Origin of the sequence: Citrobacter sp. EC_71, from assembly GCF_019584005.1 — a bacterium.
Classification (GTDB): domain Bacteria; phylum Pseudomonadota; class Gammaproteobacteria; order Enterobacterales; family Enterobacteriaceae; genus Citrobacter; species Citrobacter werkmanii.
Window position 1 is genome coordinate 1 of record NZ_VDAY01000023.1, and the last position, 57,671, is coordinate 57,671.

Genomic DNA, 57,671 nt, shown 5'->3' on the forward strand with positions numbered 1-57,671 from the left:
TGTGAAACAATTTATCCTGCCAGAAAAGAGAAAACGGCCCAAAAAAAGGACCGTTCGAATCTCAAAAACCCAGTATCCCGTTCACTCAAAACATCTTAAGTGAACGGTGTTAGCCCGAAAGCTGGTTTTTTAAACGCTTATTGAGCTCAACCTAGCGTCTTGAACGCTTTAATACGCTGTAAATGCGGGGAGATATTTTTAAACTTATGCGTCTGTTCTTCGTCCCAGACTATCTCGTAAAAATGATGCAGCTCTTCTGACGAACGCTGGCTGTTCAGCGCTTCATCATGGCGTGACAGGATCACCAGGCAGCGATCGCGATTCTTTTCACGGAAGTTGGTCACGCATTTTGTCGCAATATCAGCATACTCTTCAGGTCTGTCGATTTTTCCTTCCATATTCTCATAGGGGAACAGGTTAGGATTAAACACCACCTGACGAATATCACACAGAAAACCAATTCGTTCAGCCCAATACCCCCCAAGCCCGACGCCACAAATCAGTGGACGGTCGTCCACATTAAGCTGCAGCATTTTGTCCACTTCTTTCAGCAGATGCTGCATATCATGTTTAGGATGCCGCGTACTGTAGCTAATCAGCCTGACATCCGGGTCGATAAATTGCAGCTGCAACACCTTCTCGTGGTTGCCCGGACTATTAGAGTCAAAACCGTGTAAATAGATAATCATCGCATCCTCGCCAAACGTGCGTTAATGACCTGCTTTCTCTTCCTGCCAGCGCTCATGAAGCTGGTTGAGCTGGGCGCTTACCGTCTTCCAGCGTGTCGTGTCCATCAGTTCCTGACGTGAAAATGAACCTTTATGATACAAACGTGTAACACGTTCTGCATTGATCGGCGACAGATTATCTAACACACTGACCGCTCCCTTACGATTATTGCAGACCAGGATCATATCGCAACCAGCATCCAGCGATGCCTGCCCACGCTCGGCGTAGCTTCCCATAATCGCCGCGCCTTCCATCGACAGATCGTCAGAGAAAATAACGCCGTCGAAGCCAAGCTCCTGGCGCAGCACCGTTTTCAACCAGTGAGGCGAACCACTCGCCGGGCGCGGATCCACATCGCTGTAGATAACGTGCGCAGGCATAATGGCATCGAGTTTGTTTTCCGTAATCAGCGTCCGGAACACGGACATATCTTTCGCCCGAATCTCGACTTCTGAGCGTGGATCGGTTGGCGTTTCTTTGTGTGAGTCCGCCGTCACCGCTCCATGTCCGGGAAAATGTTTACCGGTGGTTTTCATGCCAGCGGCATGCATACCGTCAATGAAACGGGTCGCCATAGCCAACGCTTTCAGCGGATCGGCATGGTAAGAGCGCTCGCCAATCGCGGCGCTGATATGTCCCACGTCCAGAACCGGCGCAAAGCTGATATCGATATCCATGGCGATCATTTCGCTGGCCATCAGCCATCCGGCGTCCTGAGCCAGTTTTCCGCCCTCTTCCAGACCGTGCAGCGCGGCAAAAGATTGGGCCGCAGGCAGGCGAGTAAAACCTTCGCGAAAACGCTGTACGCGTCCGCCTTCCTGATCAACCGCCACGACCAAATGATTACGTGACGCGCTACGAATCTGACGCACTAACTCACGCAACTGCTCCGGATCATGATAATTTCGGGTAAAGAGGATTAACCCACCTACCAGCGGATGCGCCAGAATCTCTCGCTCTTCAGCGTCCAGCTCATACCCTTCGACATCCAACATTACTGGGCCCACACTACTCTCCTCATCCTTTCATTGTTAGCTGCCGCCAGGTTTCATCGGCCAGCCTGATAAATTGTTGATCGCCGGTTTGTCGCCAGCGATACTCAAACCACCCTGCTTTTAGCATGATTACCCAGGGTCGCCATCGCCTGACCTGTCGCCACAAAACGGTTGGCTCAATGCACGCTCGTCGGGCATAGGCGCTGACTAGCTGTTGGTGCTGGAGCTCATCACTGACCCACACCGCCGCCAGCTCGAGGGCGATATCGCCGTCTCCGGCATATTCCCAGTCAATCAGCCGCAACCCTGACGGTGCGCGTACGATGTTGTCACCGTGGACATCCATATGTAGCGGCCCCAGCCGCAAAGGGCGGGGCTCGCCGCTTTTTCTTAGCCGCTTTAACGCTCGTAACCAATGTGGTGTACGACGCGCCGGATCACCACACTGCCAGTACTGTTCAAGTAACGGCAGCAGGCTGATTCGCCAGCCCAGCCGGGATTGCTGATGCAGATAATACAATAAGTCAGCAAGTTCGTCGGCGTCCGGTAATCTGGATTCTACCTTACCGTGAAAAAAGTCGACTGCCATCCACCCCCGCGTATAAAAACGAGGTCGGGGCGCAAGATTTTCCGGTAGGTGTTTTAACGCATGATATTGGCGCAGAAAATGCGATTCCGGCGCGTCGGGGTCGTGATGACAGCGCAGCACTAAGCGGTGGGTCTGATGTTCGATTATGCAGCTCCCGCCGCTCAAGCCATGGTGGCTGGCTACGACGGGATGATACTGCGGAAAGTAGCGCGACATAACTTCATCGCGCGTCAATCTGTTATTGTTGCTGAACGGCACCTTTACCTGACCAGATTATCTCGCCAGTTTGTACCAGCATTAATTGCATTTGCAGCGCCGGCGAATTGACGTTGCCAGATGCGCTGGAATAGAGCACATACTGCGCACCAACGTTACGGGCAATACCAATCGCTTTGCTGCGCGTTCCCAGGCTATCGTTCGGCGACAGACCTAACTGCTGCTTGGCGACAGCCAGTTGCTGGGCGGAAACCAGGGTAAATTTGCCGTTATTCGCCAGCGCGTTACGTAAGGTTTCAGTCGCTTCGCCAGCGTTCAATGAACCGTTAGTACGGTTATTCACACTATCAACCAGCAGAACACCACCCGCTTTGACGCCATCGGCCTGCAGCATTTTACCCACCATCGGCTGCATTGCGCTGTTCCAGTCGTAGTGACGTTGACGCGGTGTTGGCTGCGCCGTTTGATCCTCGTGTTCGATCGGACCCGGCTGCTGCGGTATACCTGGCACCGTTGGTACCACCGGTACCGGCTGTTGCGGCTGCGCGGGCTGTTCCGGTACCGGCTTCACTTCCTCTACCGGCGCAGGTTCACGTTGAGCCACACAACCAGAGAGAAACATCGCCAGCGCGGCAAGCAATGCGTAGCGATTCATTTTGATCATCAAGATTCACCCCTTACAAATATAGATAAAGTCTAACCTTGTGCGCACCCAGATAATTGGCGCTGCCGTACAGTGTTACCGACGAATGAGCCGGGATAGTCACGCTGCGTGGCGCTTCCAGAGGGTGCATCTCCAACCCTCTGGCGTCATACCAATAAAACCGATAATGCACGGTGACGGATTCTTGTCTTTCGTTATAGAGTCGCGAGGATGCTGAAGCCTGAATATCAGACGTTGTTAACACGGGCTGTTCTGCGGTTATGCCCGCCGCCAGAATAGCTGATTCCATCACCAGAGACTGTTCATCACTGACCGGAATTTCAGGGTGTGAGCGACAGCCTGCCAGCAACAGCAAGCCCAGTGAAAGTGCAATGCATCCTCTGGTCATGCTTAAAGACCTTTATGTGCGAGCATCGGACCAAGCGCACGTCCCCCCAACAGGTGCATATGAATGTGATACACCTCCTGGCCACCGTGACGGTTGGTATTCATGATTAAACGGTATCCATCCGCAGCAATGCCTTCCTGCTCCGCGATTTTCGCCGCAACGGTAATCATTCGGCCCAGCGCCTGCTCATGTTCTGCCATCACATCGTTGACGGTGGGGATCAGGATATTAGGGATGATCAGAATATGCGTAGGTGCCTGAGGGGAAATATCACGAAACGCAGTGACCAGGTCATCCTGGTACACGATATCCGACGGAATTTCACGACGGATAATTTTGCTGAATATAGTTTCTTCTGCCACGACGTTTTCCTTTTTCATTAACAGCCCAAGCGTTATGCCATGCTACGCCGGGTAACACTGCGAGTATAGAGTATGAGCGAGTTACTCACGCTCTTTCAACTTTAACCCTCGATTTTTTAAGCAAAAACCCTGGTCAGCGCCGCTCTTATAACCATTTCCCTACGCTATTGCTTAAGCATAGTACTGAAACAACATTTCATATGTGCCGTATCATCTGTATGCGTATGGAATGTTAGTGGTTATAGAGGATCTCGATGATACTCCCATAGAGGAGGATTACGTGGAGCAATCAACTGGCGTGCTAATCACCGGTACTCAGTGTGGAAAAACAACACTGTATAGCTCAACTCAAAAAGCAGCTTGCCAGGTAACTGCGCGTGGCAGCAAAAACAAAAGCAAAAAGCCCGCTTAAGTTTCCTTAAGCGGGCTTTTTAAATCTGGCTCCTCTGACTGGACTCGAACCAGTGACATACGGATTAACAGTCCGCCGTTCTACCGACTGAACTACAGAGGAATCGTGTGAACGAGGCGCATATTAGCGACACCACTCAGTGATGTCAAAGCCTGAATCGATAAATTCAATCGTTTGCCGAAATATTCCCCATTTCGCCGATTATTCAGGCGCAACAGGTTGTTTTATGCACTTTTCCTGTTCGGGACGCGGGTATTTCCATAGCCAGCGACCTGTCACCATACGCCAGTAAAATAATGCGGCGCGTACGGCCCAGTCGAAGAACATTCCTAACCAGACGCCGATTACGCCCCATCCTAAAACGATCCCCAGGGTGTAACCTACCACAACGCGACAGCCCCACATGCCCAGCATAGATACCCACATTGCAAAACGGGCATCGCGTGCGCCTTTAAACCCAGCAGGTAATACCCAGGAGGCTGCCCATATCGGCATAAATGCCGCATTGAGCCAAATCAGAATGACTATGACCTCTTTTACGTCCTGATCGTGGGTGTAAAACGAGGCCATAACGCCGGCAAAAGGGGCGGTCAGCCAGGCGATGGCAGTTAAACCGATGGTCGACAGCCAGAATACATGCCGTAACTGGATTTCGGCCTGGGCAATCTGACCATTTCCTAAACGTCTGCCGGTAATAATTGTCGACGCAGAGCCTAAAGCGTTCCCCGGCAGGTTAATGAGTGCGGCAATAGAAAAGGCAATGAAGTTCCCGGCAATCACACTGGTCCCCATGCCTGAAACAAACATCTGCGTTAACAGCTTGCCGCCGTTAAACAACACTGATTCGATACTGGCCGGAATGCCGATCCCCATCACCTCCCAGATAATGGCGAGGTTGAGTGGCTTAAAATAGCTTTTGAAGGGAATACGCAGCGCTGGGTTAAACCCAATCATCAGAACCCAGATGATGGCAATTGCGCCAATGTAGCGCGAAATTGTCAGCCCCAGTCCAGCACCGACGAACCCCAGCCCTTGCCAAGAAAATACGCCGTAGATCAGGATGCTACTGATAATAATATTCAGAATGTTCATACCACCATTAATCAACAGCGGTATTTTTGTATTACCCGCACCGCGTAGGGCACCACTACCGATTAACGCAATGGCTGCTGCCGGGTAGCTGAGCACCGTCAGCTCCAGGTAGGTGAGTGCCAGAGCTTTTACATCGGGCGTTGCTTCACCAGCGACAACGTCAATAATCTGCTCACCAAAATAGTGAATGACCGCTGCCAGCACGGTAGCAAAAATCGTCATAATCACCAGCGATTGCCTGGCAGCAGCTCTGGCCCGGCGACGATCTCGTTTTCCCAGGCTAAAGGCAACTACCACCGTGGTACCCAGATCGATAGCGGCGAAAAATGCCATGATGACCATGTTGAAACTGTCGGCGAGTCCAACACCTGCCATCGCCTCTTTTCCCAACCAGCTTACCAGGAAAGTACTCAGGACACCCATCAATAGCACGCAGGTGTTTTCCAGAAAAATAGGCACGGCAAGCGGAGTGATTTCGCGCCAGAAGAGAACCTTATAACTCTTGCGTTTGGCGTACCAGGGCGTGCGGGATGCGACCTGGCGTAAGGCTGCGGAGACGTTCAAAGTGGACCTTAAAGAAGAAAGTTGAAACCTCATTTCAAATGATGAGGGAGAATCCAAAAAGCTGCAAAGTTTTTTCCATTTAAAATGTCTGCAAATGCAACAAACTGTTGAGAGAAGCATCAATTGAGCGTTATTCAGGAAAATGGGGTTTGACAAAAAAAATTTCGCCGCTAAGATTAGCCTCCACAACGATTCCTCTGTAGTTCAGTCGGTAGAACGGCGGACTGTTAATCCGTATGTCACTGGTTCGAGTCCAGTCAGAGGAGCCAAATTCCTGTTTTCAGGCATGCTTATTAGTCCCTATCCAATTAGGTTTCAATAAGTTAGCGTGAAAATCTTTCCCGATGCGTATCTGGTTTTCTCTACGCATCCGGCGAAATTGGTGGTCTGATTTGGGGTCATTTCAGTTCGATAATGGAGTGACCACCATATGTCCCTGTCCGACGCGAAAATTCGCAGTATCAAGCCTTCTGATAAACCCTTTAAACTGACCGACTCTCAGGGTCTGTATCTGCTTGTCAATCCGGGCGGTTCACGCCTCTGGTATCTCAAATATCGCTTCAACCGAAAAGAATCCCGTATCGCATTAGGTGCCTATCCGCAGGTCTCGCTTTCCGATGCCCGCCAGCAGCGCGACGGTATCCGTAAGTTGCTGGCGCAGAATATCAATCCCGCACAGCAACGCATGACTGAAAAAGCCGCCGCGTCACCGGAAAAATGCTTTGAGGCCGTTGCGGTAGCATGGCACAAAACCAACAAAAAGTGGTCGACTGACTATGCAGAGCGCATCCTTGCCAGTATGAAAAATCATATCTTTCCGGCAATTGGTCATCTGCCCGTCACGATGCTTAAAACGCAGCATTTTACGGCACTACTGAGAGTTATCGAGGATAAAGGCTTTCTGGAAGTCGCGTCCCGTACCCGGCAGCAGCTCTGCAACATCATGCGTTACGCCGTTCAGCAGGGACTGACCGAAAGCAACCCGGCGCAGCATCTGGAAGGCGTCACCGCACCGCCGGTTAAAAATCACTATCCCGCCCTGCCGCTGGAGCGATTGCCCGAATTGTTTGAGCGCATTGGCGATTATCAGCAGGGACGGCAGTTAACAAGGCTGGCTGTGATGCTGACTCTTCACCTGTTTATTCGCTCCAGTGAACTACGCTTCGCCCGCTGGAGCGAGATCGATTTCAGACACAAAATCTGGACTATCCCCGCCACCCGCGAGGCGATCGAAAAAGTCCGTTTTTCAGGTCGTGGCGCAAAAATGCGTACCCCGCATATTGTTCCGCTTTCCCAACAGGCAATTACCATTCTGAAGCAGATACAGGAAATCTCCGGTCATCTGGATCTGGTGTTTCCCGGCGACCATAACCCATATAAGCCGATGAGTGAAAACACCATCAACCGGGCGTTACGTCTGATGGGCTATGATACCAAAACCGACGTCTGCGGACATGGCTTCCGGGCAATGGCCTGTAGCGCACTGGTGGAATCTGAGCTCTGGTCGCGGGATGCAGTGGAAAGGCAGATGAGTCATCAGGAACGCAACAGCGTGCGGGCGGCGTATATTCACCGCGCCGAGCACCTCGACGCCCGTAAAGCCATGATGCAATGGTGGTCGGACTACCTGGACGTCAGTCGCGATGGACATGTTGCGCCGTATATTTACGCCCGCCAGCATAAAACCACCTGATTTTTCTGGTGATAACGATGGGTTATCTTCCGCAGTTTTACTCTTGACGTACCCGGCAGATAACCCTTCACGCACATATATGGAGCCAGAGTATGAGCAGGACTGATTATTTAATTCAACAGGCTGAAATGGAAAATCATTTTACAGAAAAAACCGGAGAATCAGAATCTCAGAAGCACCCCGGCCATTCACTTTCCGGACTACTGGCACAATGTGATCCTGATGCTGAAATAAGCAAAGAAGATCGGGAGTGGATTAATGCACCTCCGGTCGGAAAAGAGATTTTGTAAATGATTAAGGGACGCCACTGTGGCATCCCTTAAATATGAAAAAGAGCACGCTCTTCCACACCTTTTCCATTACTGCGTCATGATAGTTAAATAGGGCTTATCTTCCGGAACATTGCTACCAAACATATCATCCGGCTTATCCAGAAGATAGCCTTTTACCTGACGAGTTTTACGTGGCCCTTTTACCTCACAGTTAAAAATATTAATCCCGTCATCGCCCCGTATAGGAGGCGGGATTGCTCCCGCCGTTCCATACGGGTCCGCATACGGCGGTCCCGTCAGCTTTAGGCTTACGCCTTCCTATTGAGTCAGCTTCTCGAATCGTGTCGTCCGACTTCTGTTTATAACACCTACCGCTAGCTCTTCGTTCAAAATGGAGTCTCTGTCCCCCTGACCGCTCCGTGCCAAAAGCGGACGTCAAAATGTGTGTTCAGCTAGCGTAAGTTGAGCGTTTCATAATGATATCTCTCTGCGGGTCTGACCCAACCTGAAAGATATGCTCACCCACCTCGGTAAACCCAAGCTTACGGTAAAAAGAGATGGCCCTTGGGTTATGTTCCCAGACACCTAACCAGACAGGATCCGATCCCTTTGCCTCAAATTCAGCAAAGCACTTTTGCATCAGTGCCTGTGCAAATCCTTTACCATGGTAGGGCTCATCGACATACAGACACAGAATTTCTCCGGCATGGATGCTATTGACACAGGGAGGAAACTCTTCCCACCTTAGTTGAGCGTACCCAATCAGTTTGCTCTCGTATTCGCAGACTAATGTAATCCAGTCTTGTCTGAGGATTTCTTTCAACTGGATATTAGTTGAATAGCTTGCATGGCAGTGAAGATCCATATCCTCCTGAGTATTACCATCCTGGAAAGTCTTTCTGAAGGTTCGCTCGGCTAAAATAGCAAGCTCTTCTGCATCAGAGGAACTGGCCCTACGGATTAACATTTATCATTACTCTCTGAAAAGTATTCTTATTTTTGTCCGGCATTACGATAAATGTCGGGCCGATTGATCTGCCAGACAAAATCTTTCCGGTTCAATGGGTTATAACCCAGTTTTTGGTATAGCCAGGGCGCGCTGTCAGTGACCAACATTATCCGGCGCAGGCGTGACATCAACGGATGGGCGTGACAGCATTCGATCAGCCAGCGGCCGAGACCATTTTTCTGATAATCGTTTAATACGTAGACGTCACACAAATAACCAAAAGTGGCATAGTCTGTGACAAGGCGGGCGAAGCCGATTTGTCTTGTTCCATCCAGAAGCGCAAAACAAAGGCTGTTCTGGATTGATATTCTGACCGTTTCGGCATCAATGCCTGGAGCCCAGGACGATTGCGAGAGGTAATCGTGAATGGCTTCCAGTTGAAAAAAAGCGGGATCGGTTGTGACAGTAAACTGGCTTTTGGCAAAACTCAGATGTTGATTATCCACTGAACCACTCCATGTAAACTTACCTGTGATAAAACAAGCCCTATTGCTTGCGGGCGACAATCAGGATGTTTTCTCATGTACTGTCATGATGAACACCAATGGTCCCTCCTCCTGGTTTTCATAGAAATGAGGAACGTCCGTTCTGGCTGTTGCTGAACAGCCGGTTTTTACCTGATACAGGTAGTCCTTCACACCCAGCGTGAGCGTGCCTGTCTGAACATAAAACAGCTCAAGCGTCCCTTCCGTGTGGCCGGGCGAAGCAAACTTTTCCCCCGGTTGCATTTCCCACATCCAGAGCTCGGTCATATCAGGGCCGCCCGAACCAGCGAGCAACCTTGCTCTCCCTCCTTTTTCACCAGCCCACAATTCTGGGATCTCATCTTCAGCAATGAGATGCACGGTCGGTTTGGAACTGACATCCACAAAATCGGCTACCGAAACCCCTATCGCGGCAGCCAGGCGGCATAACAGGGCTATGCTGGGATTTGCCCGGCATCCCTCAATCTCAACCAGCGCGCCCTTGCTGACGCCCGCCCGGCGGGAGAGTTCATCGAGCGATATTTTCTTTTGCTTACGATACAGCTTAATCCGCTGAGATACGGCTTCATTTACGGTGCTGACGATAGAATCTGCATCGGTCATTAAATTGACTTTCTTGGTCATCGGTCATTATCATGGGATAAATTGGTCATTACAGGATTATCACGTGTTAACAGTCTCTCCGTCAATTGCCCCTGAAATTTATCGCATTGCGCCTGGTTTTCGGGCACTCAGTGTCTACGTAAAAGCTGCACCAGTGCTTAACTCCGATATCGGAGAAACAGCTCTGCGAGAAGCCTGTGAAGCGGTTCTGGCCGGTGAGCCTGAGTGGGCGGAAGCGCATCTGACCGCATGGGCAGAGGTTTTTCAAAAGTTTGGTGCTAAACCTAAACGTACCCCTTGCTCAGCGGATGCGTTACGCAAGCGCGTATTACGTGACGGAACGATGCCAGCACTTGATCCCATCGTTGATCTTTATAATGCCGTTAGTCTCCGCTACGCCGTTCCGGTGGGTGGAGAGAATATCGCTGCCTATCAGGGTTCACCATGTCTGGCTGTGGCAAAAGGAACAGAGCCTTTTGATACAGTCAAAGAGGGGGAAAAGGCCGTTGAATATCCTTCACAAGGCGAGATCATCTGGTGTGATGATATCGGCGTGACCTGCCGTCGCTGGAACTGGCGACAGGGGCTCAGAACCCGCTTAGGTGTGGAAGCTCAGCAAATGTGGTTTATTCTGGAAAGCCTGCCGCAGATGCCGCTGGAGAGACTTCACGAAGCCGGGAAGATGCTGACCGACGGCCTGGAAAAAATGATGCCCGGTCTGTGGTTTGAGGTTGCTCTCATCGAAGAACAACAGCAGTAATATCATTCAGGAGAAACTTTTATGTTTACAGGTTTGTCGGCGTTTCCATTAACCCCACTCACCGCCAGCGGCGTGGATGAAAAGGGTTTCAGCCATATTCTTTCCCGCCTGACAGAAGCTCGGGTTGATTCTATGGGCATCCTGGGGTCAACCGGAAGCTACGCCTATCTGACCCGGGAGCAGCGAAAGCGCGTAGCAACGCTGGCAAAACAGCATGCCGGGGATATCCCAATGATGGTATGTGTGGGAGCGGTCAGTACCGATGCTATCCTGCATCTGGCAGATGACGCGCAGGCAGCCGGCGCGAATGCTCTGTTACTCCCGGCGGTCAGCTACCAGCCACTCCGTGACGAAGAAGTATTCTCACTCTTTGAGACCGTTACCCGGCACGTGTCTGTACCGGTGTGTATCTATGATAATCCGGGCACTACGCATTTTACCTTTACGGATGAACTCCACGGTCGTCTCTCATCACTTGAGGGGATTCGCTCGGTCAAGATCCCTGGCGTACCGGATAGCCCCGCTGCAGCGACTGAGCGGGTGAATGCGTTACGTCAACATCTGCGCCCTGGTGTAACAATCGGTATCAGTGGCGACGCTTATGCGGGGCTGGGATTAAACGCTGGTTGTGAAGTCTGGTACTCCGTGTGTGGCGGTCTGTTCCCTGAGATGGCGAAACAAATTACTGAAGCCGCGGCGGTAAAGGATCATCAACGCGTTACTGCCCTGACAGCCCACCTTGAACCTTTGTGGGCGCTGTTCCGTAAACATGGTGGAAGTCTTCGTGTTATTGCCACAGCTGCTGGTGTGCTTGGGCTAACCGACATGGATTGCCTGCCTCGTCCTTTGCAGCCGTTGTCAGCAGGCGATATCGCGGATATTGCCCATGTGATAAGTATGCTGGAGCTGAAGTAATCTCCCCGCAGGACCGGCAGTCTGTCGGTCTTTCTGAAACCTAGCTGGATATCAATCATCATCGCATGTTTGAAGCTATATCTTTAGGTCCGCTCATCGCTCACAGCGGACCTTCAGCTCAGTTACCTGGTCCGCTTCGTGCCAATAGCGGAACACGCTAATGCTGGTGTACAGGTGCTGACTCATTTCCTCCTCCACTTTCATCCCGTTATACTGTAAAAAAAAGGAGATAGGCGTGAAACTGAAAATGCAGGATTTGAGGCTGTTTAATCTCGTGTTTGAGAGCGATCCTGGCTGGATACTGGATTTCTCTAACCGCACCTTGTCTGCTTTTTTTGATGAAGAACTGAACATTGATATTGATGATAAACGTTATCAGGAAGAGGGGACATCAAAAGCCAAACGAGTTAGATGCTTGCTGAAACAGACTGATCGTGAGACCGCTCTGCGGGTTCTTGGCGCTCTCTGGCAGTATAAAACAGAATCCATGCCTGAACAGGCTGAACAAAGCCGTAATGACTATCTTGCACTGATTTCCCGCTTAGAAAACGCTGACACCAATGAAGCCAAAGGCGTAAAGCCTGTCCAGGCATGGCATGGTGTTGACTGGCCTTCACTTATCGCTGAAATGAACGAGATGAAATCTCTGCCGCCACAACTACGTGGTTTTCGGTTTGAAGCTTGGCTTGCTGAACTGTTCAGTATCTTTAAGCTTGCTCCCCGTTCGTCTTTCCGAAATACAGGCGAACAGATTGACGGAAGTTTCCGACTGAATGATGAATTTTACCTGATGGAGGCAAAATGGCATCAGAAAAGAACGTCGGCTGCCGATCTCCATGTATTTGAAGGAAAGCTCAGTACCAAGGCAACCTGGACACGCGGCGTTTTTATCAGTTGGATGGGATTTACGCCTGAAGGTCTGACGGCTTTTGGTAAAGGGAAGCGGGTTATCTGTGTCAGTGGTTATGATCTTTATCACTCACTAAGTCATGGGATCCCTTTGCCCGACCTTCTGGACGCTAAAACCCGGCACGCCGCTGAAACGGGAGAGCCCTATGCTGAGTTCGACCGACTATATGCACTGAAGAACAAACAGTTCGGCACGCTGAAATAACGGGTTGGGAAGCGGTGACCCGCTCCCCGTTTCACACAGAATGCTGTTAGTAATGTCCGCATATCGCTCAATGAAGACCTGGCAGCGCTATAGGCGGTTCGCTCCGTATTTTGTTTCGCGAGTTATATTTTTCGCGGTTACGTATTGAAAAAAGATGATCAGTACCTATTTCAGTATTTCCCGTGCTAATGCCTTTTCCTTTTCAGGAGTACCCTTACGTGAATGCGAAAAAAAAGGCGGATGATTCGAGTGGGCGTTTTAACACTAGCCCTGAAGTGAAAACTCTGGTCTGGATCCGTGCAGCGGGTCATTGTGAACTCTGCGGAACCGATCTGACACATGATTTTCGTATCGGTACGCCGATGAAATGGGGAGAAGTGGCCCATATTCTTCCTGCCAGCCCGAAAGGTCCCAGGGGAAACGCCACACACAGCGAAGAAGAGGCACTGGCACTGACGAATGACAGCGAGAATCTTATGCTGCTGTGTCCGGGATGCCATGACCGGGTTGATCGTGACGGCGATAATTATCCCGAAGACGATCTTAGCGGACTTCACTCTGCCTGCCTGACCAGAATTCGCCTAGCGGCTTCCACGCCCGGGGAGGAACGCGCCATACCGGTTATCGTTCAAAGCCAGCATCATCAGACTCTGGTTGCAATTCCGGCGCAGGCCCTTCTTACCGCCATGTCTGCAGAAGGGCTGACGGCACAGGGCCATCCGGTTACGGTTGTGTTCCCTGAGCCCAGTTCACGGGGAAGGGATGCGGGTTACTGGCAGGCGATTAAGGATTTAATCACTGAAAAACTCGAGGCCGGGCTTGCCCGCCGCGGGGGGCAATTTGGCGATAAGCCGGCTCTGGCCATGGTTGGGCTTGCAGATATTCCGGCGTTGTTTTTCCTCGGCCAAACCATTGGCGATCGCTATAAACGCTTTCAGTATTCATTTAACAGGGAACATATATTGCGCTGGCCGGATACAGATGCCCTGCCGCCGGCGTTTATCTCTTCTGAACTTCCACAAGGTGAGGGGCCAGTTGCTCTGGTGCTGTCTCTTTCCGCAGCGGTACCGCGAGGCGATGTTACCGCCGCACTGCCGGGTGCCCGGATTGTAGAATTCACTGCCCCTGAACCCAGCTACGCCATGGTGACAAACCGCAGGGTCATCCATGCGTTCAGGGATGAGTTGCAGAAGCTGCTCAGTCAGTTAGAAGCCACCACGACCCAGGCCATTCATGTTTTTGCCGCAGTGCCTGCTGCGCTGGCCATTGAATTTGGGGCTTTGCTGACGACCCAGCATCAGCATCCCTACATCATCTTTGACCGTGACAAAAATAATGCAAACCAGTTTCGCCCCATGCTTAGCATCGGATGTACAGAGGAGCAACGTCCATGAGTAACGAACAGACTAAACACAGCAGCTGGGAGTATTTTCTTCTCCGTGCAGCCCGAAAAATTTCGTTATCAGCAGCTCAGTACAGCGTCATTGAGGCTCGCTACTCTCAGCTGGAAAAAATTCTTTCTGCTGCCGATGATCCCCTGCTGGCGGATGCCCATATTTTTCCCCAGGGTTCTATGCGTCTTCAGACAACGATTAACCCGGTGCCAGGGGCGCCAGCAGATCTAGGGACAATTGATGCAGATGCGATTGTCTGGTTACCCCATGCCAGAGGGATCGATGCCCGGACTGTATTAGAGGTCATTGAACGTCGTTTTCAGGAAGGCAGTAGGGTTCAGGAGGATATTCAACAACTTCGTCGCGGTGTCAGGATTGTTTACGCCGATGAAAATCCGGGTTTCCACATTGATGTCACACCTGCACGTCCCTGCCATCATAATGAGCAAAGCGACGGACTGGGCATGCTCGAAGTACCCGACAGGGAGCACGGCTGGAAGGCAAGCAGTCCCATTCCTTACGCAGACTGGCTGCATGATGCGTCAAAGCAGGACATCATGCTTGAACATGTTGTTGAGTTTAATAAAAGTCGTGCAGCAATGGACTCTGCGACCCAGGCCCCGCTGCCTGAATATCAAGAATATCAAAAAGATGATCCTTTACGTGCGAGCATTAAACTGATGAAAAGGCACAGGGATGAATGGGCGATCAGGACGAAAAATGAAGGATACCGGCCTATTTCGGCAGTTATCACCACGCTTGCGACTCACGCTTATCTGGATGTTGTCGCGCAGTCAGAATATACCGCCTTCACCCCGCTTCAGGCTATCCTGGCAATCGTGAACAGGATGCCTGACCATATTCATCGTTACAGTAATGAGTATTACGTCTGCAATCCTGCAGATAACGGCGAGAATTTTGCGGAAAAATGGAATCGTCCGGATGAAGGTTATAAATACGTTGATGCCTTTAATAAATGGCATGCGAGTGCCCGTTCGGCGCTGACGCTGGGGCTTGACAGCCACGCGTCGACAGAAACCTTTGCGAAGGCGGTCCAGGAGCAGTTCGGTATTGGTCCGACATTTGTTCGCGAAGTTAACGAGAGCATTCCGGCAAACTGGACGATGCCCGGGCGGCAAGACGGTGTTACACGAAACTCTGTCGCAATGGGGTCTCTGTTCGGGAGTTCAGTCAGCAGTAACCAGTCTCAGGCAAATGTTGCACCTGTCGGGCGACTCGGCTGATATGAAGGATGAGATGATACAACGCGGCATTTCCGCCCTTAAAGACTATCTGGGCGCGGACAATGCTTCGGCTCTTCTCAGGCCCGCTGAACTGCGGGTCGGTGAGGCGGCCGCCTTTTATTTTCCTTTACCCGTTGATTACACCGGCCTTGAGCGAAGACTACGGATTGGTTTTCCCAACGATTTCCCGTCTGAATCCCCTAGCCTTCAGGTTGAACCTTCACCGTGGTTAGTCTGGCCCCATGCCATGGCGTCCGGGTTGTGTCTCCATGGATTCAGGGAAAAGCCCGTTACGGGCTCACCTGAGAAAATTGTTCAGGACAGCTTATCCCGTTTTGCGAGCATTATGTCTTTTTCTCTGGAAAACGCAGATCCTGCACGGCGGGAGACGGAGTTTCAGAATGAAATTTCCACTTACTGGCTCTGGCAGCTTAAACGGTCGGCACGTAACCTGATTCTTTTGGGGGAGCCTGAATCGGGTTCAGTTTTGTATGTTGTAAGCGATCCGAGGTATACCGGTCATACTGGCCTCAACCCGGTATGGGTTTCGTCTGACAAGAACGCTATCCGCCAGCATTTCAGACGCGCCACTGGCCGTTCGGTTGTGATAAGAAGCCCCCATGAAGCAGGTTTCTTTGTCAAACTGACGTCTTTCCCTGGCATTAAGGTGCCTGAACCTCACGCGTTTCTCGAATGGCTTGCTCCCCATATTTCTGAAGAATCCCTGGCCGCGATGTCTAAATGGTCAGAAAAGAGTAGTGCTTTGCTTTCCCGATGGGTTGTCATGGCATTACCGGGTGGGGACGGGGCGGCAAGATTTACTGTTAACCTGTGCACCAGAAAGAAGGAAACAGACCGTACACATTTTTACGGCCTGAGATCCTCACGCCGTCAGTCCGGGTTAAAGAAAGAAGGACCTCCGGCCAGTATTCTGTCATCGCGTGTGAACATTATTGATCGTGGGGCATTTTTTTCACGGGATCGAAGCAACACAGCAAAAACACTTGAGAACTCGCATATTGTCTTTGTCGGTGTAGGGTCGCTGGGATCTGCTGTGAGTATTCAACTCGCCAGGGCCGGTCTGGGCAGGCTGACCCTTATCGATCCTGACAGACTGGAGTCACCCAATCTGGGGCGGCATATGCTGGGTGCTGAGGATTTAGGCAAATTTAAGTCTCAGGCCATGCGCCATCGTCTGCTTCAGGATCTGCCTGTGCTTGATGTCACCGCGCTGGATACATACATCGAATGGGTTATGGGTCAAAAACCCGATATTTTCGAGGATGTTGATCTGGTTATTATCACGACAGCGGACTGGGAATCAGAGTCTGCCCTCTGGGAAAAGAAAGCCTCCGGAGCGAAATGGGGGCTGATACAGGCCTGGAGTGAGCCGCATACACTTGTCGGGCATGCACTGATCGCACCTGAAGGCCGCTTTGATGCAAGATATCTTTTTAGCGATAGAGGTGACTTCAGGCACCGGTTTACCGACTGGCCGGATGGGGGCGTTGTGCCTCTTCCTGCCTGTGGTGAAAGTTTTATACCGGGAGGCTCGGCGGGAATGAATGGTGTTGCAACAATGGTCACTCAGGCCGCAATACGTTACCTGACTACTGTAGGGGATGTCACTCAATGGTATTCCAGTGTGTATCGCCCTGATGAGGCCGGAGTGTTGGGGGGACGCTATACGGGACCTGTACTTCCTGAAGGAGTTGTCCAGAGTGTTTTTGAACGTAACTGGCCGAAACCCGGGCAAAACGCATGAATGAAATAGCATGGCACTGGGCCTGGCCGGATATGAATGCGGAGCTGCAGGTTGGGCGGCAGGTCTCTGAGATGTTCGGTCACTACCGGCAGTCACAGGGAGAAAATGAGCGAGGCGGGCAGCTGTTTGTCGATCCCGCCGATCCCGGCGGCATTGTACTGTGTCATGCTTCAGCGCCACATCCTGCGGACCGCGCTGGCAGAACGTGGCTCGAACTGAACAACGATCGCTGCCGCACTGAAATCGAGAACGCAAACAGGAAGGGATTACGCTTGGTTGGATACTGGCATACGCATCCGCAGGCAGTTCCTCACATCTCAGGGACTGACATTGCCAGTTTTGCGCGATTCGCGAGGCAAAATGCACATGATCTTCCCCATCCCGTGGCGGTGATTGTCGGCACGTCACCATCGACCACAGGCATTAAAGCCTGGATATTTCGGGAGGGCAGGTATCAGGAGGCAGTGTATACAGCATCCTTGTCGCGGCCTTAACGGATCCAATTCATCAAGACCCTTTATTTTGCATCAACGCAAAAAGCTCTGCCTGAAATAATGCATCATCCAGAGCATTATGGCTGGGTCTTCCTTTGGCAGATAAACGCTGTGTCATCATTGATGATTTGGTCTCAGACCACGTACAGCCTGTTGCTCCCATAAAGTAAGCTTTAATATCTAATGCGCTGAAGCCAAATGGGTTGTTCCCCGTATATTTATGGAAGTAGTAATTGATGAATGACCAGTCAAAGGGGGCATTCAGTCCCGTAAAGATCGGCTTCTGGCTCGGTTGAAGGTGGGATGTGAGCCAGGTGGATAACTGAAGCATGGCGTCCGCGGGGGCTATGCCGGTGGTAGCCAGTGCCTGAAGGTTAAATCCCGTCACTGCCAGCGCCTCAGGATCAAAGCCAGTGCAGTCAGGCTTCAACTCGGCATAAAAACGCACGTCGGGCGCATGCACCAGACAGGCCCCAATGGAAAGCAGACTAAATAATCCCGGGACCGGGCCGGATGTTTCAATATCGACTGAAACGAAAATCTCGCTAGCATTCATAATAACTCCTGCGATTGAGGGCACTGCTATTCGGCTTGTAAAAGAAAACGATACGCTATTACGGGTGGTAAGTATCTACCACATCACCCTTTAAGTAATGCCTTTATCAGGCTAAAACCATATGCGAACTTCCGCTGTTCGCTCACAGCGGACCTCCGGCTCCGTTAACTCGTCCACCTCGTGCCAAGAACGGACGTTGCAAACATTGACTGTACGGAATTTACTCTGTTGCTAGAGTGAAAAGGGTTATTTAGTTCGAAACAACCTAAAAATCAGAAGATTGATGGCAATACCACGCTAGATAATTTCAACCTTACCGGCGCGCTCCTTCAAAGCCTTCGGGATGACGCTACTGACATAACTGTCGCACCAGTATCTAATACAGATAAATACGGGTTATCTTCTGGAATAGCATCACCAAATATAAGCTCAGGTTCTCCCAAAAAGTATCCTTTTACCCTCCGGACTTTACGTGGCCCCTTCACTTCACATGTAAAAATATTCGTACCATCATTATCACGATAGTGAAGTGACAATCGCTGAAATGCCTTCTGAACAGCTTTCCACTGTTCTCCAGTCTCCCCAGTTGTGAACTGGACATATAGCTTAAAAATTCCCGGTGAAACGAGAAATGCGCGCCCTGCCACCATATGTACCGGAGCACCTGACTCATTAACCATTACTTTTCGGATCCGGATACCTTCCCGCAACCAGTCAACAAACCCCTGTCCTGACATAGCACGGGAAACGGTATTAGGTTCCGAACCATGTAATTTATCTGACCTGGATTCTGATCGCAGATTAGAAGACGTCCCCTCTACCGGTTCTTCTATAGTTTGGGTAATATCGCGAATCATCTCCAATGCGGATGCCCCGTCTGACGTTGTTGGTGCAAAAAGAGAAAGCGTCAAATCGGCCATAGAATCCCCCTCTCCAGCGCCCTTCTCCATCGAAATAGCAGGTGATAAGTCAGTTTTGGCATTTTCTTCCTTGCTGGCAGTTTGTAAATCCCCCGCTCCCGGAATAACTTGGCCTGCAAACATCGCAGGATAATCTTCCTGTGCGGACCAAAGCCGTGACGGTGATAACCGTAGCAACGTTAATGGACATCCCGGCGTCCAGCCACTGTCGGCTTTAATATCGCACGACCAGACGGCTTTCCCTTCCGGCGTGGGGACAATCAGGCCGTGAGCCTGCATCTCATCGAACAACCGCACATTGCTGTCCGGTACGCTGGTCACCCCCTGTTGCAGCAGCCAGGCACGAACTCTGTCAGCAGTGGTTTTGCTGATGAGCCAGAGTGCCTCTTCCGTCAGCCAACCATCCGAACCGGAATGAGGATTGCTCAGTTTATACTGTGTCTGTACCAGTTCTTTAAGCGCCGTCAGCATCTGTTTTGCCAGCGAGGGCTGTGGTCGCTCCAGCGCGGTGCTGGCGTTCGCTCCCATAAATTGCGCTACCGATGCACGATCCGCCTCCTGCACCAGTTCTCCCATGATACCCGCGCGGTCATAATGCCCGTTGATACAGTATAAAAATGACGCATACAGTTCCGGATATTGTGCCATCCAGTTCAGTGCAGCAACGGGTAAAATATGTGTTGCCAGCAATCCCCCAACCACAGGGTGCAACTGATGGTCACGATTTTTGAGATACTTCAGCCGGTACGATCTGCGAAGCGGTCCCTCCCACGGATACCAGAGCTGGTCATCATCCGTGGTCACTGCAATATCTGTAGCTGTCTTCCCCACATCATGCAGTAATGCCGCATAAATAATCCCTGCTGTCCACGCCTCGGCTTCCCGCGCCTGATCTTCCGGAGCAGCACCTGCCGGAAGCAGATGGCGCTGTCGTAGTTTGGCCGCAAACGCCATAACCTCCAGGCTGTGATCCAGCAAACCACCAGGATGGGAATGGTGATGATATTCCGAGGCGGGCAGCAACTGCACCCGTTCTGCAAAGCGTACAACAGGAGCCTGATACAATTTTGCAAATAACTCCCCGGAGAGGGATGTACGCTGCCAGATGATTTTCATCAGTTGCTGGCGCAGCGGGGTTGCCAGCAGGGTTTCTGCGGCCTGCGGGGTGAACCAGCCAGGACGAGGTGCTGGTGACATGGATGGCTCCTCCCGCAACTGAGGAGCAAGAGGAGCCCCGGTGAGCCATTTCAGTTTTGCATGAATGCCTGTTTTCATGAATCCAGCCTTTCATTTATTCATTCTGCACCAGAACCGATAGCACTCCAGCAGGAATGCCGTGATGGTTTTACCCTGTTCTGTCGCCGCAATCTTGATTTCGCGATGTAACAATGGCTCGATACGGATCTGGATAGGTTTTGTCTCGCCAGTCTGATGATCGGTGGTCGCAACTTCCAGTGGGCGGGGAGTTACGGGAGATAATTTCAGAGGTTTCTTTGCCATAGGAGATCCGGAGTCTGAAATCATGAAATGCGTTTTTCCCAATTTCGTAATTTCAGTTTGTTAGTTCAGGGGTGACTACTGACGCGAGCGCTAATTTCGCTGATGACATTTCTGGCCCGAAAATTAAGCGTTTTCCAAGGTGTTTCAGTAATGGAATACCCGGCATCCAGCGCAATACTGTAGCCTGATTTGAACATGATGAACGACGTGGCGCAGGCAAACTGCCAGCCGGAAATTGTCTGAATGGCGCTGCGCCCCTCTGCCTGGCTCGGAGCCTTACCCACAACGTAGAACAGGCGGTTGTGGGGAATGCCTTTATGCGCCAGTTCACGCCCCAGCAACAGTGAGGGTTCCAGGTCATCGAGTGAGGTTCCGGTGGCAATCACCACCAGATTTGACTGGCGGGCAATATCAAGAGAGGAAATATCGACAAACGGACGGGTATCAACAATAAGGCACTGGTAATTACTGGCAGCTTTGAGTGCCACATCATGACGGCGATAGACGCCCGTTTCGACAGCAGGAAAAATCCCGGTATTGTCGCGGCGCTCTGCCCATTTCGCGCTGGTCTGCTGCGAGCTGTCCAGGTCCGCAAGGTGTGTTTTTTTGCCGGAACGGGCAAATTCGACCGCTGTCGCGCGGGCAAGCGTAGAGCGACCTACGCCGCCTTTCTGGCTGATAAAACTGATAATCATGGAGCCTCCTGAATTCATGAAAAACGCACAAAATGAATGCAGGAAGAATGCTGCCTGAAAATACGGCCAGCATCGGTAATCAATTAAAACCGGATTTACATATTTTTATGAAGAAATGAAATATGCAATGCAGATTTTCATGAAAAAAGAATGTGTTGCCCGGAGAGGTAGCCTTTTTACGGCCTTTTCAGGATAAGCCTGTTGCCTCTTAATCTCCTTTACCATTGCCTTTGCTCCTTTAGCCTTTTCCTGCGCGAAATAAATTCATGAAAGTTAATTTTCATGAAAAACGAATAAAACAACAACCTCCGGCAAGAAAAATATTTGACTAATTAATGTATTACAAAAAACATGCTCAGCGAATAAATAATAGCCACAGGATACCGGGGTTGAGTTACCTGAATAAGAAATCATTGCCTGCTTTTTGTGCTAATGATAGTCTGTGCTCATATTTTATTCAGTACAGGAAGTGCAGAATGAAACAACAAAATGCTGGTTATCGTCTCGGACATAAAACCCGTCAGTTTCTGCGCTGGCTCAACGTGCATGAAACCCGACTTCAACAGCGTGGCGTTCCGTACTGGATAACAAAATTACCCCTGTATCTTTGCATTGCCACTGCTGTGGGATTGCTGATTGCTGGCGCATTGTTTGCCGCTTTATTTCTGGCCCTGATGATATTTATTGCCTGGTGTCTGATAACAGCAACAAAGGGGGGGATAGATCTCTCTTATAATGATGACAAACCTGTCGATGGGTATAATGCAACAGGACCCGAAGGTCCTGGTTTTTATCAAGGAGGTTATCGTATAGATGACTGATATTTTACTTGCTGATTTTCTGAGACAGAGATTCGCCCAGCTTTCCTCCTGATGTTTTTGCGTCATTTGTTCCGGTTACCGCAGCTCGTTCTATTACACCGCCCAGTTGAATTCCGGCCCATCCCAGCGCACCCATCCAGAATGCAGGGAGTACGATAAACATCGTTCCCATCACAAACTGCATAATCAAATCGTCCTGAGTATTCTGTATCCCAGCCAGATTCCACGAACTGTGGGTATCGCCATCATAAAGCAGTGCCAACATCCAGCCGTCCAGCCAACGAGCTAGCTCCCACCAGAACGTCAGGAACATCAGCCCGAACTGCGCAAATGTCAGCGTCAGTAACCTTTGCAGCATCACATATTCATAACCCAGTAATGGGGTATCCATTATATGACTGGGTGGAGAGATGTAATCACCTTCAGTTTTCACCCTCCAGCTATTACTCATAAAATGATATTCACTACTCAGATAACAGAGTCGATTAACTGGACCATCTTCTTCCTCCATTAAAAATATTTTTCCCTTTCTGGTTTTAATCCGTCGAAGGATCACCGGAGACTGAAAATAGATGGATAGTGTAAGATGCCCATAGAGCGCATAACGCCAGACCTCACTGGTTGTAATCTCCTCAGTGGTTTGCTTTTTTATGATATTAACGGCTTCATCAATCGTTACCCAGACCGGCATGACGGAATTGTTACTGTGATAAGGAACCGAATTCATATCACATTCTCCTGTTTTTATCTTCCAGAGGGACCCAACATCATCGTTAGTTAACACAAACAGAAACACCACTGGCAAATAAAAATCAAATATTAAAATTAATATTAGACACATGAATAATAATCAATCAATATCAAAAAAGAACATTTCATTTAATTTGTGAATACAAAACAGTTCTCCTGAAATTCTCAACAACAGGATATAATAATAACAAAAATCAGAGCTTGAAATTACATCATCGTCTAACATCCATTTCAGGAAAATATATGAAAATCTGTTCAGCATTCTATTTATGCACAGCAATATTTTTATTGAACGCCTGTGCGCATTCCCCAATTGATGCCAGGAAAAAGGCCCCCCCCAGAACAGAAGGCAGCATCAGTAAAAATGTTGCCAGTCAGTTGACAGATAAAGATATCTTTGGCAATGAGACCACGCTTGCCGTTTCAGAAGAAGATATCCAGGCCGCACTGGAAGGTGAGAAATTCAGCGTTCCGCTGAACTCTGCTGTCATCCTGGTCCAGTCCGGCAACCGCGCACCAGAGATGGTTATGCAACAGGAAATGAACCGCTACTACCGGATATCAACATTTTCCGGTATCCCGGACAGGCAAAAAGCCATTTCCTGTAATAAGGGAAAGAATGAGGAAGGAGACGTCGCCACCAGCGAAAATATGAACTATATGCAGGCACTACGCTATATTGCGGCAAAAGGGCAACAAAAGGCAGTCATCGTATACTGGGACACACTACAGTCAGGTAAATATGACACCACAACCAAAACCCTGGTCTGGTCAGATTATCGAAACGAAAAATTGTCCAGTACAGACTCGCTGCGTTACCTGGTGCGTTTCGCTCTGGTGGATGTGGCAACCGGAGAATGGGCGACCTGGTCTCCGGTAAACTATGAATACAATACCCTTCAGCCGATGACCGGAAAAAAACCGGTAACCGATGAGCAAATCGCCCAGTTAAAGCAGAAAACATTCGCAGCTGTGGTTAAGGATATGGTAAATCGCTATCAGTAATCAGATGCCACACTGTTACGTTGTCTGCCGCCAATTACCTGTGGCGGCAGCCAGCGGTATGAAAATATCCGGTCCTCTGAGCCATCTCTTTTTCCGGACCAGAAACCGTGCCAGTGCCCGCGACGCAAATAGGCCCTGACCTGCCGCCCGTTAATGGGACAGACTCCTGCGCTATCAAACAGCGTTACCAGCATTTCTCCCGTATTGTTGCCAACCGTCCAGTACCGTGGGCCGGCTGCCGGAAAAAGCCTGAATCCTTTTTTTGTTTTCACCTGTTTTGGACGAACCGGGTACATTCCAGGTTCGCGCTCACTGTCAATTTCAGGTTCGTCGGAGCAGATAAACAGCAGGAGTGACAATAATTTCCCAATATCATCAGATTTTCGTCGCAGATAATCGGTGATATATCCTGATTGTTTCAATGGTTCAATAACGTCAGCCCCCGCTCCGCTGACATCCAGACCATCACTGAACATCTTTTCCTGGATCGATTTGACAGAGCCAGATTTAAGAGGGAATGATTCAGTCTGTGTTCCGCTCTGACGGTTTAGTAGCAGGCAAAGACGTTTCTCACTATCAGCAACCCCCTGATTTACCGTAGCCCAGAATCCATGCAATCGTTCCCCGCCCATAATCATTCCTGGCGTTCTGATATAAATGCACCATTCAGGAAGCCGTAAAAAAACATCAACCGGTAATGAATCCGAAACAGGCGTATCCGTCAGAGCATCCAGCAGCGCGGGATGGACAGAATATATCCCCTTGCTGTATCGCCAGGTGCCCAGTACCTCGAGTTTTTGTATGTCATGGTATATCTCTCTGGTGAACGGTTTACGCCGTTTGCCCATAAACAATATTAGCCAGCAGCTTTCCGGCAAAAAACACCAATAAGGCCAGTCAGGAATTTCTTTCCCTTTCATTAAGCGGACATTTTCAATTCCACTGACAGCATCCGGATAGCGTTTATAAAAAGTATCAGCAATCCCCGCAGGATCCGATATGTGATGTTCTCCAGATGCCGCCATCAGAATATCCGCTCGCTCCACAGGCTGTATGCACTGGTACCCGCAATACAATGCTCCCAGTTAATACTTTCGTAAGTAAACGACACCGATTCTTCCGGCTGCCCACCGTTGTCGGTAATCGTGTGAGGAACACTGCTGTGTATACTCGCAATCCTTGCATTGATCAGCTTTACCCGATAATACAATTCATTAATCCCAAACCGGTTAGTGCGGTAATACTCAAAATCACAGGTCAGGCATTCATTCTCATTTATTGCCTTGCTCAACAGCGGTGAAGATTTATCCACCGGCTTCTGAATCACCAGTTCCTGATGGTTAACGTTCTGCGCCCGGCTTAAACCATGGTTCAGTTCTGTCACCATAATCTGATCCAGATGCGCCAGCTGCGCTTTATTCCCGATGGACGCCTGCGACGAACATCCCGCTGAAATCAGCCCCTGTAACTGTCCGTTTAATGTCAGATACACAAGATTTGCCATAGCGATACTCCTTTATTTTCCTGGTTTACCGTCCGGCGTTTCTGCCGGCAGGCTCTGCGACAACAGCAGCCAGCGACTCAGCACCCCGTCCAGCCGTTCGTTGATCTGTTTTTCCAGCATCCCGGTATTTTTCCCGGCAGACTGCGCCTGCTGGTACTGTGTCAGCAGGTATTCCAGCGGCGTGTCCTGATTCAGCGAGCGCTCAGCCTGGTAAACCACGGTTTTGATATAAGAGAGCGTGAAGCCTTCTTTCGCCTGCTCACGCTGAACCAGTAGTTCGGCAAACGAACGCAAATCTGCCCGCGTCTGCTGCCAGCCCTGCATTTGTGGGCTGTTCGCCGCGCGACCTTTCAGGGTGTCGTTCCACGTGGTGGTGGCCTGCTGCTGTTGCAGACTCTCCGGCCAGCGGCTGTCTGCCATCCGGACCATTCGCTGACCGGCTTCCAGCGGCTGCAACGGTGAAGCACCGGTCAGTTGCTGTAGCCGCTGCGGGTAGTCACTCAGCTGAGGCGATGCCAGCCAGACCGTTGCCGCCCCCTGCGCCGTATCACGTGCCGCCGCTACCTGCTGTTGCAGGGGATAAACCTGCCACCACCAGACGACAGCCGTGACAACCGCGCTACAGAGTATCCCGGCGATAAAACCTTTGAGGGTGTTTCCCGATATCTCCCGGGTCCGGGACGACACTGCGGCTGCCTCTTCGGGGACGACAACCCTCACCTCAGGCAGTTCCGGCAACGGCGGGACGGGAGTCGATACCGTTTCCACGCTCTCCGGCATATACATCAGCGTGCGAACCGTGGTTTTCGCCGCCGTATTTGCCGTTTTCTCTCTCGGTTGAGGCTCGCAGCGTTTTCGCGTGTTCTGCACAAAATAGAGCAGATTTTCCACCCGGGGGATGCGCTTAAGCTCCACCTGCTGGAGTTTGTCGCAAATCACCTGCAGCGCCCGCTCCACGCGATACAGCAGTGGAAGGTCCGCTTCGGAAAAAGCCAGCTGCTGGCGCAAAATATTGCCGGTCCGGGCGTTAAACCAGTCCAGCATTTCCGTGCGCGCGGCCCCACCCTGCGGCCAGAACTTATCCCATTCGCGGCCAATCAACGCCGCCAGTAACTCCACGCCTTCGCAGAACCCGGCCAGCCCCTGCGTACGCGTGCGCGCCAGCGTGTAGTAGCTGGCGGTGTGCAAATCCACGCCGTTGGACTTAAAAATGGTCAGCGCCAGCGACTCCACCAGCGTCCAGTTCATCTCCGGCTGCGCCGGGTGGCTGGCCTTGTTGATCTCCTCACGCAGGGCGCTGAACTCCGGCAGGCCGCGCGGATCCTGACCGGTGATAATCGTCTGAATATCCGTACTCATCGTCGTCACCTCCTCAGTACAACGTATCCGGCAGCCGGAACTGGCTGAACAGCCCGCCGGCAAACGGGTTGTCCTGCGTATCGGTGTGGACACGGTAGGTCATGGTGCCGCCATCCACGCTGAAGCGGGCGGTAAAGGTACCGTCCTGCACGCTGGTAAGCTGCCCTGCGCCAAACAGGCGGAACTGCGCCCACGGGCCGCTGAAGGCAATACTGCGCGGCGAGGTGTTGCCCCCCGCGCCCACCAGCGTCAGCTTGCTCTCATTGCCTTCGCGCATATTGTTCGGCCACACCAGGTGCGCCGTGTAGTTGCGCCCCTGGGCGTAATCCACCAGCTGTCCGTCAAGGTTCAGTACGCTGCGACGCTTGTTGCCGGACAGCGCCACGGTTTCCACCGCGAACTGCGCCCCCAGTCTATTCTGCGGGCTGAAGAAGATGTCGCGGATCTTCTGCGCGGTATCGAGCTGGTTCAGGACATCTTCGCGGATCACCACATTGTCTTCCCCGTTCAGCCCCTGGCTGTTTTCCACAAACAGCTGCAGGTTCTGCTGGTAGAACGTATCCAGCACGCCGCCCGGTTTAAAGAAGCGTTCAAACGCATCCAGCGAAGCGTCTTCTTTCGACCGGGCGTTAAACGGATATTTATCCGCCAGCTGATCGTTGAAGGTTTTCACCACGTTGTCGCGCCAGTCCACCTCCATATAATGGACCGCCTCTACCATCACCACATGCCACGCCTGCTCCGCCAGCTTACCCACCCAGCGGTTAAGCGGCGCAGGCAGGGTTTTCGCCATCTGGCGGGTGGCGAAAATCGGATCGCTGCTGTTCTGATCCAGCCGGAGCTGTACCGCCTTCAGGGCCGATTTTCCCGGCACCGGCGCGTTCTGTATCGCCAGCAGATAGCGGTGCAGTTCGGTCAGTTGCTGATAGACCGCCTGCAGGGTACTGGCTTTCTCCTTCTGCTCTTCCAGGCTACTGTTTTCAGGCCCAAACTCATGGCCCAGACGGTTCAGCAGTTGCCAGTCCGGCTCGGCCTGCGCCTGTGCGCGTTCCTTGTCACTCAGTTTTTCAGACAGGAGCGGCGGACGGGTATTGTCACGCAGCGCCGTCAGTACCCGCTGAAAAGGCTGATCGCCGCTGACAATCTGCTCCAGCGCACCGGTCAGCGCCGCCAGATTTTCGTAGTCCCGGACATTCAGGTTATCCATGCCTGCCCGCCAGGTGGCGGTGTAATCGCTGATATACTGCTCAATAAGCTGGCGCTGAATTTCCGTCCGGTCAGCCTCGCTGTAGGTCACATTGTGCGTCAGGGCCAGCACCCAGGAATCCATGGCGGTGAGCTTCACCAGCTCCTCACGCTGTTTCACAAAATAGCTCTGCAGGCCGTAACGGGTCAGAAACTGCGGGACAATCAGCTTATTGTCGTCGGTGGAAATAAATGTCTGCTCAAACGTCGGCCCGGTCTGATCGCGCAGGCTGAGATCGGCGGGCAGCACGCCCAGCGCCCGCGTTTTCAGGCTCTGGTATACCCGCTGATAAACCGGCAGTTTACTCAGCTCTTTCTGCGCGGCGACAACCGTTTTCTCGTAAGGCCCCCACAGGCTGACGGCGTCGGCATCCCCCTGCTGGCGCTGTGCGTGCCAGTCGGTGTGCGCCAGCGCATAATCAAGATGGGACATCAGCTGCGCCTGAACATCACGCTTCCCGTGAAACTGCTCGCTCCAGCGCTTCGCCATAAACTGCTTCACCACCGCGTCATTACGCCCGCTCTTGTCTTCCAGCATGCGGATGACGCGCAATGCGGCGAGTTTCTCTTCCGACTCCGGCGGCGCGCTGTTCATCTGTTTCACCAGCCCGTTCAGCAGGGCCGGAAGGTAACGCTGCTCCAGCAATTTAAGATACGTCTGCTCCACGTAAGGCCCCACCCGCGTCCCCTGATAGAGCCCCATATCCGCCAGCCAGCTTCTGTCGCCCCAGTCGCCGTAGGCCAGCGTGGCATCACGCACCGGATTCAGCAGCGGCAGTTGCAGATAACCGCTGTCATCCATGCCCTGCGGCGGCGGCACCGCCATAAAGGACTTCGCCTGCGCCAGCACGGTCTGCCCGGCGCGGTAGTTTTCGTTATACCCGTGATGCCAGCCCCAGATAAGCAGTAACCCTGCCACCGCACCACACCCGGCAAAGAGACTCATCCGGTGACGAGACCGGGTCAGCCACAGGCGGTTTTCCCCGGCCAGGTTCGGCTCGGCCAGCAGCACCTGCGGGAACAGCTCTCGGGTAAAGTACGGCGTGGTATCGACCAGCGGCCAGGCAACCATGGAACTCTGTTCCAGCCCGTACTGGCGGGCGGCGGACTGGGTAAAAATGTCATCCATCTGTCCGCGCTGCAGGGAAGAGGTCAGATAGACGCCGCGCAGGCAGATATCCTGGTGCTCACCGTCCAGTAACGCTTCCAGCAGTCGGGCAATTGTCTCCCCGCCCCCCAGCATCTGGCGGGAGAAACTGAACGCCGCGCTGCGTGCCGCCGGGGCGGACTGGCTGAGCATCTGGTCCGCCAGCGCCAGGTTCATTTGCTGTCCCCAGGACTGCCAGAAGGCATCCAGCTCGCGACGCCAGTCATCGCGTTCATGGGCATTGTGGGTGAACGTCACCCCCAGAATACTGTCGCGCCCGTTGCGATCCAGGGCACGGAACCAGGCGGCAAACCCGGCCAGTAGATCCAGCTTGGTCAGTACGATATAGACCGGCAGACGGGAATGCAGCGTCTGGCGGATCGCCTGCAGCTGGCCGCGCAGCGTCTGTACCAGCTGCTCATGGCGGCGTTTATCGGCAGTCAGTAAATCCGGCAGATCCAGCGTCAGGATCAGGCCGTTGAGCGGCTGTCGCGTACGCTTTTGCAGCAACCAGCCCAGCCAGTGCTCCCGCAGGCGACGGTGTAACAGGTTGCCATTATCCGGATCCGCCAGCGCGCCATCGGTATCAAAAATTACCGCCTGCCTGCCCACATAGGGCGTGATAAAGACCTGCTGGTCGGCTCCCCGGCTGGCGTCCGGCGTATAAATCACGTCAGCCGGAAACCCTTCGCGCAACAATGTTGTTTTACCGCTGCCCGCAGGTCCCGTGACCAGATACCACGGCAGTTGCCACAGATAGCGACGGCTGTCCAGATGGCGCTGCAGCCGCAGTAGCCAACGGTCGAGATAACGCTGCTGAACGTTGACGGCCACGGTAAGCAGATCCAGCTCTTCCTGACGCTGCTGCTTCTGCTGTTTTTCCACCCGCTGCAGGCGTTTCACCACGCTGACGGTCAGCCAGATGAGGGCCAGCAGCACCCAGACCGCCGTCGCCAGCCAGCGATTGGCCAGCGGTTTCAGCCAGTATGTCTCGTAAAACCGCCACGCCGGACCTTTCCACCAGACCCAGACCAGCAATATCACCCACGCCAGCGCCAGCAGCCAGGCCACGGATACTTTAAACCGGGGCATCGCAGGTCTGAGCATGGATGCCAGCCCGCTGAACAGCGGGGGTATACGGGGAGTCGGTATTCTGAACACAAAACGCTCCTGTTTTATTCGCTCGCCGTTTCCATCGCGAGTTTCGTTTCCAGCTGTTCCAGCAACGCCGGTTCCCAGTCAGACAGCATCGTGTGCAGTCCAGTCTTAAACAGCATCTGGTAATGGTATTGTGTAAGCTGCGTCATGCCAGCGGCTTCCTGCAGTTGCGCCGTCAGATACTGGCGGTAAAACTGCGCGCGCGGCGTATTACCAGGCTGCTTTTCAGCCAGCGCCAGCGCCGCCTCCAGTCCTTGCTCCTGCCAGCACTGCCAGACCTGCTGCGTCATATCATCCGTGGCAACCGCAACAGCGACCGGTTTCTGCGGCTTATCGGCCAGCCACTGCCGGGTGGCGTCGCTGATAAACGGCGAACGGTCGTTAAACAGCAGGGAAGCAAGCGCAGGAAGACGCGCCACAAAACGACGAACCTCAGCACGCACCGCCTGCGCCACGTCGTCGTGGCCGAGCAACTGCGCTATCTGCGCAGAAAGGTGATGGCCGTCCAGCCAGTAGGGTGCCAGCAGCAGGCTCTGCTCAACCTGCTGCCAGAGCGTCATATCCGCACGGGCAAGACGAGCCTGGTAGTCAGCGACCATATCGGCAGAGACCGCCGCCAGTGGCGTGCGACCGTCGCTCTCCGCCTGCGGGGCGGAGGTAATGTTCTGCCACAGAGCGTGACGGCGCAGGCGGTATCCCTGCGGCGAATCAGGCTGACGTTCGCAGAGAATACCAGCCACCTTCAGCAGCGTGTCACGCCAGGCTTTATCGTCATGGCTGTCGATGTTCACCACCGGCGCAGGTGCTGCCGTGACTGGCACGACTTCCGGGATCGTTGCACCAATGGTAGGTGGTACCGGCGGAGCGGCTACTGGAGAGCTGTCACGAAACGCCCGCTGGTACTGCGCGAACAGGTCATCGGTGGCAGACGCCAGTTCCGGCATTCCGCACGTCTGCCAGCACTGTGCCAGTTTTGCCAGTTCCCCCAGCAGAGCATCACGCTGCTCCGGGGCGGATGTGGCAGCAAATCCCCCCATGCCGGGTTCAAAACGTTTCAGGATCTGGTCGGCAAAGCGTTTCTTATTCGCGGCGCTCTGCGGCCAGGCGATAGTCCAGTAATGGGTGACGTATTGTGTCAGTACGCTGAGCGCAAGTAGCGGGTTACCCGCATGTTGCAGGGTGCGCAGCAGATGTGACACCAGGCGAAAATCCTTACTCTCCGAGGCCAGAAGCTGCAGCCCCTGCCGCTGGAGTTCCGGGACATCAAGCTGCGCGTGGTTCAGCGAACCCAGCTTGACAATTTCGCCGTCGATATATTCCCACTGCGGGTTTTCATCGCTGAGTTTACTGGCCAGTTTTTCTTCCGGCAGCGCTTCCAGCAGATGCGCCAGCCAGACGTCCGGGTTATGTATATCCATATCGTTATTCCCCCGCCCAGTGGCAGGCTTCACGCAGCGGCGCGAGAGTCTGCGCCAGTCCGTCAATGTTAAAGGTCAGTTGCCCGGAGCTTCCGTTCCCGGTTTCCAGGGTTAACGTTTTTGCGTCGAACAACTGTTTAATCTCGTCAATTCCCGCCAGCCCCCGGCTGGCCTCCAGCAGATAGCCGTTTTCACGGACAAACCAGTGCGAACGTAACAGCCCGTTGTCTGTTTTCAACGTCACCGGAATATCGCTATCCTGCCGGGGTGATGCGAGCGCCACCTGCATCCGGGTGATATTGTCGACACAGCTGAACATCAGCACCGGGCGTGGCGGCAGGCTGCCGATAGCGGGCGTGGTGATAATCACCGCCGGACGTTCACCTTCGGTACGGGTCAGCAGCAGCGCCGTGGAGTTATCCGCACGCTGCGCCTCCTGCTCAAAGGCTCTTTTGCGCGCCTCGCCGTCATAGCGCGCCTTCACCAGCGCCCCGGCAAAGCCGGTGTCAGGCTGCGGTGACAGAATGCGGTCATAGCAGTCCAGACGCTCCAGGGCGGCAGGCTGTTTCCGACAGGCCGACATTGCGTTAAGCGTGGTCTGCGCATCCGCCGTCTCACTGGCATACACCGGTGAAACCGTCAGCAACAGGGGCAGCAGCCAGCAGGCAGAAGGTCTCATACCGTGCATTCTTCCTCTGTTGCCGCCGCCTCCACGTCGGCAGTAAACACACCGTCCTGCACATCCAGCGTGATACGGGCGACAGCGGTATTCGCCGCCATCTTCAGCAACAGCAGCAACGAGAGCGGCGGCAGCATATCGCCGTCAATAACCGACTCCAGCATGCGCGCCCCGTTTTCGGCGCGGGTAACGCGCTGCATAATTTCATCGGTCACACCCGGTGTAATCACCACCTCTGCGCCGAAACGGGTACGCAGCACGTTATCCAGACGGGCGAGTTTTCCGGCAATAATGGTGGTCAGCGTTTCGCGTGACAGTGGCAGATACGGCACCACCTCCATTCGCGCCAGCAGCGCCGGTTTAAAGAAGTCCGCCAGCACCGGATACAGGGCTTCCTGCATAACCTCCAGATTATCCGCATGTTCGACAATCACCTGATAACCGAGGTTGGAGGTCAGGAAGAAAACGATGTTTTTACAGTCGATCAGTCGCCCTTCGCCGTCGGCCATTTCACCTTTGTCGAAGGCCTGATAGAACAGGTTGAGCACGTCAGGGTGCGCTTTCTCCACCTCATCGAGCAGCACCACGGAATAGGGTTTCTGGCGAATCGCTTCGGTCAGCACGCCGCCCTCGCCATAGCCGACATAGCCCGGCGGTGAGCCAATCAGGCGTGAGACGGTGTGTTTCTCCTGGAATTCGCTCATGTTGATGGTGGTAAGGTACTGACGCCCGCCGTAGAGCAGCTCAGCCAGTTGCAGAACGGTTTCTGTTTTACCCACACCGCTGGGACCGGCCAGCAGAAACGCGCCGAGCGGACGCCCCGGACGACGCAGATCGGCCCGCGCCGTCAGCAGGTGTTTATGCAGATGTTGAATCGCCAGGTCCTGGCCTTTAATGGTCTCGCCCAGCCACTGCGGCAGATCGGTAATGACCGACATTTCATTCTGCGACAGGCGATTGAGCGGGACGCCGGTCCATTCAGCAATCACAGCCGCGATTTGTTTTTTGTCCACATGCGGTGATACCAGCAACTGCGTATGGTGCAGCGAATCCAGCTCAGCGCTCAGAGACGCCAGGCGTTCCGCAGCCGCGGTTGTCTCTTCCGGTACGGTATCAGCCTGCGGTAGCACGTCGTCGTTTGCCGCATCGTCCTCATCCTGCGCCTCTGCTTCCGTCAGCAATGCCTGGCGCAGGGCGATAATTTCCTGTACCAGCGTCTGTTGCTGATGCCACGCGGCATCCAGCGCCTGCAGTTCTGCCTGCGCCGTTTCATACTGCGCGTGAACCTCATCGCGCCTGCCACCGTCCGGGCGCAGACCAATCCGTATTTCCCGCTCAAGCTGGCGGATCTCCGCCTCGCACTGCTGGCACTGGGTGGTCAGCGCTGAGATTTGTTTTGGCGGCGAGGACAGATTGATTGCCACGCGGGCGCAGGCGGTATCCAGTACGTCGATAGCTTTATCCGGCAGCTGACGCCCGGAGAGGTAGCGCTCGCTCAGTGTCGCCGCCGCCTGCAGCGCATCATCATCAATCAGCACACCGTGCGCCTGCTCGTACACCGCCGCCAGCCCGCGCAGAATAATGGTCGCTTCTGCCGCTGTCGGTTCGCTCACCTTCACTAACTGGAAGCGGCGCGACAGGGCAGCATCTTTCTCGAAGTATTTTTTGTATTCGCTCCAGGTGGTGGCGGCAATGGTTTTCAGCTCGCCGCGCGCCAGCGCCGGTTTCAGCAGGTTGGAGATATCCAGCCCGCCCTGCTGGTTGCCCGCGCCAATCAGCGTGTGAGCCTCGTCGATAAACAGAATGACGGGGACCGGCGACTGAATCACTTCCGCCATCAGCCCCTTAAAACGCTTCTCAAACTCGCCCTTAACGGAAGCCCCCGCCTGCAACGCCCCCAGATCCAGCGTCATAATATCGGTATTTTTCAGCTTGTCCGGCACCTGACCGGCAACGATACGCAGCGCCAGCCCTTCGATCAGCGCACTCTTGCCCACCCCCGCCTCTCCCACCACCACCGGGTTGTTCTTGCGACGTCGGCAGAGAATGTCGATCATCAGGTCGATTTCTTTGTCCCGGCACAGCACCGGGTCGAGCCGTCTCTGACGGGCGTCTTCAGTCATGTTTTTGGCGTAACGGGCAAGGAGACTCTCTTCTGAACGCACTGCCGTGGGAGCCGATTTATCCGCATTCAGCATGACCGACTCCGCCGACTCCCGCGTCCAGTCGGCAAAATCCTGGCGTAACCGGTCGCGGTTAATCCCGGTCAGCAACCGGGCTGCGGCAGGCGGCACATAGCGCGACGCAGAATGCAGCAGAGCCAGCAGCAGGATACCGCCGCGCAGCTCGCTGGACTGCATCTCCGCCGAGGCCAGCAGCCAGCCGTCGCGCAGCCATTCAACCAGCAGCGGCGAGAATACCGGGTAGCTGTCGGTATGGCGCATGGTGGCGTAATGCTCCACCTTCAGCGCCTGTCCCAGCTCGTCCACGCTTATCTCTGCCTTTTCCATAATCACCCGCAGGTCGCAGCGCGGAATGGCCAGCATCTGGGTCAGCACATGGCTGACGGTAATTTCGGTGGCCTGCTGGCTCATACAGGCCGTGGCGGCCATTTCCAGCGCCTGACGGGAGAACGGGTTCAGCCGTTTAACCAGCGTGGAGATATCAATCTGAATCATGGGTGTCCTTACCTGGCAAGCAGCCGGTTTAACTGGTGAAGAATGTCCTGCGTCTGGCCGTCAAGGCGCAGCAGATAAAACAGATACACCAGGGCGAGCACAACCATGCCGCCCAGCAGAAGGTGTCTGACGGTCAGGCGTTTTATCAGCCGGTAGCGTCCCCCCTGCGCGACCTGATTCTGGTGCAGCAGCGGAAACGGCGCATCGCCGCGCAATGGACGCAGCACGTGGTGCAGGCGGCGGTATATCTGTTCAAACTCGTCCTGACTCTGCTGCGCCACTTTGTAGCGCCCGCGAAAACCGAGTGAAAAGCAGAGGTATAAAAACTCCAGCAGATCCTGGTAGCGTTTTGGTTCACGCATCAGGCGTTCCAGCAGAATAAACACCTTTTCCCCGCCCCAGGCCTCGTTGTGGAAATGGACCAGCAGCGACTGCCTGATCCACTCGTTTTTGTTTGACCAGCCGTTGCCGAGCGCCGCCTCATCAATAAAGGTGCAGAGGATGTAACGAAAAGACACAATCACGCCCGGCTCATAGCCCTGCTCCTGCAGCAGTTGCTCCACCGCCTGCACGTCGGTCACCACCTGCGCAAACAGGTGTTCCGGCATATTCAGGCTGTTCATCCCTGACAGACGCATCACCATCCCCAGCAGCGGCGTGGCGGCATCGATCATCGGATTCAGGCTGTTGCCGCGCAGCGCCAGGCGATACTGGCGACCGGAGTCCGGTTCAGACGGCAGGACGAATTCGCTCATCGTCTTATCCTCTTATCGCCCACAGCTGCATATCCAGCTCCGGGAAGGTCCCGGAAATATGCATCGCCAGCGCGCCCGCCTTCACCACGTCCTGCCAGGCGGAACTGCCTTTCTCCAGTTCAAAGTAGACATAGCCGTCATGGTACGGTAGCTGACGGGGGGCCGCCGGCAGCGCGCGCAGCGGAATGCCCGGCACCTGCACGCTGACCATATTGCGGATTTTGTCGGTGGCGGCGATTTTCGACTGCTGGGTAAACTGGAGGATTAGCTGGGCATGCGGCATCCGGGCGCGAACCGCCAGCACAAAGACACCGGACTGCAACAGACCCGGATCGTTGACCGTGGCCAGATAGACGCCTTCGGTAAAGATCAGCGGCAGGTTCTGCGCACGGGGTTGCAGGACAATATTGAGCGCCCGACGCAGCTCCGGGATCACCGTTTTAAAAGACTGCGTTAAATCGCGATGGTCATAAGACTCGACGACACAGGGGAGACGGCTGTTTTCGGTAAAGGTCATCAGCTCGCCCAGCAGGCTGACCAGATCCAGATAAAAGGTTTCCGGGTGCAGGGTATGCAGACGCGCCCGATGAGAAAAATGCATCTGCCAGCGGTTAAGCATCTGTAGCATCATAAACTCGGCGACGTCGGCGATCCCGCTCTGCTCCGGCGAACCAATACGCTTCGCCAGATCGGCGGCGCGGGTGGCGATCAGCCCCTGCACGTCACCGACAAAGCGGTTTAGTACCGGGCTGACGCGCAGCGTCTGGCAGGTCGGGATGAAATCATCATCCAGTACCAGCGCGCCACCGGCCTGAAAACTGCGGATACGGCACAGCGGCAGCACCACCATCGCGCTGAGATCCTCTGCGCCACTGACGATTTTCGGCCCCAGCTGGCCCAGCGTCAGCGACTGCATATCGCCGTCATTGCTGTGTACGTCGCGGACATCGGTGTGCACCACGCTGTAGCGCTCCGAACTCTGCCCCGCGCTGCGAATGCCCTGCACTTCGCTGATGTTATGGGTGGCGACCGGCAGCGCCAGATAAATATCGTGGCTTTCCGGTGTGGTGAGTTCCCGTGGCTGATATGGCAGCGGCAGCAGATCCTGTTCAGGAATGCGGAACACGGTGCCGTCCGGCAGACAGCCCCCCGCCCGGTCGATCATCACCTTGCCCTGCGCCAGCAGTTCAGTGTTCAGCGACAGTCCGGTAAATCCCCAGGCAAAATCACCCAGCGCATCCAGCCGCTCGCACAGCATCGCATCGTTATGGCGCTGCTGCTGCTGAAAGTGCTGGGGCAGCGCAAACATCCCTTCCTGCCAGAGTACCCGGTTTTTCATTGTGGCCATCGTTATTTGTCCTCGGTCTTCATTTCAATACTGTTCTGGCGTACGTGCACCAGCAGGCGGTAGTGATGCCCGGTTCCTTCCACCGGCACGATTTGCTTCCATTCGCTGGCCTGGTCGTCGGAGAAGTAAGCGACGATGCCAATAAACTGTGTTTTTGCATCCAGACTCACGTCAGGCAGCGTTTTGAGCGTGTCCGGCAACAGGGTAAAATCCTGGTGGTCGAGATAGTTTTTCCCCAGCGCTTCCGGCAACGGTGTGGACGCCATCAGGTCGTAATCCGCTGCCTGAAATTTTGAGTCATCGGTCAGGTACACCAGTTGCACATCAACCGGGGCAGGATCGCCCTCGCCGTTCAGGTTGCTGTCCGGCTCGGTCAGCAGCGTGAGGGTTACCCCAGAAGACTGCTGTTTCAGATCGCCAACCTGAATACCGGGATCGGCAATCACCTGGCCGATCTTTTTGGTCATCGTGCAGCCACTGACGCTGAGCGCCAGCATCAGCATGACAAAAACGCGTCTCATGCTTCCGGTTCCCGCTGCTTCTCACGCAATACCCGGTCATACACCTGGCCATAGACTTCGTTAAACAGCATGGCAAATCCCTGCTGCCTGTCCGAAGCCAGTTCGGCGTAATAATGGCGGTACATTGCCCATGCCCCGGCATCGTCCAGCTCCCGGCGCAGCTCGTGGCTGCGGCGATACTGCACAAAGCGGCGCAGCAGGCTCTGCGGCGAAAACGCCTCCAGCATCACCCGCAGCGCTTCGGCAATCGCCGCCCGGTTGGCCTCTTCGTGATGGCGGACATTGCGCAGGCTCTCGCGAATGGCGGCAGGCGCCGCCAGATGCACCGGACTTTTGCCTTCGGCGAACATCACTTCCAGCGCCGTGGCGTAGTCAAGATTCAGGCGCAGCGGGTTATCTTCCAGCGGGCGCAGGTGTTTGTCCGACAGACTGTTCTGGCTGTGCTGTAAATCCAGCAGCCCCTGAATCGCGGCCTGCAGGGCGCGTCCGCTCTCTTCCAGAAAGGCGTCGGCGTCCTGCGAATTGTGCACGCTGAGCGAACTGCCCAGCCCACGCAGCAGCGGCGTTACCGCCAGATGTTTCTGCGCCGTTTGCGCCGCAGTAAACTCATCTTCATCACGCGGGTCCGCATATACCGGGGGCAGATCCATAAAAGAGGTGTCCAGCCCGCCGTTGGCCTGCAGATCCGACAACGGCACGGTCTGCTGCCCGTAAGCCGCCGGTGCGGCGGTCAGACTTTCACTCTCTAACACCTGTAAAGGGTCGGAGGAAAAGCTGTTGACCACCGTGGACGTCAGCTGGTGACGCTGCTGCAGCCCCGGATATTCCGGCTGGCCGTCGGTAGAAATCAGTGCCTCCACCAGACCGTCACGCTGCATCACAATGCTTTCCGGTGTCGCCATCTGCTCGTCATAGCTGATACGTTTGCCTTCGTGCAGAAAGACTTTTAATGCCAGCGCGCCCAGACTGATTTCATCCCCCTGACGCAGGCGCACCAGCCCGGCGTCGGAGGCCACCGGAGCCAGGTTGATCATCAACCCCGGCATCAGGCTGCGCAGGCAGAAAGCGCCGTCATGCAGCACAATGGCGCAGGCGCGCCCGGCAACCGAACCGGCCCGATCCTGTACCGGCCAGTGGCACCCTTCCGCATGGCCTATCTCGCCGCCGTCACCGGAAAACAGGCATTTTGCGGCACGACCGCTTTCCAGTTCATTGCCGTTCATCACCTGTAGCGTCAGCGACAGCGTGGAAGACTGTGGTTTTTCCTCAGTCATTTGTTGCTCCATAAAATTAATCCCTGATGTGGAGGGTGACGGAAGGCGAAGTAACCGGCTGGCCAATAAAACAGGTCCGTCCCAGACGGGAACACGATTTATCCCCCAGCTGCATCCTTCTGGCCTGCTCCGGTGCCAGACCCAATTGCAGATCCCAGGCAAGCTGGTCACGCAACAGAAACGAAATAAACATTTTCAGCGCCTGATGATCATCCCCGTCAGGTAAAAACGACAGGTAACGCGCCATATCCAGGCCGTTAATCCGCAGCAGGAATTTACCGCTGCGATCCGGTACCCGCGCGCCGAGTGTGAAATTGACGCCCAGCACAGAGCGCCCGGCGACATGTCCGTCGGTTCGTATCTTCGGATTACGAACCCCCACCCGGTTCTGCTCTGACGGCTCGATCGCCACTTTGCGAAGTTGCCAGCTCTCAATCGTGACATCCGGCAAATCAAAACAGTGGGAAACCAGATTGCATACCACGTCCGGCGAACGCCCCGGCGTCGCCAGTATTCCGGCATAGGCCAGCATTTTGCTGTGGTTGATGGCGAGCCTGTCACGTGCACTGCGGTTACCCAACCCGACAAGGGAATACATGCGCTGTGAAAATGCATCCGTCCCGCCATTGCGAAAACAGATGTAGTAGCGGTACTTACGCCAGGCGTGATAAGCAAACTGCGTCCAGCGATGGCTGAACAGATCCAGAAAATCGTTCAGCCCTTCTTCATTCTGCGCAGACTCCCGGGCCATTTGATCCAGGTAATAACCCGGTAACGGTGACTGACTGCCGGAAAAACCGAGAAATGTTGAGGTCAGCGTGAACTGCCCGTTATCTCTGCGCGTGAGCGATGTTAAATCACTACCAGGGAACGCAATGCTGGCATCAGATTTAAACAGCACCACCTCATCTTTCGGCTCGGTACGCAGAGAAGGTTCACTGTCCGGTTCACCGTAGCGACGATAGAGCGACTCCAGCAGGGTATAGAAATTGATGCCGCGCACATCTGCCGGAAATATCACATCAGGGCGTGCTGGCCGGTACTCTTCCATTCCCAGACCTCCTGACTTTCTGTATTGATAATCTTCAGGCAGTGGAATGAATTGATACTGGCGTACAGGGCAAAGAACTCAGACAGCACGACACCTAACAGGTAAACCTCACCCTCGCAGATAAAGGGTGCCGGATTGATCCACAACGAGGTCGCAAGCCCCCTTACCGGGACGCCTTTGAACAACCGATCCACCGGTTTAGTTTCCATTTTCTCAATTGCGTCCAGTTTTTGCTGTGACAACCGGGCCTGCTGTGGATGATGGATGCCGGGTAAATCGAAAGTACGCAGGATCTGTACCAGCGCATCACGGTCCAGGAGAGAGAGATAATTCAGGTTCATACTGGAAATCAGTGACCAGTGCATATCGCCATCCGTGACCGGGTACAATGGCCGCGTCGGGCGCGTGACGTTGCTGAAGCTGGCTACGGCCGGGTTTTTCCCCACGGCCACGCAGATATCGCCAGTGTGCAATTCCGCAGGCAACATCCGGTTGGTACAGACCAGCGAAGCGGTAATGACCTCGCCCTCCAGCATGGACGGCTCAGGCAGCCTACCATCGGCGTGAACAAAGGCGATGGCATGCTCAAGGCCACGATGAAACAGGGACGTTTTTGTCCGGTGGTGCCAGTACACCACCTCACGCTGGCGGCTGTATTCAAGCTGGTGATTGAAACTTTCAAACTCTGGCCAGAACCGGGTTTTGTTCCCTTTTACAGAGAGCTCATCTGTCTCCGCGCTTTGGCCCGCCACAGATTTAACCCGGAAAATATCATAAGCATCCGGGTGCTGATGGCTGGCTTTCAGCGGATATTGCGGCGTACTTCCATCCGGCCTGACCGGTTCGGCATGGTGAACAAACAGGTTGACGGCAGGTGTGCAGTAAAGCCGCAATGAACTCTCGCGCAGTTTGATATCCACCGGCAACGGCTGATTAAAATGCAGGCGCAATGTAAAAGAACCTGCAGGAAAATCTTCCGGTAATGCCGCGACATCCCGCAGATGAAAGAAAAAAAAGCTTTCCGGGTAGCAGAAATACTCCTGAAGAACACGATAGCCGTTATGAACATTTTTAGGCCACGGCAGCAGCGCATCCTCACGTTCAAACCCGGCAGCTTCCAGCCACAGTTCCGGTAACGCAATGCGACGCTCACCCACAATCAATTCAGCATCCATCAGGCGTTCACTGAACCACAGGTAGAGCTGATGGCGGGTATAGTCATCGTCGTTTCCCAGCCAGAACGTAAGTTTATTAAAATCCAGAGTCAGGGGAGACACACCAGCATCCATAAAAAAATCAACATCAATGATGCCTTCTTTGAGGGTGCTGGTATTACGAACATCACGGAGTTGCAGCGGTTGCAGCCACATATCCCGGGCAAGAGTAAAATGACAGGCTGGGACAAAAGCATCTTCTCCGTCAGTTAATGCCCCTTTATGTACAGATGACCCATTCATGTTCGGACGGGTTGTCACCAGTTCTTCACGGGAAACCTGTACTGGCGCTTTCAGGTTGTTTTCGGGTCTGTATTCAACCACCGTCATCGATGGAACCGGACGCAGGTAATTGGGCCAGAGCATCCGGATAATCCCATGGGTAAACTCCGGAAATTCATCTTCCAGTTTTTGCCGCAGCCCCCCTGACAGAAAAGCGAAAGCTTCCAGCAGACGCTCCACGTCCGGATCGCCTTCCTTTTCCGCCAGAAAACGGGCCAGATAAGGTTTATCCTCTGCCAGCAACTTGCCTAACTGGCGCAGATAATCCAGCTCTTCCCGGTAGTAACGTTCCTCAAAAGCCATTTTGTCACTCCACCCGGTAGCGCTGGCGGTTATCCAGCAGGATCTCAAACTCCAGGAGATCTCTGGCATCGTTAAAACTCACCTGCGCCACAATATGAAAACGTAATTCCTGCGGAGCACTGACATCCGGTGAATCGGCATCTACCGTCACATCAAAGAGTCGGGGCTCATAACGGAGAATGCAGTCACGAATTCCCCGGCCAATTTCCTGACGGAAATCACTGGAGACCAGCGCATCATCATTCAGATCAGGAATGCCCAGCTCCGGCGAACCATAGCAACTGCCGGAACGGGTATTCAGAACGTTTTCCAGGTTTCGTCTGATGGACTGTAACAACTGCCCAGGTGACGATAAGCGGCGCGACGATCTGGCCGCATTCCCCACCCGCTCAAACAAACTTCCCTGCATTCCGATATCCCGTTCCGTCATGGTGATTAATCCCGGTCGAGACGGCCAACGAGGGACAGTTCAAAACTGGCGCCCATATATTTGAAATGCGGACGCACGGAGAGCGCCACCTGATACCAGCCCGGTTCACCTTCCACATCCAGCACTTCAATTTTCGCCTGACGCAGCGGCTTACGGCTGCGCACTTCAGCTGGCGGATTTTCCTGATCGGCCACATACTGGCGGATCCAGGTGTTCAGTTCGCGCTCCAGATCACCACGCTCTTTCCAGGAGCCAATCTGTTCGCGCTGCAGAACTTTGATGTAGTGTGCCAGGCGGCTGATAACAAAGAGATACGGTAGCTGGGTGCCCAGCTTGTAGTTGGTCTCCGCGTCTTTGCCTTCCGGAGTATTGGGGAATACTTTTGGCTTCTGTACCGAATTAGCCGAGAAAAAGGCAGCGTTATCACTGCCCTTACGCATGGTCAGAGTAATGAACCCCTCTTCCGCCAGCTCAAATTCACGACGGTCAGTGATCAGTACCTCGGTCGGAATTTTAGCCTGCAGCTGTCCCATCGCGTCATACAGATGAACCGGCAGATCTTTTACTGCACCACCGTTCTGCGGACCGATGATATTCGGGCACCAGCGGTACTTCGCAAAGCTGTCAGCCATATTGGCAGCCAGCAGGAATGCCGTATTCCCCCACAAATAATCATCATGGCTGTGGGCAACATTTTCCCGGTAATTGAAACTTTTCACCGGGTTGTCGCCCGGCGCATACGGCTGACGCAGCAGGAAACGTGGGGAAGTGAGGCCGAGATACCGGGAGTCTTCTGACTCGCGCAATGCGCGCCATTTGGTATAGGCAGGACCTTCAAAAATCGCACCGACATCTTTAATGCCCGGCAGCTCAGTCCAGGAATCCAGGCCGAGAAACTCCGGCGCAACGGATGACAGGAACGGCGCATGCGCCATGGCGCTGACCGCACTGACGTACTGCAGCAATTTCAGATCTGCCGCATTATTTTTGAACGCATAATTACCGATAACTGCCGCCACTGGCTCGCCGCCAAACTGGCCGTAACCACTTGAATAAACGTGCTTATAGAAACCAGACTGGGTGATTTCCGGGGCGAATTCGAAGTTGTCCAGCAACTCTTCTTTGGTGGCATGCAGCAGGTAAATTTTGATGTTTTCGCGCGGATCGGTACGCTCAACCAGCAATTTCAGGGAGCGCAGCAGTGATTCCAGTTCCTGAATCACCGGGTCGTGAAGGATCAAATCCATCTGGCGACTTGTCCGCTCGTCAATATCCGCAATCATGGCGTTAACCGCCAGAATGTCGACTGACTCAGCTTCATTCTGCAGCAGGGCCGAGATAAATGCGGTCACGCCCTGACGGGCAATACCATAGCTTTCAGACTCAGGCTGAAAACGGCTTTGTGCCATAATATTGTCCAGCAATGATGTTCCTGCCTCTGGCGCGGCACTGACGGGAGCAACTTCTTCCTGTAAAGACATAGTGAAATCCTTGTGCAAAGTTATTTCTGGCTGGCCAGACCCAGTTCCTGAATCAGCTGTTCGCGGGTTTCCTCGTTATCCAGAAGTGCCTGCAACTGAGCGCGAAATGCCGGGATATTGCCCATCGGCCCTTTGAGGGCAACCAGCGCCTCACGCAGCTCCAGCATTTTTTTCAGCTCAGGCACCTGGCTGGCGATGCTGTCCGGCGAGAGATCGGCCATCGAATTGACTTTCAGGCTGATATCCATACGCGCGTCAGCCTTTTCACTAAGCACCGACGGCACGGAAACGTTCCGTTCAATGCCAGACTGGGCCAGTACTGCGTTTAATGTATTTCGGTCAACAGCGACTGGCTGGCGTTCATCCAGAGGGGTGTCATCCGGCTTTCCCAGTAAATCCCCGGTAACCAACAGGCTCAGCGGGAGCTCAACTTCAGCCGCCTGACCATCCGTCCTTGGAACATAGCGGACATTAATACGTTCCTTAGGCGCTATACTTCCGTCATTATGATTGCTCATGTATATATTCCATAAAATGATGATAGATATTTATTCAGACCATTAATGGTAGAATTATCCATAAAGACAATAGCCAGCAACGGAAATAAAAATCCGCCATGACAAAAACATCGATCAGGGAGTATCATACTCCCTGAATGAAATTTTAAAACAATTTTTCGAACCTTCGACATATAATACACGCCGACGTGACGAATGACACATAATCAGGTATTTCATCTGGGATATGGTATATACAGGATGAAACACAGACAAAAGATCGCAGCACAACCATATGTTTTAACTGAATTTATAAGAAAACATTCAATCAAAATGATTATGGCGAATATGAACAATGATTACATCACAAATATAAATACATGGTTGCTTTAACTTTACAGGACAGAAGAAAAAATGAATTAAATAATATTAATTCAAGAGCAACCTATGCATAAAAATAAAAACACTGCACCGGAGTCAATCAGCAATGAATTTAAATACACCATCACTTTTACCGACAGCACAACGAATGCTACTCCGCAGGGGCAAACACAAAAGCATTGCCGTGAACAATGTTTTTGTGTTTGTTAAGAACCATTGAACGTGCTGATGGGAATTAGCACAAATATAAATAATGCAAAGGAGTTAAGGAAATGCCAACACCGTGTTACATCTCAATTAAAGGACAAACTCAGGGACTGATTACCGATCGCGCATTTACTGCTGAATCTGTCGGCAATATCTACGTTCAGGGCCATGAAGACGAGATGCTGGTGCAGGAATTCAGCCACAACGTCACTGTCCCGACCGATCCTCAGTCCGGCCAGCCATCAGGCCAGCGTGCACACAAGCCGTTTATCTTCACCGTGGCGCTGAACAAAGCAGTTCCACTGCTGTACAACGCACTGGCTTCCGGAGAAATGCTGCCAACCACCGAACTGCACTGGTATCGCACCTCCGTGGAAGGTAAGCAGGAACATTTCTTCACCACCCGCCTGACCGACTCCACCATTGTGGATATCGACTGTCACATGCCGCACTGCCAGGACGCGGAAAAACGTGAATTCACTCAACTGGTAAAAGTCTCTCTGGCTTACCGCAAAATCGAGTGGGAACACGTCTCAGCAGGTACCTCCGGTGCTGACGACTGGCGCGCACCACTGGAAGCATAAGCTAAAACCAGCAGCACTCTGCCGTCATGGCAGAGTGCTGTTTTTAAAGTCATTAGCCACAAAAAAGCAGTATCAGCACCGAGTTACATTTTTCATACGGGAGATGGCAGATGCCGGAAACTTCGGCGGTAGCGTGACTGAAGAAAAGTGTAACACTGTAGTTTCATTGCCATTATCGGCAGTTTGTCTGTTTTCCTGTGAACATCAGGGAGGTCATATATGTCATTACAAGGTCTACGTTTTACGTTACAGGTGGACGGACAAGCAGCAGATGCGTTTGCTGTCGTAAAGTTTCACTTAATCAAGAAGTTATCATTACCATTTTTACTGGATGTAAACGTCGCAAGCGACCGATTTAAGCTTGAAGCCAAAAATCTTCTGGAGAAGAAAGCTATCCTTAAAATCTGGCAAGGGCCAAAAGCTATACATACGGTTTGTGGTGTCATTGCCAGCTTCGGGATAGCAGAAAACAACAACTGGCAAATGCGGTACAATTTGCGCATTCATCCACCACTATGGCGGAGTGATCTAAGACAGAACTTTCGTATCTTTCAGCAACAGGATATCAAAGCTATCACCTCAACGCTGTTGAATGAAAATGGCGTCACTGAATGGGAACCTGCATTTAAATCCTCTCATCCACCCAGGGAATTCTGCGTACAGTACGGCGAGTCGGACCTGGCGTTTTTAACCCGACTGTGGTCAGAAGAAGGTATCTTCTTTTACGATAAATTTTCGCCAAACGGAGCAGATCAAAAGCTGACGTTATGTGATGATGCTTCGCGCCTGGCAAAAACCAATGCGATTATACCTTTCAACCCAAACAGCAAAACGGCAGCGGATGAAAGTTACATCAATGTTTTCAATTATGAAGCCAATGTTCGCCCTTCATCTATTCTTAGCAAGGATTACACTTTCAAAGTGCCGGGATGGGAGGGAAAATATCAGCAACAGGCTGAAAACCTCAATAATCAGTTTAACCAATATGAAATCTTTGACTATCCAGGGCGATTTAAGGATGAACAGCATGGTCAGGATTTTACCCGCTACCAGTTGGATGGGTTACGAAACAATGCCGAAAAGGCTTCCGGAATAAGTAACTCACCAGAACTCTGGCCAGGAACAGTCTTTACTCTTACCGGGCACCCACAGGAAGCCATGAACCAGAAGTGGCAGATAGTCAGTAGTACGCTGGTAGGACATCAACCACAAGCACTGCATGGCAGCAAAGAAGCAGGAACGTCACTCTTTAATCGTTTTGAAACGATACCTGCAAACCGAACCTGGCGCCCTTATCCCTTACCCAAACCCAAAGTCGATGGACCACAAAGCGCTATTGTAACCGGCCCTGAGGGAGAAGAAATATTCTGCGATGAACACGGTCGGGTTCGTGTGAAATTTCACTGGGACAGAAACCGCCCTAAAAGCAGTGAAGACAGCTCCTGCTGGGTACGGGTATCACAGGCATGGGCGGGGTCAGGATTCGGCAATCTGGCTATCCCACGCGTCGGGCAGGAAGTTATCGTGGATTTCCTCAACGGTGACCCGGATCAGCCCATCATTATGGGACGCACCTATCACCAGGATAATCGTTCTCCCGGTGACCTCCCAGGCACAAAAACGCAGATGACCATTCGCTCAAAAACTTACAAAGGCGAGGGTTTCAATGAACTGCGTTTTGAAGATGCCACTGCAAAAGAGCAAATCTATATGCATGCCCAGAAGGACATGCAAACAGAGGTGCTGAATGACAAAACCACTACGGTTAATCACGACCATAACGAAACGGTAAAGAATAACCAGACGGTCACAGTCGGTGTCGGACAGACGGTCAATGTGGGCAGCAAGAAAGAAGGCGGGCATGACCAGACAGTAACTGTTGCCAACGATCAGACGATTACCGTACTGAATAATCAGACTGTTAACGTAAAAGAAAAACGCGAGAAAAACGTTGGGGGAGATCAGAAGACAATCATCACTGGCGAAGATATTGAGACCGTGAAAAAGTCCCAAAAAGTGAAGGTGGAAAAGAACTATAAACTCGATGTGGACCACGAAACGCTCGTTAAATCCGGAGACAAAATCGAACTGATATGCGGTGCCAGTGCCATCACGCTGGAAAGCGGCGGAAAAGTGACTATCACAGGCACAGAGTTTGAATTTATTGCCACCGGGCCAGCCCGTATCAAAGGCAAAGACGTGTTCATCAACTAAGGCGTGAAAAATGGAATTTCGTAACCTGACGCCTTTCTCAGTGATGCAATACGCAATGGATGACAAACACAACGAGCGTCATTGTGTGGTCGCCATGAAAACAGGCTTCCGGCTGATACAGGATGCCGAAGGCCAGTGGCTGGCACAACTGATGGAAAACCCGGTGCTGCCCTTATGTGTGGAAGATGAATATTCCGGAGAAATCAACAAATCCCCGGTGCTGCGTGAAAGCGACCTGGCTCCCCTGAAACCCGCCTGTGACATCATTGTGAACGGCACAGTGTACACGCCGGATGGCATTGCCGTGCCGGAGATGACGGCGGGTTTACTGATGCGCTCATCGACAGGTGAGGTGCTGATAGATAAAAAGCTGCGGATAACCGGCCCACATTTTTACCGACAACAGCCGCTAACAGGTCAATGGTACGAAACCGAGCCAGAGCCGTTCACCTCCCTGCCGCTGAACTACCATTATGCCTTTGGCGGCGAATGCCGCATCGAAGCCGACAGCGACTATGCTGCCCGCATCCCGGAAGAATACCGTCTTACCGACGAACAGCGGCGCGAACACCCTGAACCGGACAACCCGCCGCTGGCGCATATGGCCTGTCCGGTCAATCCACTGGGGTTGGGGTATTCGCAGGCATGGTATCTGCGGGCCTGTGAACTCCGGGAAGTGGAAGCACCCCGCATTATTGCAGTGGACGGTCCATTCACCCTTAAACAGTTTACTGACTGCCTTAACGGGCATGGCGACTGGTTTGCCCCGGAATACCAGCCTGCGGGGTTTGGCGCGATAGGCCGTGCCTGGTTGCCGCGTCTGCCGCTGGCGGGAACCTATGACCAGGAATGGCTGGAAACACAGCATCCTGACCTGCCGGATGATTTTGATTTCAATTACTGGAACTGCGCCCCGGATGACCAGCGCATCCCCTTTCCGCTGCCCGGCGGCGAGTTTGTGCTAACTGGGTTCCGCCCGGAGGGCGATATTCGCTTCTCCCTGCCAGCACACCAGGCACGCCTGCTGATCCGCGCCATGAGCGGACACCGTTTACCGTTGCCGATGTTGCTGGACACACTGGAAATCAATACTGACACGCTGACCGTGGCACTGACCTGGCGTTTTCTGCTGCCAGGTAACACACCACCAGTACGGGTGCTGGAAGCAAGATACCGGACAAGGAGTGCATAAGGATGGCCGATAACTATACCGCACGTCAGAACGGCGACTGGAAAGTTGTCAGCACCAAACCGGATGTGTGTAAAACGCCACGCGGCGATTCCACCCCGCCCGTCCCCTACCCTGTCACGGCGAATATGGGTACGGCGGTGATGGTGGTAGCGTCAGTGAAGCTAAACGGCTGCCCGGCAGTGGTGCTGGACCAGAGCAAAATCCCGCAGACCATCGGCGATTCGCCGGGGGCGGCAAAAGGCGTGAGCAGCGGTACAGTCGGTGATGTGTGCGAACCACTGGGGCACAGTGAGACGGTATTCTTTGGCGGCAAACCCATGCTGCGGCATAACGATGAGTTCTGGATGAACAGCCGAAACACCATTGGTCTGATAGTTGGCCAGCCGCCACCGGGCGGGGTTCCGGCAGATGAGGCTGACCCACCGGATGAGCCTGAGACGGAGGAAGAAGAAGAGGAAGAAGGCAGCGGCTGGCTGGACTGGGTGCAGACGGGGCTGGATATCGCAGGATTTATTCCGGTGGTGGGTAGTCTGGCAGACTTGGCAAACGCGGGCATCAGCGCAGCCCGAGGAAATTACGCTGAGGCGGCGATGTCGCTGGCGGCGGCGGTGCCGGGCGTCGGGGATGCGGCGAAGGCCGCATCGATGGCGGTAAAAGGAGCAAAAGCCGCCGGAAAAATGTCGGCAAAGGCAGCGGCTAAAGCGGCAAAGGAGGCCGCGAAGGCAGCTAAACTTGCAGCGAAGGCGGCAGCGAAAGCCGCTAAGGAAGCAGCAAAGGCGGCCAGGGAAGCGGCTGCGAAAAAAATGGGAGGAATAGTCAAGGGCTGGAAGGAGTTTCTAGAACATCCGGGCGACAAACTGAAAGAAATATTTTGCGCCAGTGACCCGGTGGATGTGGTAACGGGTTCTCTGATCCAGCAACTCAGCGTATTGAGTTTGCCTGGCTCCCTGCCGCTGACGCTTTCACGTTTCTATCGCTCACAGGCAAAAGAAACAGGCATATTTGGCCCGAAATGGACGGATGAATGGTCCTGTTCGCTGGTAGTTCATGGCGAGAATCTGCACTTCACTGACCACGATGGAGTGATACTTTATTTCACCATTCCACAGGATGGACTTTTCCACAATGCCGTAAATTTCCGGGCGGGCAATTATCGGCTGTCCGGTGACATGCGCGGCGAGCTGGCTGTTTTTGACCGCAGCTCACAGCAGACACGTATTTTTACCTCAACAGACCATGGCATATACCTGCTGTCAGCCCTTCACGACAGTTACGGCAACCGGATTGATTTCCACCGCCGGGACAGTCTGCTGACAGAAATCCACCACAGCGACGGTTATACACTTACCCTCGACTGGCAGCAACAACAACTGCTGAGCATTGACCTGGTGACACCGCAGCGTCAGCGCCTGGTGTCCTGTAAATACGATGACAATGGCTTTCTGGCAGAGTGTGACACCTTCCAGTTTACCCATCTCTGGCATGAGTATACGCCTGAAGGGCTGATGACCCGCTGGCGGGATACGGATAAAACACAGGTCAGCTATTGCTACGATAACGCAGGGCGGGTGACGGAAGTCTCCACACCGGAAGGATACTATAACGACCGTTTTATCTATAACGATGAAGAACGCTGTACCACCTATCTTGATGCAGAGGGAGGACAAAAACTTTACCGGTATAACGAAGATAACCTTGTCACCAGCATTACCGACCCGCTGGGACGGGAAGAAGTCTCTGTATGGGAAGGGATGAAACTTCAGTCCCGCACCGACGCGCTTGGGCGCACCACGGCGTATGACTACAATAATGAAGGTGAGATAAGCCGTGTATCCCTGCCGGGTGGCTATAGTCTGAGTTATGACTATAACGAAGCCGGGCAGTTAACACGGCTGACGCTACCGGGTAATCAGGTCTGGCAGTGGGCTTACGACGACCACGGCAGTATGGTCTGCCTGACCGACCCGCAGGGGCGACAACAGCAGTTCAGCTACAGCGAACTGGGTGATTTGCTGGCGCGCATCATGCCGAACGGGGCTACCTGGCGCTGGAGCCACGATGCGCTGCATCAGGTCAGGGAAGCTGTCGCGCCGGATGGCGGTGTGACGCAGCTCGAACAGGATATCCTGAGACGTCTGCTGAGCGTCAAAGACCCGCTGGGCTTCACCACACAGTTCCGTCACAGTAAAGCCCATGCGGGGCCGCTGGGCAGCGTGGAAGAAATCAGCCGCCCGGATGGCGTGCGCGAGCTGATGCGCCAGAACAGCGAGAAGCTGCCGGAGAGCTTCACCGATGGCGAAGGCAAAACCACCCGCTATGAGTATGGCGCATTTGACCTGCTGACTGCGGTGGTCCGCCCCGATGGCGAACGGCTGGAATGCCGCTACGATAAGCTCACCCGCCTGACCGAGATCATCAACGCTGAAGGCGAAAGTTACCGACTGACGTATGACAAAGCCGGACAGCTTGTCGCCGAAACTGATTTTACCGGGCGCACGCTGACCTACGGCTATGATGCTGCCGGGCGCTGTATCCGCACCACCTTCCCGGACGGTACACATCTGAACCGCCGCTATAACGTGACCGACCAGGTGACGGATGAAGAAGTCACGCAGGGCGACAGTGACCGCATCCTCAGTGCCACCACCTCCCGGTATGACACACTGTGTCGTCTGGTGGAGGCGAAAAATAACGATGCCACCGTCACCTATGAATACGATGACGCCAGCCGGTTAACAGCTGAAACCATTAATGGCAGACGGACGGAATACGGCCACGACGCTGAACTGGACACGGTGGCGCTGCGTACCACCGCAGGTATTACCGAACGCTTTATCCGTGGGTTAATGGGCGAACTGACCTCGTGGCAGATAGCGGACCATGCGCCGCTGCTCTTTGAATATGACCTGCGCGGCGAGGAAATAGCGAGAAAAAGCGAAACCGGGTTTTACCAGACACAGGGCTACACGCAGACGGGGATGCTGACCACGCAGCGCGCGGGCAGCCAGACAGAGCCGCAGGCCAGGAACAAAGACCTGCAACGTCAGTGGCTGTATGACCATGCGTATAACCTGACGATGATATCGGACTCACTGCGCGGCACGATGGTCAACAGCGTGACGGCAAACGACCAGATAAGCCACGCCACCTGGACGGGCAGCGGCAACACACAGATGCGTGAGGAGCGCTTCATCTACGACAGTAACCTCAATATCACCCGCCGCCAGACGTGGGTAAATGAGGTACTGGAGAGCGAGACACATCAGCAGCAACAGCATGGCCGGGTGGTGTCGCGGGAGCACAAAGAATGGCAACACTCAACACACCGGATTAACCCGGACACCGGAATGCCGGAGGAAGGGAAATTTGTCCGGGTGGTCAATGCGCACGGTATCACCTGGAAATACGATATTAACGGTCGTCTGGTGGAGAAGCTGGTTGATAAAGGCGGCTACCGCCCTCTTCAGTGGCGCTACCGCTGGGACGCCAGAAGTCAGTTGACAGGGCTGGAGACACCGGAGGGCGAGCGCTGGGAATATAAATATGACCCGTTCGGCAGACGTATCAGTAAACGCTGTACCAATCGCGACAAACCCGGTACGGACTTCCACTGGAATGGCGACCAGTTGACGGAAGAAATCCCGGTTAACACCGATGGCACACCAGACGACGAAAACACCATTCGATGGATATACGAGCCGGGGAGCTTTACGCCACTGGCGCGTTATGAGAAAGGCCAGTTGCATTATGCAGTAACGGATACGGTTGGCCGTATTCAGGAGCTGCTGACCGAAGACGGCACCATTGTCTGGCAGGGCAAACAACAGCTCTGGGGCCGGGAAGAAGCAGCAAATGACGATAACCTCTCATGCAGACTGCGCTTTCCGGGGCAGTATGAGGATACGGAGTCAGGGCTGTACTATAACCGCTTCCGGTACTATGATTGCGACACAGGGCAATATCTGTGTGCCGACCCGATAGGGTTGCTCGGTGGTGTAAATCCTTATAATTATGTCGGTAACACACTAAAATATGTTGATTTTTTAGGGTTGAGTCCCGATGTTACCTTCAACAAAACTCATAGCGGTTCATTACCAAAACCTAAAGGTACAGGTTCGAATGGTGGCAGACTACAGTCACATCATGGTTTGCAGCAAGAATGGTCAAAGCACAATTTACCAGGCTACGATCCTAAGTTAGCACCAACTGTAACAATAGAAACTGGTAAAGGATTACCACATACAGAAATTTCAAATGCACAAAACGCTCGGCGAGATGCTCGAGTTGCGCAAGGGAAATGTAAATGGTCATCATCTTTACAAGACGAATTATTGAATATTGTCACTGACTTCCGTAATGCAGGTTTTGATGATACAACAATTAGTAAGATACTTAATCAGCAATATAAAATGCTTGACAAGTTGAAAATTGATTATACGAAGATAACGATATGACTAACATAACATTCTTTAAACTAAATGATAAATTTCGCCTTGATGTATATAAACCAGCTTCAAGTAACGATGATATAAACAAAATGAAAAATCACTTTAAGGATATCACTATTCCTAATGAGTACATTGTCTTTGTATCTCAAATGACAGAAGCTGAAATCCTTGTAATGGGCGAATCCTATATACGAATTTGGGGGGCTCCGGGTTGTATGGAGATGAATGATGCTTACAATATTCAAAAATATATTCCAAATTCATTGGCTATAGGTGATGATGAAGGGGGTAAGGTTATCTTATATGTATCAGGTCATAATGGCTATGGGTTGTATCAAGTAGGATTTGGTGACTTAGATATTAATGATGCAGAGTTTATCTCACCGTCATTAACTGAATTGCTAATCTATGGGGTTGGCGCTAATAATTTTTTGTAAATATCGGACTCGCTTACCAGACTGGAACCCCGGAAGGTGAATGCTGGGAATATGGACTGCCGGTAAGAGGAGATAAACATGAGTGATATGGAATCAGTTGTTAGGTTCTCTGCTAATTTCATAAATTGTTATACTGAAGATGATGTCCCAGTTATTGGCATTGGTGATGATCCTAATGAACCAGAACATTACATCATAATTTCACAATTTATTGATATAGATGAGAGCATTGATGAATCCATTGGATTTCAGGGGCATTTCTTTGATGCCGAAGTATCTAATGCAATTAGTAAATTAGAGCTAAATAAAAACCAACTATTGATTAATATCAAAAGTGATAAGATGGAGAAAATCAAAGCACATAAAATTCATATCAAGATAGATGTCTCGAAAGAAAAATTTCAATTATTGATTGAGTATATTCAGAATATTTTTTCTCAGAGTACTGTTGTAATTGAGATAACTAATACATGACCAGCCAATTGACTCACCCGCCTGACGGAAATCATCAACGCCGAAGGTGAACGCTACCGCCTCGAATACGATAAAGCCGGGCAACTTGTCGCTGAAACCGACTTTACCGGACGCACGCTGACCTATAGCTATGATGCCGCCGGGCGCTGCATCCGCACCACTTTCCCGGACGGCACGCATCTCAACCGCCGCTATAGCACCACCGACCAGGTGACAAACGAGGAAGTGACGCAGGGCGACAGCGACCGGGTACTCTGTCGTACAACGTTTACTTACGATACTCTCTGCCGCCTGACAGAAGCTCGCAACGACGACGCCACCGTCACGTATGAATACGATGATGCCAGCCGGGTCACCGCCGGTATTACTGAGCACTTTACCCGCGCACCTCGTGGCAGATAGCGAACCATGCTCCCCTGATTTTTGAGCACGACCTGTGCGGCCAGGAAATATCCCGCCAGAGTGAAGCCGGGTTAAGCCTCCGCCAGAGTTACACCCCGACTGGAATGCTGACTGACCAACAGACCGGTGACCTGAACGAACAGAATCCGCACTACCGGCGCAATAACACCCTGCACCGTCAGTGGCTGTATGACAAAGCGTACAACCTGACGATGATTGCCGATTCCCTGCGGGGAACTATGGTCAACAGTCTCACGGCAAACGACCAGATAAGCCACGCCACTTGGGCCGGCAGCAGCAGCGTACCAATGTGCGAGGAGCGTTTCACTTACGACAGAAACCTCAATATCTCCCGCCGCCAGACCTGGGTAAATGAGGTCATGGAAAGTGAAGCACACCAGCATCAGCATCAGCATCAGCATCAGCATCAGCATCAGCATCAGCATCAGCATCAGCATCAGCATCAGCATCAGCATCAGCATCAGCAGTATGGACGAGTGGTATCAAAGAAAGAAAAAGCCTGGAGGCACTCGACACATCGCATTGACCCGGATAACGGAATGCGAAGTTTCGTAAACTTATCCTGCAGATAGCGGACGATATAAGGAAAAAGATGAAAAATACATATAGTAATGCGAATACTCTCTCATATGATTTTAATGTTGATTTCGCGCTGGATAAACAATTCATCCGACATAATTTTAACAGAGGAGAGTTGCGGATAAATCGCGAAACAGGTGGAATTATATTAGTAATAAGATGGGAATATATATGGATAAAAAGATGGGATGCAAAAAATGACTGGACTAATACAGAAAAAGATATGTTTCATGCTAATGTCAATGCAATTATAAGTCAAGTATGGAATGATAAAATTTCATTTTCCGTTTCAGGAAAATCAGACTTTGCAAAAAAATTCAGAGGGAAAAAACTACCTTTCAATATTCAAATAATTCAAGTTGAAAGGAATGAGCACTGGAGGGTGTATACCTATAAAATTGATAACAGCAACCCAGATAGTTTCTTTCGGAGTAGCGTGTCATGGAAATCCGGGCATATTTACATTGATTCAAAAGATAATGTAATGGAAACTAAATACCTCGACTCATCAAATATAAGTCGTAAACAAAAAGGATTAGCTCATGAACTTGGACATGTTATTGGTTATCTTGTTGATGAATATCAAACAGGAAATTCAGACCCTAGTGCGTTAATGAGCATTGGTATGGAATTACGTCCTCGTTATCTGACAGCGGTCGTTGAAAATCTGAATAAAATGATCTATGATACTAATTTTCAAATTAAGGATGTGATAAAATGAATAGAGCTTTCATAATTTTATTTTTCGTATGGAATAGTTCAATAACAAATGGCATTGCTCAGATCCCTGAGTATATTTACTTAAATGCAAATGGTAAACTTAACGGAATTGACGAAACTATTTTAGTTAAAAAATATGGCCCTCCGACATATGAATTAATACAACCCCGCTATAAATATATAGGAGAGGAAAATATTGAAATAGAAAGAACATATCGCTCAACAAATCCTCAATCTCGCAATGTGTCTATAAAAAAATCGCTCTGGCACATCAATAAAGATTTCGATCTGACCGCTTGGTTGCATTACTATAACGGGAAATGGATTGTTATATGCTATAGTTTTACCCCCCCAGATGCCATATCCTAAGCTACTTACTGCAGAGCGAGCTAATGAAAAGTATATTTGTGCACATCCTTAAGCGATGTAAAAATAAAACCATAAATCCTATTTTGCATGCTAAATAAAATATTTATAATACATCTTTTATTTAAATTCCATAGATCAATATTGCATTATTAATGTTTGAATTATAGTGATAGTAACCAGGCCAAGTCCCCTTTCAACAAAATGTTTAGATTCATCAAATAGCTACCGTAAACAAATAGGATTGGCACATGAACCTGGACACGTTATTGACTACCTTATTGATGAATACAATACAGGAGATTCAGATCCAAGTGCGTTAATGAGTATAGGGATGGAATTACGTCCTCGTTATATGATACCTGTCACTACTAACCTTAACAAAATGATTTATGATACAAAACCCTCCATTAAAGAAGTGTTAAAATGAACAAAATTTATGCTATTTTCATCATTTCAATATGTCTTAACCCAATAAAAAAAGTATTTACCAAAAATATTAATTACTCGCCCAGTCAATCTCAGAATATATTCAGATGAACTCCGATGGAAAATTAAACGGAGTTAGTGAAAGTGTTTTAATCGAAAAATATGATTCACCTGCTAGTGAATTAATTCAACCACGCTATAAATATAGTGGTGAAGAAAACATTGAAATAGAAAATACATATCGTTCAACAAATCCTGAATTCAGTAACGTTTCTATAAAAAAATCAATCTGGCATATCCATGAAGGTCTTAATCTAACAACTTGGTCCCATTATAAAAATGGGAAATGGATTATTATATGTTATGATTTTTGGTTGCCTGGTACGCTATACTAAGATCATGCCATGAAGTACAAAATATTCCCTACTTATGGCCATTACCTGCCTCATAAACAATATATATCAGGGAAAGCATGCTAAAATACTCATAATCATGAAGCCATCCGGTACTTTGAAAATACTCTGTTGATTTTACAGTTCCCGAAATCAGCACTCAGAGGTATAAATATCTTAGCCATGTTCAGCATGAGTGCTTTTTTGGAACTGTTTGCTAAAGTAATACGTTTTAGTATTAACTTGGGCACCTCTCTAGTATTTCCTCACTATAGTCAATTAAAAAATGTTTTCTACAGCAATGTTTAACTGAAACGTAACAATATTTTTGCACAAAATAGCTGGACGACTAATCCGTTCACCCGCACAAAATAATTAATTTTTGTGGGAAAGAACACTATCAAAGATGGCATAACCAGTCTGACTGCCAAAATAACTCACCAACAAAAACTTTCTACTTAAATAAACATGAAAA

55 protein-coding genes and 2 tRNA genes (1 of these 57 running past the window's edge) are annotated in these 57,671 nt (G+C 52.2%); 23 read left to right on the forward strand and 34 right to left on the reverse strand.

Annotated elements, in window-relative coordinates; translation table 11 throughout:
* Nucleotides 1–146: 146 nt before the first annotated feature.
* The 8 genes from ycfP to FHD02_RS20000 form a co-directional block, all read right to left on the reverse strand.
* Complete coding sequence (ycfP, locus tag FHD02_RS19965; RefSeq protein WP_003030817.1) at nt 147–689, reverse strand: alpha/beta hydrolase YcfP; 543 nt, start codon at nt 687–689, stop codon at nt 147–149.
* A gap of 21 nt (nt 690–710) precedes the next feature.
* Nucleotides 711–1,736: a beta-N-acetylhexosaminidase gene (gene nagZ, locus FHD02_RS19970; protein WP_137370764.1), complete on the reverse strand. Its 1,026-nt coding sequence runs from the start codon at nt 1,734–1,736 to the stop codon at nt 711–713.
* A gap of 10 nt (nt 1,737–1,746) precedes the next feature.
* The gene (gene thiK, locus FHD02_RS19975) at nt 1,747–2,571 is read right to left on the reverse strand and encodes a thiamine kinase (protein ID WP_137370763.1); all 825 of its coding nucleotides are present in this window, start codon (nt 2,569–2,571) and stop codon (nt 1,747–1,749) included.
* The gene (lpoB, locus tag FHD02_RS19980; protein WP_042309113.1) at nt 2,552–3,193 is read right to left on the reverse strand and encodes a penicillin-binding protein activator LpoB; all 642 of its coding nucleotides are present in this window, start codon (nt 3,191–3,193) and stop codon (nt 2,552–2,554) included. Before lpoB ends, thiK begins: the two co-directional genes overlap by 20 nt.
* Before the next feature lie 13 nt (nt 3,194–3,206).
* Entirely contained in the window at nt 3,207–3,581 is a 375-nt protein-coding gene (locus FHD02_RS19985; RefSeq protein ID WP_042309115.1) for a YcfL family protein, read from the reverse strand.
* Between the two features lie 2 nt (nt 3,582–3,583).
* The gene (gene hinT, locus FHD02_RS19990) at nt 3,584–3,943 is read right to left on the reverse strand and encodes a purine nucleoside phosphoramidase (RefSeq protein ID WP_220394236.1); all 360 of its coding nucleotides are present in this window, start codon (nt 3,941–3,943) and stop codon (nt 3,584–3,586) included.
* Nucleotides 3,944–4,381: 438 nt separating this feature from the next.
* A tRNA-Asn gene (locus FHD02_RS19995) sits at nt 4,382–4,457 on the reverse strand.
* Between the two features lie 99 nt (nt 4,458–4,556).
* Nucleotides 4,557–6,044 (reverse strand): EmmdR/YeeO family multidrug/toxin efflux MATE transporter, encoded by a 1,488-nt coding sequence (locus FHD02_RS20000; RefSeq protein WP_304502716.1) that lies wholly within the window; start codon nt 6,042–6,044, stop codon nt 4,557–4,559.
* Nucleotides 6,045–6,204: 160 nt separating this feature from the next.
* On the opposite strand from FHD02_RS20000, the gene FHD02_RS20005 reads away from it, so the two are divergent.
* The 3 genes from FHD02_RS20005 to FHD02_RS20015 all read left to right on the forward strand — a co-directional run bounded on the left by FHD02_RS20005 (nt 6,205) and on the right by FHD02_RS20015 (nt 7,994).
* Nucleotides 6,205–6,280 (forward strand) — tRNA-Asn (locus FHD02_RS20005).
* A 161-nt stretch (nt 6,281–6,441) separates the two neighbouring features.
* A complete protein-coding gene (locus FHD02_RS20010; protein WP_220394237.1) occupies nt 6,442–7,704 on the forward strand; it encodes an integrase arm-type DNA-binding domain-containing protein in 1,263 nt (420 codons plus the stop codon).
* Between the two features lie 92 nt (nt 7,705–7,796).
* Nucleotides 7,797–7,994 carry a hypothetical protein gene (locus FHD02_RS20015; protein ID WP_220394279.1) on the forward strand — a complete coding sequence of 66 codons (198 nt, stop codon included), beginning with the start codon at nt 7,797–7,799 and terminating at the stop codon, nt 7,992–7,994.
* Nucleotides 7,995–8,063: 69 nt separating this feature from the next.
* Here FHD02_RS20015 and FHD02_RS24900 read toward each other — a convergent pair whose 3' ends face one another.
* The 4 genes from FHD02_RS24900 to FHD02_RS20035 all read right to left on the reverse strand — a co-directional run bounded on the left by FHD02_RS24900 (nt 8,064) and on the right by FHD02_RS20035 (nt 10,094).
* Entirely contained in the window at nt 8,064–8,276 is a 213-nt protein-coding gene (locus FHD02_RS24900) for a conjugal transfer nickase/helicase domain-containing protein (protein ID WP_220394276.1), read from the reverse strand.
* Between the two features lie 148 nt (nt 8,277–8,424).
* A complete protein-coding gene (locus FHD02_RS20025) occupies nt 8,425–8,943 on the reverse strand; it encodes a GNAT family N-acetyltransferase (RefSeq protein WP_035897605.1) in 519 nt (172 codons plus the stop codon).
* A 26-nt stretch (nt 8,944–8,969) separates the two neighbouring features.
* On the reverse strand, nt 8,970–9,431 hold the full coding sequence (locus tag FHD02_RS20030) for a GNAT family N-acetyltransferase (RefSeq protein WP_220394238.1): 462 nt from the start codon (nt 9,429–9,431) through the stop codon (nt 8,970–8,972).
* 60 nt (nt 9,432–9,491) lie between these two features.
* Complete coding sequence (locus tag FHD02_RS20035; RefSeq protein WP_220394239.1) at nt 9,492–10,094, reverse strand: helix-turn-helix domain-containing protein; 603 nt, start codon at nt 10,092–10,094, stop codon at nt 9,492–9,494.
* Nucleotides 10,095–10,137: 43 nt separating this feature from the next.
* Between FHD02_RS20035 and FHD02_RS20040 the strand changes: the two genes are divergently transcribed.
* The 7 genes from FHD02_RS20040 to FHD02_RS20070 all read left to right on the forward strand — a co-directional run bounded on the left by FHD02_RS20040 (nt 10,138) and on the right by FHD02_RS20070 (nt 17,759).
* Nucleotides 10,138–10,833, forward strand: a complete 696-nt coding sequence (locus FHD02_RS20040; RefSeq protein WP_048998202.1) for a B3/4 domain-containing protein — start codon at nt 10,138–10,140, stop codon at nt 10,831–10,833.
* 21 nt (nt 10,834–10,854) lie between these two features.
* A complete protein-coding gene (locus tag FHD02_RS20045) occupies nt 10,855–11,748 on the forward strand; it encodes a dihydrodipicolinate synthase family protein (RefSeq protein WP_119922100.1) in 894 nt (297 codons plus the stop codon).
* Between the two features lie 235 nt (nt 11,749–11,983).
* Nucleotides 11,984–12,862, forward strand: a complete 879-nt coding sequence (locus tag FHD02_RS20050; protein ID WP_000769121.1) for a restriction endonuclease — start codon at nt 11,984–11,986, stop codon at nt 12,860–12,862.
* Between the two features lie 218 nt (nt 12,863–13,080).
* The gene (locus FHD02_RS20055; protein WP_220394240.1) at nt 13,081–14,256 is read left to right on the forward strand and encodes an HNH endonuclease; all 1,176 of its coding nucleotides are present in this window, start codon (nt 13,081–13,083) and stop codon (nt 14,254–14,256) included.
* The gene (locus FHD02_RS20060; RefSeq protein ID WP_220394241.1) at nt 14,253–15,500 is read left to right on the forward strand and encodes a nucleotidyltransferase; all 1,248 of its coding nucleotides are present in this window, start codon (nt 14,253–14,255) and stop codon (nt 15,498–15,500) included. The genes FHD02_RS20055 and FHD02_RS20060 overlap by 4 nt, the downstream gene beginning before the upstream one ends.
* A 1-nt stretch (nt 15,501) precedes the next feature.
* Nucleotides 15,502–17,265, forward strand: coding sequence for a ThiF family adenylyltransferase (locus FHD02_RS20065; RefSeq protein WP_220394242.1), 1,764 nt, complete (start codon nt 15,502–15,504; stop codon nt 17,263–17,265).
* A complete protein-coding gene (locus FHD02_RS20070) occupies nt 17,262–17,759 on the forward strand; it encodes a Mov34/MPN/PAD-1 family protein (protein WP_220394243.1) in 498 nt (165 codons plus the stop codon). The genes FHD02_RS20065 and FHD02_RS20070 overlap by 4 nt, the downstream gene beginning before the upstream one ends.
* Before the next feature lie 13 nt (nt 17,760–17,772).
* On the opposite strand, the gene FHD02_RS20075 is transcribed toward FHD02_RS20070, so the two are convergent.
* The 4 genes from FHD02_RS20075 to FHD02_RS20090 form a co-directional block, all read right to left on the reverse strand.
* Entirely contained in the window at nt 17,773–18,315 is a 543-nt protein-coding gene (locus FHD02_RS20075) for a 3'-5' exonuclease (RefSeq protein WP_220394244.1), read from the reverse strand.
* 329 nt (nt 18,316–18,644) lie between these two features.
* Nucleotides 18,645–20,510 (reverse strand): MobH family relaxase, encoded by a 1,866-nt coding sequence (gene mobH, locus FHD02_RS20080; protein ID WP_220394245.1) that lies wholly within the window; start codon nt 20,508–20,510, stop codon nt 18,645–18,647.
* 12 nt (nt 20,511–20,522) lie between these two features.
* The gene (locus tag FHD02_RS20085; RefSeq protein ID WP_220394246.1) at nt 20,523–20,735 is read right to left on the reverse strand and encodes a toxin-antitoxin system HicB family antitoxin; all 213 of its coding nucleotides are present in this window, start codon (nt 20,733–20,735) and stop codon (nt 20,523–20,525) included.
* 65 nt (nt 20,736–20,800) lie between these two features.
* Nucleotides 20,801–21,430: a ParA family protein gene (locus FHD02_RS20090; RefSeq protein WP_220394247.1), complete on the reverse strand. Its 630-nt coding sequence runs from the start codon at nt 21,428–21,430 to the stop codon at nt 20,801–20,803.
* A 476-nt stretch (nt 21,431–21,906) separates the two neighbouring features.
* Here FHD02_RS20090 and FHD02_RS20095 point away from each other — a divergent pair, with 476 nt between their 5' ends.
* Nucleotides 21,907–22,251 (forward strand): DUF3742 family protein, encoded by a 345-nt coding sequence (locus FHD02_RS20095; RefSeq protein WP_220394248.1) that lies wholly within the window; start codon nt 21,907–21,909, stop codon nt 22,249–22,251.
* 4 nt (nt 22,252–22,255) lie between these two features.
* Here FHD02_RS20095 and FHD02_RS24755 read toward each other — a convergent pair whose 3' ends face one another.
* Nucleotides 22,256–22,978 (reverse strand): conjugal transfer protein TraG N-terminal domain-containing protein, encoded by a 723-nt coding sequence (locus tag FHD02_RS24755; protein WP_309241898.1) that lies wholly within the window; start codon nt 22,976–22,978, stop codon nt 22,256–22,258.
* 266 nt (nt 22,979–23,244) lie between these two features.
* Here FHD02_RS24755 and FHD02_RS20105 point away from each other — a divergent pair, with 266 nt between their 5' ends.
* The gene (locus tag FHD02_RS20105) at nt 23,245–24,006 is read left to right on the forward strand and encodes a hypothetical protein (protein ID WP_220394249.1); all 762 of its coding nucleotides are present in this window, start codon (nt 23,245–23,247) and stop codon (nt 24,004–24,006) included.
* Here the strand turns inward: FHD02_RS20105 and FHD02_RS20110 are convergent.
* From FHD02_RS20110 to tssB, 16 genes are read right to left on the reverse strand one after another with little or no spacing between them, the layout of a single operon-like run.
* Entirely contained in the window at nt 24,000–25,031 is a 1,032-nt protein-coding gene (locus tag FHD02_RS20110; RefSeq protein WP_220394250.1) for a hypothetical protein, read from the reverse strand. The genes FHD02_RS20105 and FHD02_RS20110 overlap by 7 nt on opposite strands.
* Nucleotides 25,031–25,510, reverse strand: coding sequence for an Hcp family type VI secretion system effector (locus FHD02_RS20115; RefSeq protein WP_220394251.1), 480 nt, complete (start codon nt 25,508–25,510; stop codon nt 25,031–25,033). The genes FHD02_RS20110 and FHD02_RS20115 overlap by 1 nt, the downstream gene beginning before the upstream one ends.
* Before the next feature lie 12 nt (nt 25,511–25,522).
* A complete protein-coding gene (locus FHD02_RS20120) occupies nt 25,523–26,869 on the reverse strand; it encodes a VasL domain-containing protein (protein WP_220394252.1) in 1,347 nt (448 codons plus the stop codon).
* 13 nt (nt 26,870–26,882) lie between these two features.
* Nucleotides 26,883–30,422 (reverse strand): type VI secretion system membrane subunit TssM, encoded by a 3,540-nt coding sequence (tssM, locus tag FHD02_RS20125; RefSeq protein WP_309241899.1) that lies wholly within the window; start codon nt 30,420–30,422, stop codon nt 26,883–26,885.
* Nucleotides 30,423–30,436: 14 nt separating this feature from the next.
* Nucleotides 30,437–31,837: a type VI secretion system protein TssA gene (gene tssA, locus FHD02_RS20130; RefSeq protein WP_220394253.1), complete on the reverse strand. Its 1,401-nt coding sequence runs from the start codon at nt 31,835–31,837 to the stop codon at nt 30,437–30,439.
* A gap of 4 nt (nt 31,838–31,841) precedes the next feature.
* Nucleotides 31,842–32,525 (reverse strand): type VI secretion system-associated protein VasI, encoded by a 684-nt coding sequence (gene vasI, locus FHD02_RS20135; protein WP_220394254.1) that lies wholly within the window; start codon nt 32,523–32,525, stop codon nt 31,842–31,844.
* Nucleotides 32,513–35,194 (reverse strand): type VI secretion system ATPase TssH, encoded by a 2,682-nt coding sequence (gene tssH / locus FHD02_RS20140; protein ID WP_220394255.1) that lies wholly within the window; start codon nt 35,192–35,194, stop codon nt 32,513–32,515. The genes vasI and tssH overlap by 13 nt, the downstream gene beginning before the upstream one ends.
* An 8-nt stretch (nt 35,195–35,202) precedes the next feature.
* Nucleotides 35,203–35,949, reverse strand: a complete 747-nt coding sequence (icmH, locus tag FHD02_RS20145; RefSeq protein WP_039591374.1) for a type IVB secretion system protein IcmH/DotU — start codon at nt 35,947–35,949, stop codon at nt 35,203–35,205.
* A 4-nt stretch (nt 35,950–35,953) separates the two neighbouring features.
* On the reverse strand, nt 35,954–37,297 hold the full coding sequence (tssK, locus tag FHD02_RS20150; RefSeq protein ID WP_220394256.1) for a type VI secretion system baseplate subunit TssK: 1,344 nt from the start codon (nt 37,295–37,297) through the stop codon (nt 35,954–35,956).
* A 2-nt stretch (nt 37,298–37,299) separates the two neighbouring features.
* Nucleotides 37,300–37,818: a type VI secretion system lipoprotein TssJ gene (tssJ, locus tag FHD02_RS20155; RefSeq protein WP_220394257.1), complete on the reverse strand. Its 519-nt coding sequence runs from the start codon at nt 37,816–37,818 to the stop codon at nt 37,300–37,302.
* Complete coding sequence (gene tagH / locus FHD02_RS20160) at nt 37,815–39,092, reverse strand: type VI secretion system-associated FHA domain protein TagH (RefSeq protein WP_255597443.1); 1,278 nt, start codon at nt 39,090–39,092, stop codon at nt 37,815–37,817. The genes tssJ and tagH overlap by 4 nt, the downstream gene beginning before the upstream one ends.
* Nucleotides 39,093–39,108: 16 nt before the next feature.
* Complete coding sequence (gene tssG / locus FHD02_RS20165) at nt 39,109–40,143, reverse strand: type VI secretion system baseplate subunit TssG (RefSeq protein ID WP_220394259.1); 1,035 nt, start codon at nt 40,141–40,143, stop codon at nt 39,109–39,111.
* Complete coding sequence (tssF, locus tag FHD02_RS20170) at nt 40,110–41,942, reverse strand: type VI secretion system baseplate subunit TssF (protein WP_220394260.1); 1,833 nt, start codon at nt 41,940–41,942, stop codon at nt 40,110–40,112. Before tssF ends, tssG begins: the two co-directional genes overlap by 34 nt.
* Before the next feature lie 4 nt (nt 41,943–41,946).
* Entirely contained in the window at nt 41,947–42,372 is a 426-nt protein-coding gene (gene tssE, locus FHD02_RS20175) for a type VI secretion system baseplate subunit TssE (protein ID WP_220394261.1), read from the reverse strand.
* Between the two features lie 5 nt (nt 42,373–42,377).
* Nucleotides 42,378–43,853, reverse strand: a complete 1,476-nt coding sequence (tssC, locus tag FHD02_RS20180; RefSeq protein ID WP_220394262.1) for a type VI secretion system contractile sheath large subunit — start codon at nt 43,851–43,853, stop codon at nt 42,378–42,380.
* Between the two features lie 20 nt (nt 43,854–43,873).
* Nucleotides 43,874–44,371: a type VI secretion system contractile sheath small subunit gene (gene tssB / locus FHD02_RS20185; RefSeq protein ID WP_220394263.1), complete on the reverse strand. Its 498-nt coding sequence runs from the start codon at nt 44,369–44,371 to the stop codon at nt 43,874–43,876.
* A gap of 632 nt (nt 44,372–45,003) precedes the next feature.
* Here tssB and FHD02_RS20190 point away from each other — a divergent pair.
* The 7 genes from FHD02_RS20190 (at nt 45,004) to FHD02_RS24490 (ending at nt 54,689) form a co-directional block, all read left to right on the forward strand.
* Complete coding sequence (locus FHD02_RS20190; protein WP_220394264.1) at nt 45,004–45,522, forward strand: Hcp family type VI secretion system effector; 519 nt, start codon at nt 45,004–45,006, stop codon at nt 45,520–45,522.
* Between the two features lie 219 nt (nt 45,523–45,741).
* Nucleotides 45,742–47,736, forward strand: coding sequence for a type VI secretion system tip protein VgrG (gene tssI / locus FHD02_RS20195; RefSeq protein WP_220394265.1), 1,995 nt, complete (start codon nt 45,742–45,744; stop codon nt 47,734–47,736).
* A gap of 10 nt (nt 47,737–47,746) precedes the next feature.
* Nucleotides 47,747–48,928, forward strand: coding sequence for a DUF2169 domain-containing protein (locus FHD02_RS20200; protein WP_220394266.1), 1,182 nt, complete (start codon nt 47,747–47,749; stop codon nt 48,926–48,928).
* Nucleotides 48,929–48,930: 2 nt separating this feature from the next.
* Nucleotides 48,931–53,382, forward strand: coding sequence for a PAAR-like domain-containing protein (locus FHD02_RS20205; RefSeq protein ID WP_220394267.1), 4,452 nt, complete (start codon nt 48,931–48,933; stop codon nt 53,380–53,382).
* A complete protein-coding gene (locus FHD02_RS20210; RefSeq protein WP_220394268.1) occupies nt 53,379–53,813 on the forward strand; it encodes an SMI1/KNR4 family protein in 435 nt (144 codons plus the stop codon). Before FHD02_RS20205 ends, FHD02_RS20210 begins: the two co-directional genes overlap by 4 nt.
* Nucleotides 53,814–53,891: 78 nt before the next feature.
* Complete coding sequence (locus FHD02_RS20215) at nt 53,892–54,287, forward strand: Imm10 family immunity protein (RefSeq protein ID WP_220394269.1); 396 nt, start codon at nt 53,892–53,894, stop codon at nt 54,285–54,287.
* 33 nt (nt 54,288–54,320) lie between these two features.
* Nucleotides 54,321–54,689 carry an RHS repeat domain-containing protein gene (locus FHD02_RS24490; protein ID WP_309241900.1) on the forward strand — a complete coding sequence of 123 codons (369 nt, stop codon included), beginning with the start codon at nt 54,321–54,323 and terminating at the stop codon, nt 54,687–54,689.
* Nucleotides 54,690–54,760: 71 nt separating this feature from the next.
* On the opposite strand, the gene FHD02_RS24495 is transcribed toward FHD02_RS24490, so the two are convergent.
* Nucleotides 54,761–55,165 (reverse strand): hypothetical protein, encoded by a 405-nt coding sequence (locus FHD02_RS24495; protein WP_255597446.1) that lies wholly within the window; start codon nt 55,163–55,165, stop codon nt 54,761–54,763.
* A gap of 137 nt (nt 55,166–55,302) precedes the next feature.
* Between FHD02_RS24495 and FHD02_RS20225 the strand changes: the two genes are divergently transcribed.
* The 4 genes from FHD02_RS20225 to FHD02_RS20240 all read left to right on the forward strand — a co-directional run.
* On the forward strand, nt 55,303–56,010 hold the full coding sequence (locus FHD02_RS20225; protein WP_220394270.1) for a hypothetical protein: 708 nt from the start codon (nt 55,303–55,305) through the stop codon (nt 56,008–56,010).
* The gene (locus tag FHD02_RS20230) at nt 56,007–56,378 is read left to right on the forward strand and encodes a hypothetical protein (RefSeq protein WP_220394271.1); all 372 of its coding nucleotides are present in this window, start codon (nt 56,007–56,009) and stop codon (nt 56,376–56,378) included. The genes FHD02_RS20225 and FHD02_RS20230 overlap by 4 nt, the downstream gene beginning before the upstream one ends.
* A gap of 533 nt (nt 56,379–56,911) precedes the next feature.
* Nucleotides 56,912–57,199, forward strand: a complete 288-nt coding sequence (locus FHD02_RS20235; RefSeq protein WP_220394272.1) for a hypothetical protein — start codon at nt 56,912–56,914, stop codon at nt 57,197–57,199.
* Between the two features lie 465 nt (nt 57,200–57,664).
* Nucleotides 57,665–57,671, forward strand: partial view of a hypothetical protein gene (locus FHD02_RS20240; protein ID WP_220394273.1) — the start only. 647 nt of this gene lie beyond the right edge of the window; 7 of the gene's 654 nt are visible here — the first part of the coding sequence; it begins with the start codon at nt 57,665–57,667; its stop codon lies beyond the right edge, outside the window.

What these genes read in the sequence shown, in the direction of transcription:
- ycfP (WP_003030817.1), bottom strand. Translation starts at nt 689, where the DNA reads ATGATTATCTATTTACACGGTTTTGACTCTAATAGTCCGGGCAACCAC.
- lpoB (WP_042309113.1), bottom strand. Translation starts at nt 3,193, where the DNA reads ATGATCAAAATGAATCGCTACGCATTGCTTGCCGCGCTGGCGATGTTT.
- FHD02_RS19985 (WP_042309115.1), bottom strand. Translation starts at nt 3,581, where the DNA reads ATGACCAGAGGATGCATTGCACTTTCACTGGGCTTGCTGTTGCTGGCA.
- FHD02_RS20000 (WP_304502716.1), bottom strand. Translation starts at nt 6,044, where the DNA reads ATGAGGTTTCAACTTTCTTCTTTAAGGTCCACTTTGAACGTCTCCGCA.
- FHD02_RS20010 (WP_220394237.1), top strand. Translation starts at nt 6,442, where the DNA reads ATGTCCCTGTCCGACGCGAAAATTCGCAGTATCAAGCCTTCTGATAAA.
- FHD02_RS20015 (WP_220394279.1), top strand. Translation starts at nt 7,797, where the DNA reads ATGAGCAGGACTGATTATTTAATTCAACAGGCTGAAATGGAAAATCAT.
- FHD02_RS20025 (WP_035897605.1), bottom strand. Translation starts at nt 8,943, where the DNA reads ATGTTAATCCGTAGGGCCAGTTCCTCTGATGCAGAAGAGCTTGCTATT.
- FHD02_RS20035 (WP_220394239.1), bottom strand. Translation starts at nt 10,094, where the DNA reads ATGACCAAGAAAGTCAATTTAATGACCGATGCAGATTCTATCGTCAGC.
- FHD02_RS20045 (WP_119922100.1), top strand. Translation starts at nt 10,855, where the DNA reads ATGTTTACAGGTTTGTCGGCGTTTCCATTAACCCCACTCACCGCCAGC.
- FHD02_RS20060 (WP_220394241.1), top strand. Translation starts at nt 14,253, where the DNA reads ATGAGTAACGAACAGACTAAACACAGCAGCTGGGAGTATTTTCTTCTC.
- FHD02_RS20065 (WP_220394242.1), top strand. Translation starts at nt 15,502, where the DNA reads ATGAAGGATGAGATGATACAACGCGGCATTTCCGCCCTTAAAGACTAT.
- FHD02_RS20070 (WP_220394243.1), top strand. Translation starts at nt 17,262, where the DNA reads ATGAATGAAATAGCATGGCACTGGGCCTGGCCGGATATGAATGCGGAG.
- FHD02_RS20075 (WP_220394244.1), bottom strand. Translation starts at nt 18,315, where the DNA reads ATGAATGCTAGCGAGATTTTCGTTTCAGTCGATATTGAAACATCCGGC.
- mobH (WP_220394245.1), bottom strand. Translation starts at nt 20,510, where the DNA reads ATGAAAACAGGCATTCATGCAAAACTGAAATGGCTCACCGGGGCTCCT.
- FHD02_RS20085 (WP_220394246.1), bottom strand. Translation starts at nt 20,735, where the DNA reads ATGGCAAAGAAACCTCTGAAATTATCTCCCGTAACTCCCCGCCCACTG.
- FHD02_RS20090 (WP_220394247.1), bottom strand. Translation starts at nt 21,430, where the DNA reads ATGATTATCAGTTTTATCAGCCAGAAAGGCGGCGTAGGTCGCTCTACG.
- FHD02_RS20095 (WP_220394248.1), top strand. Translation starts at nt 21,907, where the DNA reads ATGAAACAACAAAATGCTGGTTATCGTCTCGGACATAAAACCCGTCAG.
- FHD02_RS24755 (WP_309241898.1), bottom strand. Translation starts at nt 22,978, where the DNA reads ATGAATTCGGTTCCTTATCACAGTAACAATTCCGTCATGCCGGTCTGG.
- FHD02_RS20105 (WP_220394249.1), top strand. Translation starts at nt 23,245, where the DNA reads ATGAAAATCTGTTCAGCATTCTATTTATGCACAGCAATATTTTTATTG.
- FHD02_RS20110 (WP_220394250.1), bottom strand. Translation starts at nt 25,031, where the DNA reads ATGGCGGCATCTGGAGAACATCACATATCGGATCCTGCGGGGATTGCT.
- FHD02_RS20115 (WP_220394251.1), bottom strand. Translation starts at nt 25,510, where the DNA reads ATGGCAAATCTTGTGTATCTGACATTAAACGGACAGTTACAGGGGCTG.
- FHD02_RS20120 (WP_220394252.1), bottom strand. Translation starts at nt 26,869, where the DNA reads ATGAGTACGGATATTCAGACGATTATCACCGGTCAGGATCCGCGCGGC.
- tssA (WP_220394253.1), bottom strand. Translation starts at nt 31,837, where the DNA reads ATGGATATACATAACCCGGACGTCTGGCTGGCGCATCTGCTGGAAGCG.
- vasI (WP_220394254.1), bottom strand. Translation starts at nt 32,525, where the DNA reads ATGCACGGTATGAGACCTTCTGCCTGCTGGCTGCTGCCCCTGTTGCTG.
- tssH (WP_220394255.1), bottom strand. Translation starts at nt 35,194, where the DNA reads ATGATTCAGATTGATATCTCCACGCTGGTTAAACGGCTGAACCCGTTC.
- icmH (WP_039591374.1), bottom strand. Translation starts at nt 35,949, where the DNA reads ATGAGCGAATTCGTCCTGCCGTCTGAACCGGACTCCGGTCGCCAGTAT.
- tssK (WP_220394256.1), bottom strand. Translation starts at nt 37,297, where the DNA reads ATGGCCACAATGAAAAACCGGGTACTCTGGCAGGAAGGGATGTTTGCG.
- tssJ (WP_220394257.1), bottom strand. Translation starts at nt 37,818, where the DNA reads ATGAGACGCGTTTTTGTCATGCTGATGCTGGCGCTCAGCGTCAGTGGC.
- tagH (WP_255597443.1), bottom strand. Translation starts at nt 39,092, where the DNA reads ATGACTGAGGAAAAACCACAGTCTTCCACGCTGTCGCTGACGCTACAG.
- tssG (WP_220394259.1), bottom strand. Translation starts at nt 40,143, where the DNA reads ATGGAAGAGTACCGGCCAGCACGCCCTGATGTGATATTTCCGGCAGAT.
- tssF (WP_220394260.1), bottom strand. Translation starts at nt 41,942, where the DNA reads ATGGCTTTTGAGGAACGTTACTACCGGGAAGAGCTGGATTATCTGCGC.
- tssE (WP_220394261.1), bottom strand. Translation starts at nt 42,372, where the DNA reads ATGACGGAACGGGATATCGGAATGCAGGGAAGTTTGTTTGAGCGGGTG.
- tssC (WP_220394262.1), bottom strand. Translation starts at nt 43,853, where the DNA reads ATGTCTTTACAGGAAGAAGTTGCTCCCGTCAGTGCCGCGCCAGAGGCA.
- tssB (WP_220394263.1), bottom strand. Translation starts at nt 44,371, where the DNA reads ATGAGCAATCATAATGACGGAAGTATAGCGCCTAAGGAACGTATTAAT.
- FHD02_RS20190 (WP_220394264.1), top strand. Translation starts at nt 45,004, where the DNA reads ATGCCAACACCGTGTTACATCTCAATTAAAGGACAAACTCAGGGACTG.
- tssI (WP_220394265.1), top strand. Translation starts at nt 45,742, where the DNA reads ATGTCATTACAAGGTCTACGTTTTACGTTACAGGTGGACGGACAAGCA.
- FHD02_RS20200 (WP_220394266.1), top strand. Translation starts at nt 47,747, where the DNA reads ATGGAATTTCGTAACCTGACGCCTTTCTCAGTGATGCAATACGCAATG.
- FHD02_RS20205 (WP_220394267.1), top strand. Translation starts at nt 48,931, where the DNA reads ATGGCCGATAACTATACCGCACGTCAGAACGGCGACTGGAAAGTTGTC.
- FHD02_RS20210 (WP_220394268.1), top strand. Translation starts at nt 53,379, where the DNA reads ATGACTAACATAACATTCTTTAAACTAAATGATAAATTTCGCCTTGAT.
- FHD02_RS20215 (WP_220394269.1), top strand. Translation starts at nt 53,892, where the DNA reads ATGAGTGATATGGAATCAGTTGTTAGGTTCTCTGCTAATTTCATAAAT.
- FHD02_RS24495 (WP_255597446.1), bottom strand. Translation starts at nt 55,165, where the DNA reads ATGCTGATGCTGATGCTGATGCTGATGCTGATGCTGATGCTGATGCTG.
- FHD02_RS20225 (WP_220394270.1), top strand. Translation starts at nt 55,303, where the DNA reads ATGAAAAATACATATAGTAATGCGAATACTCTCTCATATGATTTTAAT.
- FHD02_RS20230 (WP_220394271.1), top strand. Translation starts at nt 56,007, where the DNA reads ATGAATAGAGCTTTCATAATTTTATTTTTCGTATGGAATAGTTCAATA.
- FHD02_RS20235 (WP_220394272.1), top strand. Translation starts at nt 56,912, where the DNA reads ATGAACTCCGATGGAAAATTAAACGGAGTTAGTGAAAGTGTTTTAATC.